This is a genomic window from Pseudoalteromonas sp. SR41-4, assembly GCF_014163985.1.
GTDB lineage: Bacteria > Pseudomonadota > Gammaproteobacteria > Enterobacterales > Alteromonadaceae > Pseudoalteromonas > Pseudoalteromonas rhizosphaerae.
Genome location: NZ_JACJEI010000007.1, coordinates 1 through 57,671, shown reverse-complemented (window position 1 = coordinate 57,671; position 57,671 = coordinate 1). Strand labels below are relative to the sequence as shown.

At 41.8% G+C, this 57,671-nt stretch carries 46 protein-coding genes and 1 tRNA gene (1 of these 47 running past the window's edge); 13 read left to right on the top strand and 34 right to left on the bottom strand.

Features of this window, described 5'->3' with window-relative positions:
• From rpoC to H5180_RS07495, 9 genes are all read right to left on the bottom strand, one after another.
• On the bottom strand, positions 1–1,213 hold the 5' portion of the coding sequence (gene rpoC, locus H5180_RS07535) for a DNA-directed RNA polymerase subunit beta' (protein ID WP_145238302.1). The gene continues 2,963 nt to the left of window position 1, outside the view; only the first 1,213 of its 4,176 coding nucleotides appear in the window; its start codon is at positions 1,211–1,213; its stop codon lies beyond the left edge, outside the window.
• A gap of 103 nt (positions 1,214–1,316) precedes the next feature.
• The gene (gene rpoB, locus H5180_RS07530; RefSeq protein ID WP_145238299.1) at positions 1,317–5,342 is read right to left on the bottom strand and encodes a DNA-directed RNA polymerase subunit beta; all 4,026 of its coding nucleotides are present in this window, start codon (positions 5,340–5,342) and stop codon (positions 1,317–1,319) included.
• A 271-nt stretch (positions 5,343–5,613) separates the two neighbouring features.
• Entirely contained in the window at positions 5,614–5,976 is a 363-nt protein-coding gene (rplL, locus tag H5180_RS07525) for a 50S ribosomal protein L7/L12 (RefSeq protein WP_064668694.1), read from the bottom strand.
• A 76-nt stretch (positions 5,977–6,052) separates the two neighbouring features.
• Positions 6,053–6,547 carry a 50S ribosomal protein L10 gene (gene rplJ / locus H5180_RS07520; protein WP_145238296.1) on the bottom strand — a complete coding sequence of 165 codons (495 nt, stop codon included), beginning with the start codon at positions 6,545–6,547 and terminating at the stop codon, positions 6,053–6,055.
• A 322-nt stretch (positions 6,548–6,869) separates the two neighbouring features.
• On the bottom strand, positions 6,870–7,574 hold the full coding sequence (gene rplA / locus H5180_RS07515) for a 50S ribosomal protein L1 (protein WP_145238292.1): 705 nt from the start codon (positions 7,572–7,574) through the stop codon (positions 6,870–6,872).
• A gap of 4 nt (positions 7,575–7,578) precedes the next feature.
• A complete protein-coding gene (gene rplK, locus H5180_RS07510; RefSeq protein ID WP_008108462.1) occupies positions 7,579–8,007 on the bottom strand; it encodes a 50S ribosomal protein L11 in 429 nt (142 codons plus the stop codon).
• A 216-nt stretch (positions 8,008–8,223) separates the two neighbouring features.
• Positions 8,224–8,781 (bottom strand): transcription termination/antitermination protein NusG, encoded by a 558-nt coding sequence (gene nusG / locus H5180_RS07505; RefSeq protein WP_145238289.1) that lies wholly within the window; start codon positions 8,779–8,781, stop codon positions 8,224–8,226.
• 4 nt (positions 8,782–8,785) lie between these two features.
• Positions 8,786–9,163: a preprotein translocase subunit SecE gene (gene secE, locus H5180_RS07500; protein WP_016710555.1), complete on the bottom strand. Its 378-nt coding sequence runs from the start codon at positions 9,161–9,163 to the stop codon at positions 8,786–8,788.
• Positions 9,164–9,295: 132 nt separating this feature from the next.
• A tRNA-Trp gene (locus H5180_RS07495) sits at positions 9,296–9,372 on the bottom strand.
• Between the two features lie 165 nt (positions 9,373–9,537).
• Here H5180_RS07495 and H5180_RS07490 point away from each other — a divergent pair.
• Entirely contained in the window at positions 9,538–13,527 is a 3,990-nt protein-coding gene (locus H5180_RS07490; protein ID WP_310736490.1) for a two-component regulator propeller domain-containing protein, read from the top strand.
• Between the two features lie 120 nt (positions 13,528–13,647).
• The gene (locus H5180_RS07485; protein ID WP_145238283.1) at positions 13,648–14,784 is read left to right on the top strand and encodes a CsgG/HfaB family protein; all 1,137 of its coding nucleotides are present in this window, start codon (positions 13,648–13,650) and stop codon (positions 14,782–14,784) included.
• A gap of 58 nt (positions 14,785–14,842) precedes the next feature.
• Here the strand turns inward: H5180_RS07485 and H5180_RS07480 are convergent, their stop codons facing one another.
• A complete protein-coding gene (locus tag H5180_RS07480) occupies positions 14,843–15,343 on the bottom strand; it encodes a hypothetical protein (RefSeq protein WP_145238280.1) in 501 nt (166 codons plus the stop codon).
• A complete protein-coding gene (gene deoC, locus H5180_RS07475) occupies positions 15,330–16,079 on the bottom strand; it encodes a deoxyribose-phosphate aldolase (protein ID WP_182758000.1) in 750 nt (249 codons plus the stop codon). Before deoC ends, H5180_RS07480 begins: the two co-directional genes overlap by 14 nt.
• Before the next feature lie 276 nt (positions 16,080–16,355).
• Between deoC and cysG the strand changes: the two genes are divergently transcribed.
• The 6 genes from cysG to cysQ are packed head-to-tail and all read left to right on the top strand — an operon-like array spanning position 16,356 to position 23,327.
• Positions 16,356–17,777, top strand: coding sequence for a siroheme synthase CysG (gene cysG, locus H5180_RS07470; protein WP_149983363.1), 1,422 nt, complete (start codon positions 16,356–16,358; stop codon positions 17,775–17,777).
• A 52-nt stretch (positions 17,778–17,829) separates the two neighbouring features.
• A complete protein-coding gene (cysD, locus tag H5180_RS07465) occupies positions 17,830–18,729 on the top strand; it encodes a sulfate adenylyltransferase subunit CysD (protein WP_145238271.1) in 900 nt (299 codons plus the stop codon).
• Positions 18,729–20,156, top strand: a complete 1,428-nt coding sequence (cysN, locus tag H5180_RS07460; protein WP_182732017.1) for a sulfate adenylyltransferase subunit CysN — start codon at positions 18,729–18,731, stop codon at positions 20,154–20,156. The genes cysD and cysN overlap by 1 nt, the downstream gene beginning before the upstream one ends.
• Positions 20,157–20,186: 30 nt before the next feature.
• The gene (locus H5180_RS07455) at positions 20,187–21,911 is read left to right on the top strand and encodes an SLC13 family permease (protein ID WP_182719264.1); all 1,725 of its coding nucleotides are present in this window, start codon (positions 20,187–20,189) and stop codon (positions 21,909–21,911) included.
• Between the two features lie 30 nt (positions 21,912–21,941).
• Positions 21,942–22,541, top strand: a complete 600-nt coding sequence (gene cysC, locus H5180_RS07450) for an adenylyl-sulfate kinase (protein WP_145238262.1) — start codon at positions 21,942–21,944, stop codon at positions 22,539–22,541.
• 3 nt (positions 22,542–22,544) lie between these two features.
• Entirely contained in the window at positions 22,545–23,327 is a 783-nt protein-coding gene (gene cysQ, locus H5180_RS07445) for a 3'(2'),5'-bisphosphate nucleotidase CysQ (RefSeq protein ID WP_182757999.1), read from the top strand.
• A gap of 1,030 nt (positions 23,328–24,357) precedes the next feature.
• On the opposite strand, the gene secF is transcribed toward cysQ, so the two are convergent.
• The 5 genes from secF to queA all read right to left on the bottom strand — a co-directional run bounded on the left by secF (position 24,358) and on the right by queA (position 29,888).
• Positions 24,358–25,305 carry a protein translocase subunit SecF gene (gene secF, locus H5180_RS07440; protein WP_145238256.1) on the bottom strand — a complete coding sequence of 316 codons (948 nt, stop codon included), beginning with the start codon at positions 25,303–25,305 and terminating at the stop codon, positions 24,358–24,360.
• Positions 25,306–25,314: 9 nt separating this feature from the next.
• On the bottom strand, positions 25,315–27,174 hold the full coding sequence (gene secD, locus H5180_RS07435; RefSeq protein ID WP_145238253.1) for a protein translocase subunit SecD: 1,860 nt from the start codon (positions 27,172–27,174) through the stop codon (positions 25,315–25,317).
• Positions 27,175–27,190: 16 nt separating this feature from the next.
• Complete coding sequence (gene yajC / locus H5180_RS07430) at positions 27,191–27,529, bottom strand: preprotein translocase subunit YajC (protein ID WP_182732013.1); 339 nt, start codon at positions 27,527–27,529, stop codon at positions 27,191–27,193.
• A gap of 25 nt (positions 27,530–27,554) precedes the next feature.
• Positions 27,555–28,682, bottom strand: a complete 1,128-nt coding sequence (gene tgt, locus H5180_RS07425) for a tRNA guanosine(34) transglycosylase Tgt (RefSeq protein WP_145238250.1) — start codon at positions 28,680–28,682, stop codon at positions 27,555–27,557.
• Between the two features lie 174 nt (positions 28,683–28,856).
• Positions 28,857–29,888 carry a tRNA preQ1(34) S-adenosylmethionine ribosyltransferase-isomerase QueA gene (gene queA / locus H5180_RS07420; RefSeq protein ID WP_145238247.1) on the bottom strand — a complete coding sequence of 344 codons (1,032 nt, stop codon included), beginning with the start codon at positions 29,886–29,888 and terminating at the stop codon, positions 28,857–28,859.
• A gap of 168 nt (positions 29,889–30,056) precedes the next feature.
• Between queA and H5180_RS07415 the strand changes: the two genes are divergently transcribed.
• Both H5180_RS07415 and H5180_RS07410 read left to right on the top strand, forming a co-directional pair.
• Complete coding sequence (locus tag H5180_RS07415) at positions 30,057–32,582, top strand: EAL domain-containing protein (protein WP_145238244.1); 2,526 nt, start codon at positions 30,057–30,059, stop codon at positions 32,580–32,582.
• A 203-nt stretch (positions 32,583–32,785) separates the two neighbouring features.
• Positions 32,786–33,010 carry a hypothetical protein gene (locus H5180_RS07410; RefSeq protein ID WP_145238241.1) on the top strand — a complete coding sequence of 75 codons (225 nt, stop codon included), beginning with the start codon at positions 32,786–32,788 and terminating at the stop codon, positions 33,008–33,010.
• 63 nt (positions 33,011–33,073) lie between these two features.
• On the opposite strand, the gene H5180_RS07405 is transcribed toward H5180_RS07410, so the two are convergent.
• The 10 genes from H5180_RS07405 to H5180_RS07360 all read right to left on the bottom strand — a co-directional run bounded on the left by H5180_RS07405 (position 33,074) and on the right by H5180_RS07360 (position 44,076).
• Positions 33,074–33,985 (bottom strand): hypothetical protein, encoded by a 912-nt coding sequence (locus tag H5180_RS07405; protein WP_182757998.1) that lies wholly within the window; start codon positions 33,983–33,985, stop codon positions 33,074–33,076.
• Positions 33,986–33,996: 11 nt separating this feature from the next.
• On the bottom strand, positions 33,997–34,587 hold the full coding sequence (locus H5180_RS07400) for a hypothetical protein (protein ID WP_145238235.1): 591 nt from the start codon (positions 34,585–34,587) through the stop codon (positions 33,997–33,999).
• Entirely contained in the window at positions 34,580–35,122 is a 543-nt protein-coding gene (locus H5180_RS07395; protein WP_182757997.1) for an RNA polymerase sigma factor, read from the bottom strand. Before H5180_RS07395 ends, H5180_RS07400 begins: the two co-directional genes overlap by 8 nt.
• Before the next feature lie 265 nt (positions 35,123–35,387).
• A complete protein-coding gene (locus tag H5180_RS07390; RefSeq protein WP_145238228.1) occupies positions 35,388–36,317 on the bottom strand; it encodes a hydrogen peroxide-inducible genes activator in 930 nt (309 codons plus the stop codon).
• A gap of 92 nt (positions 36,318–36,409) precedes the next feature.
• Positions 36,410–37,678 (bottom strand): inorganic phosphate transporter, encoded by a 1,269-nt coding sequence (locus H5180_RS07385; protein WP_182719201.1) that lies wholly within the window; start codon positions 37,676–37,678, stop codon positions 36,410–36,412.
• Between the two features lie 39 nt (positions 37,679–37,717).
• Positions 37,718–38,395: a TIGR00153 family protein gene (locus tag H5180_RS07380; protein WP_145238222.1), complete on the bottom strand. Its 678-nt coding sequence runs from the start codon at positions 38,393–38,395 to the stop codon at positions 37,718–37,720.
• A gap of 171 nt (positions 38,396–38,566) precedes the next feature.
• Complete coding sequence (phoU, locus tag H5180_RS07375) at positions 38,567–39,268, bottom strand: phosphate signaling complex protein PhoU (protein ID WP_064668157.1); 702 nt, start codon at positions 39,266–39,268, stop codon at positions 38,567–38,569.
• Between the two features lie 54 nt (positions 39,269–39,322).
• On the bottom strand, positions 39,323–40,150 hold the full coding sequence (gene pstB, locus H5180_RS07370) for a phosphate ABC transporter ATP-binding protein PstB (protein ID WP_145238219.1): 828 nt from the start codon (positions 40,148–40,150) through the stop codon (positions 39,323–39,325).
• 27 nt (positions 40,151–40,177) lie between these two features.
• Positions 40,178–41,827 carry a phosphate ABC transporter permease PstA gene (gene pstA, locus H5180_RS07365; RefSeq protein ID WP_145238216.1) on the bottom strand — a complete coding sequence of 550 codons (1,650 nt, stop codon included), beginning with the start codon at positions 41,825–41,827 and terminating at the stop codon, positions 40,178–40,180.
• A 14-nt stretch (positions 41,828–41,841) separates the two neighbouring features.
• Positions 41,842–44,076 (bottom strand): ABC transporter permease subunit, encoded by a 2,235-nt coding sequence (locus tag H5180_RS07360; RefSeq protein WP_145238213.1) that lies wholly within the window; start codon positions 44,074–44,076, stop codon positions 41,842–41,844.
• A 359-nt stretch (positions 44,077–44,435) separates the two neighbouring features.
• On the opposite strand from H5180_RS07360, the gene H5180_RS07355 reads away from it, so the two are divergent.
• The 3 genes from H5180_RS07355 to H5180_RS07345 all read left to right on the top strand — a co-directional run bounded on the left by H5180_RS07355 (position 44,436) and on the right by H5180_RS07345 (position 48,630).
• Positions 44,436–44,942: a glycine cleavage system protein R gene (locus H5180_RS07355; RefSeq protein WP_145238210.1), complete on the top strand. Its 507-nt coding sequence runs from the start codon at positions 44,436–44,438 to the stop codon at positions 44,940–44,942.
• Between the two features lie 120 nt (positions 44,943–45,062).
• On the top strand, positions 45,063–47,150 hold the full coding sequence (gene ppk1, locus H5180_RS07350) for a polyphosphate kinase 1 (protein WP_145238207.1): 2,088 nt from the start codon (positions 45,063–45,065) through the stop codon (positions 47,148–47,150).
• Positions 47,143–48,630 carry an exopolyphosphatase gene (locus H5180_RS07345; RefSeq protein WP_145238204.1) on the top strand — a complete coding sequence of 496 codons (1,488 nt, stop codon included), beginning with the start codon at positions 47,143–47,145 and terminating at the stop codon, positions 48,628–48,630. The genes ppk1 and H5180_RS07345 overlap by 8 nt, the downstream gene beginning before the upstream one ends.
• Before the next feature lie 54 nt (positions 48,631–48,684).
• Here H5180_RS07345 and H5180_RS07340 read toward each other — a convergent pair whose 3' ends face one another.
• The 8 genes from H5180_RS07340 to H5180_RS07305 form a co-directional block, all read right to left on the bottom strand.
• Positions 48,685–49,140: a hypothetical protein gene (locus H5180_RS07340; RefSeq protein ID WP_145238201.1), complete on the bottom strand. Its 456-nt coding sequence runs from the start codon at positions 49,138–49,140 to the stop codon at positions 48,685–48,687.
• Between the two features lie 218 nt (positions 49,141–49,358).
• Positions 49,359–49,577, bottom strand: coding sequence for a hypothetical protein (locus tag H5180_RS07335; protein WP_145238198.1), 219 nt, complete (start codon positions 49,575–49,577; stop codon positions 49,359–49,361).
• A gap of 266 nt (positions 49,578–49,843) precedes the next feature.
• Positions 49,844–50,302 carry a hypothetical protein gene (locus H5180_RS07330; protein WP_145238195.1) on the bottom strand — a complete coding sequence of 153 codons (459 nt, stop codon included), beginning with the start codon at positions 50,300–50,302 and terminating at the stop codon, positions 49,844–49,846.
• A 108-nt stretch (positions 50,303–50,410) separates the two neighbouring features.
• Entirely contained in the window at positions 50,411–50,830 is a 420-nt protein-coding gene (locus H5180_RS07325) for a hypothetical protein (protein WP_182757996.1), read from the bottom strand.
• 127 nt (positions 50,831–50,957) lie between these two features.
• The gene (locus tag H5180_RS07320; RefSeq protein ID WP_182757995.1) at positions 50,958–54,080 is read right to left on the bottom strand and encodes an efflux RND transporter permease subunit; all 3,123 of its coding nucleotides are present in this window, start codon (positions 54,078–54,080) and stop codon (positions 50,958–50,960) included.
• Between the two features lie 8 nt (positions 54,081–54,088).
• On the bottom strand, positions 54,089–55,834 hold the full coding sequence (locus tag H5180_RS07315; RefSeq protein ID WP_182757994.1) for an efflux RND transporter periplasmic adaptor subunit: 1,746 nt from the start codon (positions 55,832–55,834) through the stop codon (positions 54,089–54,091).
• Positions 55,824–57,149: a TolC family protein gene (locus H5180_RS07310; RefSeq protein ID WP_145238183.1), complete on the bottom strand. Its 1,326-nt coding sequence runs from the start codon at positions 57,147–57,149 to the stop codon at positions 55,824–55,826. The genes H5180_RS07315 and H5180_RS07310 overlap by 11 nt, the downstream gene beginning before the upstream one ends.
• Before the next feature lie 86 nt (positions 57,150–57,235).
• A complete protein-coding gene (locus H5180_RS07305) occupies positions 57,236–57,604 on the bottom strand; it encodes a hypothetical protein (protein ID WP_145238180.1) in 369 nt (122 codons plus the stop codon).
• Positions 57,605–57,671 lie beyond the last annotated feature (67 nt).

Sequence of the window (57,671 nt, the reverse complement as noted above, 5' to 3'; positions counted from 1 at the left end):
CTTCACGCTCTACCATTTTCTTAGCAGCTTTGATTGTCGTAGCCATGCCGCGACGCTCTAGTTTGCCATAGATAAATGGTTTGAATAGCTCAAGTGCCATCTTCTTAGGAAGACCACATTGGTGAAGCTTAAGTGTAGGACCAACTGTGATTACAGAACGGCCTGAATAATCTACACGCTTACCAAGTAAGTTCTGACGGAAACGACCTTGCTTACCCTTGATCATATCAGCAAGAGATTTAAGCGGACGCTTGTTAGAACCTGTAATTGCACGACCACGACGACCGTTATCAAGTAGCGCATCAACCGCTTCTTGTAACATACGTTTTTCGTTGCGTACGATAATATCCGGTGCAGCTAAATCTAGTAGACGTTTAAGACGGTTATTACGGTTAATAACACGACGGTAAAGGTCATTTAGATCAGAAGTCGCAAAACGGCCACCATCAAGTGGTACTAATGGACGTAGATCAGGTGGCAATACTGGAAGTACTGTCATGATCATCCACTCAGGGTTATTACCTGACTGGTGGAACGATTCCATTAATTTAAGACGTTTAGTGATCTTCTTACGCTTAGTTTCAGAGTTAATTGTTGGTAACTCTTCACGCATTTCAGCAATTAATTGCGCAAGATCGAGTTCACGAAGCAAGTCTAATACTGCTTCAGCACCCATCTTCGCTTCAAACTCATCACCGTGCTCTTCTAGTGCATCTAGGTATTCTTCTTCACCTAATAGCTGACTACGCTCAAGCGTCGTCATGCCAGGCTCAGTTACTACGAATGATTCGAAGTAAAGAACACGTTCAATATCACGAAGCGTCATATCAAGCATTAAGCCGATACGTGACGGTAATGATTTTAAAAACCATATATGTGCAACTGGGCTCGCAAGGTCGATGTGACCCATACGATCGCGACGCACTTTAGTGAGTGTTACTTCAACGCCACACTTTTCACAGATCACACCACGGTGTTTAAGACGCTTATATTTACCACATAAGCATTCATAATCTTTCACTGGACCGAAAATACGGGCACAGAATAAGCCATCGCGCTCAGGCTTGAAAGTACGGTAGTTAATAGTCTCAGGTTTCTTTACTTCACCGTATGACCATGAACGAACCATGTCTGGTGAAGCAAGACCAATGCGAATTGCATCGAATTCTTCGGTCTTATTTTGTTGCTTCAGAAACTTAAGTAAGTCTTTCACCTTAGCTCTCCTGTCGGAGTTAATCTTGAGGACGGATGATTTCGTCCCTACATTCTATTCGGCCGTAACAGATGCTGCAGGCTAGCTACAGCATCTAATTGGCTTAATTTTCTTCCAACTCGATGTTGATACCCAGTGAGCGGATTTCTTTCAACAATACGTTGAACGATTCTGGCATACCTGGTTCCATTTTATGGTTACCATCAACGATGTTTTTATACATCTTAGTACGACCGTTCACGTCATCCGATTTCACTGTTAACATTTCTTGTAGAGTGTAAGCGGCACCGTATGCTTCTAGTGCCCATACTTCCATCTCACCGAAACGCTGGCCACCGAACTGTGCTTTACCACCCAGCGGCTGCTGAGTAACAAGGCTATAAGAACCAGTAGAACGCGCATGCATTTTGTCATCAACTAAGTGATTCAGTTTCAGCATGTACATGTAACCAACAGTTACTTGACGTTCAAACTGATCGCCAGTACGGCCATCATAAAGTGTAACCTGACCACTACGAGGGTAGCCAGCTAGCTCAAGCATGTCTTTGATTTCGCTTTCTTTCGCGCCATCAAATGCAGGAGTAGCGATTGGTAAACCACCTTTTAAGTTTTCAGCCAAACGACGAATTTCGTCATCTGTGAAGCTAGCAATGTCTACGAACTGGCGAGATTCACCAATTTCGTATGCTTGCTTGATGAAGTCACGTAGCTCATGAAGCTCACGTTGTTCTTTCATCATTTCTTCAATACGCTCACCAATACCACGAGCAGCTAGACCCATATGTGTTTCAAGGATCTGACCGATGTTCATACGTGATGGTACACCCAGCGGGTTAAGTACGATATCAACAGTACGCCCTTTATCATCGTATGGCATATCTTCTACTGGTACGATAGTCGAGATAACACCTTTGTTACCGTGACGACCCGCCATTTTATCACCTGGTTGGATACGACGTTTAACAGCTAGGTATACTTTAACAATCTTAAGTACGCCTGGTGCTAAGTCATCACCTTGGGTAATTTTACGACGTTTGTTTTCAAACTTTTTATCGTATTCAGCTTTTAGCTCATCGTACTGGGCTGCTAGTTGCTCAAGTTCAGCTTGCTTATCTTCTTCAGCAAGACTTTGAGTTAGTAGCTTCTCAGCATTCAATGACGCTAATCTATCTTCATCTTGACCGGCTGCGATAAGTAACTTACGAGCACGATCTAACACGCCTGCTTCAAGAATACGGAATTCTTCGTTAAAGTCTTTTTTCGCGTCACGAAGTTGCATTTCTTCAACTTCTAGCGCGCGCTTGTCTTTTTCAACACCATCACGGGTGAAGACTTGCACGTCAATTACAGTACCTGTTACAGAGTTTGGTACACGTAATGAGCTGTCTTTAACGTCAGACGCTTTCTCACCAAAGATAGCTCGTAGTAGCTTCTCTTCAGGAGTTAATTGCGTTTCGCCTTTCGGAGTCACTTTACCTACTAGGATATCGCCGCCTTTAACTTCAGCACCGATATAAACAACACCTGATTCATCAAGCTTGCCTAGTGCAGATTCACCCACATTCGGGATATCTGCAGTGATCTCTTCAGGACCTAACTTAGTATCACGGGCAACACACTGTAGTTCTTGAATATGGATAGTCGTTAGACGATCTTCTTCAACTACGCGCTCTGATAGTAAGATTGAATCCTCGAAGTTATAACCGTTCCATGGCATGAATGCCACGCGCAAGTTTTGACCAAGGGCTAAGTCACCTAAGTCAGTCGAAGGACCATCTGCTAACACGTCACCACGAGTAACCGGTTCGCCAACCATACAAGTTGGTTTTTGGTTAATACATGTGTTTTGGTTAGAACGTGTGTATTTGGTTAAGTTGTAGATGTCGATGCCCGCTTCACCAGGGATGCGTTCTTCTTCATGTACATTAACAACGATGCGACTTGCGTCAGCATACATTACTTCACCACCACGTTTAGCAACAATCGTTACACCAGAATCTTTCGCTAGTGTTAACTCAATACCAGTACCTACTAACGGTTTGTCCGCTTTCAATGTTGGTACTGCTTGACGTTGCATGTTTGAACCCATCAATGCACGGTTAGCATCATCGTGTTCTAGGAACGGGATAAGTGCTGCCGCTACAGAGATCACCTGTTGTGGTGATACATCCATATATTGCTGGTCCATGCGACCCATAAAGGTAGATTCACCTTTGTGACGACATGGGATTAATTCATCAACAAACTCATTGGTTTCAGTTAAGTTTGAGTTCGCCTGTGCGATAACAAACTGACCTTCTTCAATGGCTGATAAGTAATCAACTTCATCAGTTACTACACCGTCTACCACTTTGCGGTAAGGTGTTTCTAAGAAACCATAGTCATTGGTACGTGCGTACGTAGACAATGAGTTAATTAGACCGATGTTTGGACCCTCAGGAGTCTCGATTGGACATACGCGACCATAGTGAGTTACGTGAACGTCACGTACTTCAAAGCCAGCGCGTTCACGTGTAAGACCGCCCGGCCCTAATGCAGAAATACGACGTTTGTGCGTCACTTCTGATAGCGGGTTATTTTGGTCCATGAACTGTGATAACTGAGACGAACCAAAGAACTCTTTAACTGCTGCCGAAATAGGCTTAGCGTTAATAAGATCTTGTGGCATGATCGCATCTAGGTCACCTAAGCTTAAACGCTCACGTACCGCACGCTCTACACGTACTAAACCTACACGGAACTGATTCTCAGCCATTTCGCCAACACTACGAATACGACGGTTGCCTAAGTGGTCGATATCATCAACATCGCCTTGACCGTTACGAATAGAAATTAATACTTTCATAACAGACACGATGTCTTCTTTGCTTAATGTGCCTGGGCCTGTGTCAGTGTCATAACCAACACGGCTATTGAACTTCATACGACCTACAGTAGATAAGTCATAACGTTCTTCAGAGAAGAACAAGTTCTCAAATAAGGCTTCAGCCGCGTCTTTCGTCGGTGGCTCGCCTGGGCGCATCATGCGATAAATTTCTACTAGTGCTTCTAAGCGGTTAGTGCTTGAATCAATACGTAACGTATCAGAAATATATGCACCGCTGTCCACTTCATTGATATATAGAGTATCAATTTTAGTGTGACCTGCTTTAACCAATTCAGCCATTAACTCTAAAGTTAATTCATCATTCGCGTTTGCAATCACTTCACCCGTTGACTCATCAACGTAGTTTCTAGCAATTACACGGCCAATGATATACTCATGGGGTACTTCTAAATGGCTAATGCCTTTTTTCTCAATGCTCTTGATATGACGCGCTGTTACACGACGGCCAGACTCAACGAACACTTCACCGTCTTCACTTTTTATATCAAAGGCAGCGGTTTCACCACGTAAACGTGATGGCACAAGTTCCATAAGAACTTTACCGTCAGTTACTTCAAACGCAGTGGTTTCGAAGAAGATGTTTAAGATCTCTTCTGTCGTGTACTCAAGTGCACGCAACATGATTGACGCCGGTAATTTACGACGACGGTCAATACGTACATATAAGTTATCTTTTGCATCAAACTCAAAATCTAACCATGAACCACGGTATGGGATAACACGTGCGTTATAAAGCACTTTACCTGATGAGTGAGTTTTACCGCGGTCGTTATCAAAGAATACACCAGGGCTACGGTGTAGCTGAGAAACGATAACACGCTCTGTACCATTGATTACAAAAGTACCGGTATCGGTCATGAGCGGAATTTCGCCCATGTAAACTTCTTGCTCTTTAATGTCTTTAACTGTGCCTGGCGCTTCTTTATCCATCACCACAAGGCGTAGTTTTACGCGAAGTGGAGCAGAATAAGTCACACCGCGAATTTGACATTCTTTTACATCGAAAACTGGCTCACCAATACGATAACTTACGTATTGAAGCTCAGAATTTCCCGAGTAGCTTTTGATTGGGAACACAGAACGGAAGGCAGCTTCCAAACCATGATCGCCATCAGCGTCCGGCACTAAGAATTTTTTAAACGATTCTAACTGCGTTGACAGTAAGAAAGGTATATCCAAAACTTGTGGACGTTTACCAAAATCCTTACGGATACGTTTCTTTTCAGAATAAGAGTAAGCCATGGGGTTCCTCAGCTTGCTGATCTTTGACCCGACCTGTTCTTGTAAGAACAGACTTAACTGGCATCTAAGCCAAGATTGTACAACATTTAATTGTTGTTCCAATTAACTCCCACTTTAACACTAGCAAACTATAAAGCGTTGAAAGTAAAGAGAAAATTAGATTTTATTTGAGCTATAGGAATACATCGCTCTATAGCGCAAAAAGGCCGGTGATTAAATAATCACCAGCCCTTGCCTGATTTCTCAGACAGCGAACTTAGCAAAAGCTAAATTACTTAACCTCAACTTCAGCACCAGCTTCAGTAAGGTCTTTAGCAAGAGCTTCAGCTTCTTCTTTAGATACACCTTCTTTAACAGGTGTAGGAGCAGCTTCAACAAGAGCTTTCGCTTCTTTAAGGCCTAGGCCAGTTGCGCTACGAACAGCTTTGATTGCCGCAACTTTATTAGCGCCAGCGCCAGTAAGGATTACGTCAAATTCTGTTTTCTCTTCAGCAGCTTCAGCAGCAGGACCTGCTACCATAGCAGCTGCAGCAGTTACGCCGAATTTTTCTTCCATTGCTTCAACAAGAGCAACAACGTCCATTACTGACATTTCAGCAATTGCGTCAAGGATTTGGTCTTTAGTTACAGACATTACAAATTTCCTAATAATTAACGGACTCTAGGTCCAAAAAAATTTTACACCGAAAGATTGATTAAACAGCTTAAAATTAAGCAGCTTGCTCTTCTTTCTGTACACGTACTGCTTCAATTGTTTTACACAATTTGCCAGCAGACGCTTCTTTCATAGCGCTCATTAAGCGTGCAACAGCTTCGTCGTATGTAGGTAATGTAGCAAGCATTGCTGCATCAACAACATTTCCTTCAAAAGCGGCCGTTTTAAGCTCAAATTTCTCGTTCTTCTTTGCAAAAGCAGAAAAGATACGCGCAGCAGCACCTGGGTGCTCTGATGAGAAAGCGATTAAGCTTGGACCAACAAATGAATCAGAAAGGCACTCAAACTGTGTTCCTTCAAGAGCACGTTTTGCTAAAGTGTTACGGACAACTTTCATCCAAACACCATTTGCACGAGCTTCTTTACGAAGGGCAGTGATTGCGCCAACTGTTACACCACGAGAATCTGCAACAACTGCAGATAGAGCACCATTGGCTGCTTCGTTGACTTCAGCAACAATTGCTTTTTTGCCTTGAAGATTTAAAGCCATGGGTGTTACTCCTGGTTTAATGGGTTACCGTACATCGGCTTCCCTGTTCTACTCTTCCCTACCAAACAAGATAGAGATGCTTTTTACGGCGAGAGCCAGAAGATTAGGAAAAATCTATCTGGGGATTCACACCGTCTACGTAGGTGAATATTAAGGCCGAAGCCACCTACGGTCTTGGACGGAAGCCCAATTTATCGTTTTGCCCGAAGGCGCACCGAAATTATGGACTTCAACCCGAATTCTTTACTTGTTGAGAAAACAAAATTTCTCAACAAAATGGCGCAAAATTATAGTATAAATTTCACGCCATGTAAACACTCAATTAAACAACAGTTGTTGTTAAAGTGCTTTGGTCAACAGAAACACCTGCGCCCATTGTTGTAGAGATGGTTACTTTCTTAACGTAAACACCTTTTGCTTGTGAAGGCTTAGCCTTCTTAAGCGCAACAATTAGCGACTCAAGGTTTTGTTGAAGTTGCTCAACTGTGAAATCAACCTTACCAATAGTAGTATGGATGATACCATTTTTGTCATTGCGGTAACGCACTTGACCAGCTTTAGCATTTTTAACTGCTTCTGCAACGTTAGGTGTTACAGTACCAGTTTTAGGGTTTGGCATTAGACCACGTGGGCCTAAGATTTGACCTAGTTGACCAACAACACGCATAGCGTCTGGTGATGCAACAACAACGTCAAAGTTCATCTCGCCTTTCTTAACTAGCTCAGCAAGATCTTCCATACCTACTAGTTCAGCACCAGCTTCTTTCGCAGCTTCTGCGTTAGCGCCTTGTGTGAACACTGCAACGCGAACGTCACGACCAGTACCGTTAGGTAGTACAGTTGCACCACGAACGTTTTGGTCAGATTTACGAGCATCGATACCAAGGTTAACAGCAACGTCAACACTTTCTACGAATTTAGCTGTCGCTAACTCTTTTAAAAGAGCAACTGCTTCGGTGATTTCGTAATCTTTAGTCGCTTCCACTTTTTCGCGGATAGTACGCATACGTTTAGTTAATTTAGCCATTATCTTAGTCCTCTACGTTCAAGCCCATCGCACGCGCAGAACCTGCGATAGTGCGAACCGCAGCTTCTAAATCAGAAGCTGTAAGGTCAGGTTTCTTTGTCTCAACGATTTCTTCAAGTTGAGCACGAGTTACTGTGCCTACTTTTTCAGTGTTAGGACGGCCTGAACCAGATTTGATACCTGCAGCTTTCTTAAGTAAGTAAGCAGCCGGTGGCGTTTTCATGTCGAACGTAAATGAACGGTCGCCGTAAACAGAGATCACTACAGGAACTGGAGCGCCTTTTTCGATAGATTCTGTACGTGCGTTGAACGCTTTACAGAATTCCATGATGTTTACACCGTGTTGACCTAGTGCTGGACCTACTGGAGGACTAGGGTTAGCCATACCAGCAGCAACTTGTAGCTTGATTAGAGCTTCAACTTTCTTAGCCATTATAAATACCTCATTAGGTGGGTCTTAGCCTTGTGCGCGCGAGGACGCGTACTCTAGCGGCTTCCCAGTTTAAAAATTGGTTTCTCACTTTTCTGTATACAAACCAAGAAATGCTTACTTTGAATACAAAAAGGCCGCTGATTATAAGTTAATCAGCGGCCTTTTTCAAGCTTTATACCAAACAATATATTTTTTGGTATAAATCAGTTAATTTGTTTATCTATCTTGCTCAACTTGACCAAATTCAAGTTCAACAGGAGTAGAACGACCAAAGATAAGTACCGATACTTTTACGCGGCTCTTTTCATAGTCAACAGCTTCAACCACACCACTGAAATCAGCAAATGGGCCGTCAACAACACGTACCACTTCACCTGGTTCAAATAACGTTGCAGGCTTAGGCGCTTCAGCGTTTTCTTGTAAGCGGTTAAGAATACGATCAGCTTCTTTAGCGCTAATTGGTGCTGGACGATCAGACGTACCACCGATGAAGCCCATAACACGCGCGGTGCTATTTACTAAGTGCCAGCTTTTATCGTTCATATCCATTTGGATAAGTACATAACCTGGGAAGAACTTGCGCTCAGATTTACGCTTTTGACCAGCGCGCATCTCAACCACTTCTTCAGTAGGTACTAATACTTCACCAAAGCTATCTTCCAAACCTTCGATCTTGATATGCTCAAGAATAGTTTGTGCAACACGCTTCTCATAACCTGAGAAAGCCTGTACTACGTACCAACGTAGTTTCTTTTCGTTGTTCTCATCCGACATGGGATCAGATCTCCAATCCAGTTAAAAAGCCTACTGCGCGGAATAAAATGCCATCTAATCCCCAAAGGATAAGTGCCATAATCGCAGTTGCAACCATTACAATAAATGTCGTATGGGTAGTTTCTTGGCGCGTAGGCCACACTACTTTACGTACTTCGATGCGTGCTTCTTTTGCAAAAGCAAGGAAGGTACGCCCTTTTTCAGTTTGTGATGCAATCCCCAAACCAGCGGCAACAGCAACAACAACACCAATAGCACGTAATAACACAGACTGATCTGCGTACATATAGTTACCAACTACTGCGCCTGCAAGTAGCGCAATTGCCACAAGCCACTTTACTGAATCCATCGCACTTGATGGAGTTTCTACATTCGTGCTCATAATATTATTACCTTAACTACAGACACAACAACCCTACACTATGGCAGGGTTAATCCATTAAAATCCAAACTTAAAAACAGACTTATTTAAACCGATTTTTAACCTCAGACTTTACCCACAAACAGGATAAAATGGCAGGGGCGGAGAGACTCGAACTCCCAACCATCGGTTTTGGAGACCGCTGTTCTACCAATTGGAACTACGCCCCTGCAAAGTGGATGCCTATTATACTTACGCAATTCATTAACACAAGTGTAAAAGATGCCCATAAGTCAAAATCTCATCACTAGATTGAAAAATCCATCTTAACATTGATTAAAAAGCAGTTTATGATTGTTTCAATTCAAGGGATATTACTACGCACGAGGAAGCACGTGCTAACAATAAAAACAACTATCTATCCGGCCATTATTGGTTTTTTATGGCTATTTCATAACAGCGCGCTGGCACTGTCTTTACATTTAGACTCCTTCTCTAATGAACAGGGGTTAACGCAAAACTCTGTCACTTGCAGCATAACTGATCGCCGTGGTTTTCATTGGTTCGCCACCCAAGGTGGGCTCAACCGTTTTGATGGTTATGAATTTAAACGCTTTAAGTCTCATCCAACCCAGCCAAGTCTATCGAGTAATTGGATCACCGACTGTGTTACCACTGACAATAATCTGCTGTGGTTTTCTACAGCTACACAAGGGCTAAACGCCCTAAATACAGACACCGGTACATTCACTCATTTTAACCGTAGCAGTCCATTAGCGATTAAAGATAACCGCATTTGGTCAATGCTTACTGATCAACACAATAATTTATGGTTAGGCCATGAAGATGGTAACTTAACTCGCCTAAATGTAGCCGAGCATGAAACTGCCTACTTTTCCTACTCGCCAAACACCCAAGGTAGTATTATTTTTCAGGATATGGTGATTGATGCTAAGCGAAATTTATGGCTGGCCAGTAATGAAGGATTAATAAAATTTGATACAAAGACAGCTAAATTTAGCCACTTTTCAGCAAGTAAAAAGCAACTATGGCGCCTAAAACTCACGCCACAAGGGCAGCTACTGATTGCCAGTAAAACAGGGCTTAGTGTCTTTGATTTAGAAAGTGAACAGTTTAATGATATAAAACAACTAGATGGTATATGGATAAGCGATATTTTAATCGATAATAACGAGCATCTTTGGCTTAGCAGCTACGGCCAAGGCTTATATTATAATCCCAACTATCAAACAACTCTGACAAGCTTTAGCCAATTTAAACACCTTCCACAGCAACGTCATGGGCTTGTTAATGATTACTTACTGTCTTTGTATCAAGACCAGCAAGGTATTCTGTGGATAGGCACTGATGGTTATGGGTTACAACGCTACGATATGCGCCAAAATCAATTTAATCATCAACAACACAGCGATGACCCTAACAGTATTAGCCATGATTTTATCCGGGCCTTACTTAAAGATTCGCAAGGGCAATTATGGGTCGGTACCCGCAACGGGTTAAATAGACAAACAAAAGACGGCTTTGTGCGCTATCACGTCGATACCAGCAACCTTACCAACAACAATATATTCAGCCTTCATGAAGATAGCCAACAGCGTATTTGGATTGGCACCTATGGTGGCGGTTTATTGCGTTATAACCGCGAAAGCGATGACTTTACATCATTCACAGTGCAAAGCCACCAGCTCAGCAGCAATAACATTTATGCGATCACCAGCGATCGGAACGGCAACTTATGGTTGGGAAGCAATCAAGGTTTAAGTCTGTTTAACCCAGATAACTTGACCATTGAGCATTTTAAGCACTCGGAACAACACAATAGTATATCGAACAACACCGTATTTAGCCTCGTTTACGATAACGTTGCTAATGCAATTTGGGCTGGTACTCGAGTTGGCTTAAATAAACTCACCCTCAACAACAATGAATTTAGCCATTATCAAGCCGATCAAACAAACCCAAATAGCTTAAGTCATAACATGGTTACCGCCCTTCATCTGCAAGATGACAATACACTGTGGGTGGGTACTTTTGGAGGCTTAAATAAACTGAATAAAACAACGGCAGAGATAACCCGAATCACCGAGCATGATGGCCTGCTAAACGATAATATTTTTGCCATTAAACAGGATGCCAAAGGTTACCTGTGGCTGGCAAGCAACCAAGGTTTAACACGTTATCAGCCCAGCTCTGAAAATATGCAGCATTTTTTACCCCGTGATGGCGTGCAACATAATTCATTTATTCTCGGCGCGGCTTATCAAGCGCAGAACGGTGAACTATTTTTTGGCGGGATCAACGGCTTTAATCAATTTGATCCGCTTAAGCTAAAGCTGGCAGCTACAACTCCAGAGCCTGTGTTAACCGAATTACTAATTAACAATCAAGCGATAGCCACTGCCCCATACACTAAGCACGAGACTCAAGCTGCGAAATTAATTAGCTATATACAAACACTCTCCTTTAACAAAGGTGTCGGCGTGATCGGCTTTAAGTTCTCAGCATTAAATAGCCCGTCGGCACCTCAACAATATCAATATGCATACAAACTCGCTGGTTTTGATAAGCAATTTCTATATACCAACGCACAACAACGACAAATAAACTACCCGCAACTGCCCGCAGGCGACTATCAGCTGCAACTAAAAGTAAAAGATCAGTATGGCCAGTGGAGTAATGCTAAAGCTATGCTCGATTTCACGGTGGTGCCGCCGTGGTGGCAAAGTCGCCTTGCCTATGCCGGTTATGTTCTTCTCACTGGGGTTATTATTTGGCTTATTGCGGCCTCGCTATACCGCGCTAAGCTGGCCGAACAAACAAGTAATCAAGCCCGTGAACTGAATCGCTTAAAAAGTCAATTTTTAGATAATATTAGCCATGAATTAAAAACGCCTCTGAGTTTAATACTCGCGCCACTTGAAAGCTTGCAGCTAAACCATAAAGATCAAGCTAGCCAAAAACAATTATCGATGATCAAACGCAATAGCCTACGTTTGCTGACCTTAATAAATCAACTATTACAGCTAAGCCAACGCCCCAGCTGCGCTATACATTACGTTTCGCCCTATCCTTTAGCACCATTTATAAAGCAGCTGGTTGCTGACTTCACGGTGCTGTTTGAACAAAAAGGTATTCACGTAACAATGACAGATCTCAGCCAAGGCTCTTGCTGCATAGCACTTGAGCCAGAACATGCAACGTCAATTATTACCAACTTAGTTAGTAATGCCCTCAAATATACCCACTCAGGCGGTCAAGTTGAGATTAGCTTATCAGTGCATAATAACATGGCTCATATCGCGATTGTTGACACCGGTATTGGCATCGAAAAACACCAACAAGGCATTATTTTTGAACGCTTTACGCGTGTTGCAGCACAAAATCAAAACGGCAGTGGAATTGGCCTTGCTTTAGTTAAACAATTGCTAGAGCAATACGGCGGGCAGATTTCACTAACAAGTGAAGTAGGTAAAGGCAGTTGTTTTACTGTATCTCTGCCTTTGACTGAAGCAGAGCATGGCGCAACTTCGCTAGCAGCACCAGTAAATGAAGCAACCCGCCCCAGCAATTCGCAAAAGCTACTGATTGTTGAAGATAACGACGAAATGCGCGAACTACTGCTGACTTTGTTTGCTACTGAGTACCACTGCTTAAGTGCTATTAACGGCGAACAAGGCTTAGCCATCTGCCAAACAGAAATGCCAGATCTAGTGATCAGCGATGTGATGATGCCTTGCATGGACGGTTATCAATTACTTAATGCGCTACGCACAAATAACATTACCAGCCATATACCGGTGTTATTATTGTCAGCAAAAGCCGATACACAAAGCAGACTAAAAGGCCTTGATTTACTAGCAGATGATTTTTTAAGTAAACCATTTGAGCCGCAATTACTGCTCAGTAGAGTACAAGGGTTACTGAGTATTCGTGCAGTCCTTAATCGGCACTTAGCAAAGCAGCTTGCGGCTCATGCTCCGCCGCTGGTACTCGATCCGCAGCTTACACAAAGTAAAGATTACCAATTTACCGAACGCCTGAAAAACATCATCCGTGATAACTATCACAACGAAGCGTTTAGTATTGAAGAATTCGCTGCAGGATTATATTTAAGCCCACGTGCCTTACAACTGAAAATGAAAGCACTCTACAATTTAACTCCCAGTGATTATATTCGTAATACTCGTTTAGAGTATGCTGAAAAGTTACTTAGCGACAGCGATCTGAGTATAGGTTTAATTGCTGAAAAAGTCGGCTTTAGCTCACAAAGTTACTTTGCTCGCTGCTTTAAGGCAAAGCATAACGTTTCGCCCAAGCAGTTTAGGGAAAATACCAACCTGAATGCAAAAACTTCGCCTGTGTGACTAAAGTGTTCGCCTCAGTACTATTTTTAACCTTATGATTTCTTTAAATTAACTTTAAAACAATTTGTAGAATAAAAACCTTCATTGTTTCTATTTGGCACATTAATTAAGGAAAATCATATGCTCACAACAACTAAAAAAGTACTGTTGGCAACCCTCGTTGCTAGCAGTCTTAGCGCTTGCCAAAGTACCTCGACCAAGGTCACTTCAAACCAAGATTCACCAAACATTAATGAAGTCGCCCAACAACAATATAATGGTCCAAAAGCGCGTATTGCCGTGGCACGCTTTACCGATAAATCGAATGACTCTCATTGGTGGCGAAAAGAAATAGGTGAAGGCATGGCCGACCAACTCACCACAGCTTTGGTAGGCACCAATCGCTTTATCGTACTTGAACGCCAAGCGTTAGATGCAGTGTTATCTGAGCAAGATCTAGCGGCTTCGGGTCGTGTTAGCGCAGCATCAGGGGCAGCTTACGGTGAAATTGAAGGAGCCGAAATAGTTGTGGTAGCAGCGGTAACTGAATTTGATGACGACAGCTCAGGTGCCAGTGTTGGTACTGGCGGTTTTATAGGTGATGTGTTTAGCTCAGTATCGGCAGGTTTTTCAGGCTCGCATATGGCGATTGATTTACGCCTTATCGATACTCGCACCTCACGTATTTTAGCAGCCACCAGCGTCGAAGGAGGCAGCAAAGATTTTGATTTTACCAGTGCGGCAACTAATTTTGGCGGTGCATTAGTCGGTGGTAATTTAAGTGGCTGGTCAAACACCCCTAAAGAAAAAGCGCTCCGCGAAGTGATAATCAAAGCTGTAGAGTTTTTACAAACTAAAGTCCCTGCCACTTACTATCGCTATAACAGTAATAATACCCTAGCACCTGGATACACAGCACCACCACCGCTTACTACCACGGCTGCCAAGTCAAAAGCCGTTGCTCCAGTAGCAAAAGTCGATGTACCTACACATAGAATGCCGCATTATGAAAAGATGGATTTAGCCATGTCTCGGATGAATCTAGTCTGTTTAGGTTATTTAAAAAACCAACCCGATTATGAAGAATTTGAAACTGAAGATGTTAAGTACGATCGTCAAACAGTTATCGCACTGCGCGAATACCAACAAGAGAAACAATTAAAAGTGTCGGGACTTGCAGACGAAGCAACCAAAAAGTCACTCGATGAAAGTCAATGTATTGCTAAAACCAATAAGTCAGGGCTTGAGAGCTTAGGTAGTATGTTTAAAATTAACTAACCAAAGATCAAGTTATTTAGCAGCCAGTTTATTCTTGGCTGCTATACCATCTAAATACTTAGAACAGCTGTAACAGCTCGCCCTGATAAAAATCACAAAGCAACCAAATTTGTTGAAAAGGATGGGTAAGCGGTATCGTTATATTCTGTAACTCAGCGTCAAAATCCGCTTTATGCCAAATGGTGCTGGCGTTACGAATAAGCAGCCATGTTTGCTCTGATTGATAGTGCTTTTTTCCTTTTTGTTCTAATAACCGCTGCAGTGCACAGTGCAGCCGCTGCTCACTTGGTTGCATTGCCATATCAGCAAGATCTCGTTGCATGCTTATAGATAAAGGCCTGCCGAGTACTGCCATGGCTTCGGTTTCGCTGGCATATAAATGTGCTATTTCAATATCAAGCTTCTGTTCATTACGATAGCAACTGATATCTGGTTTACTCGGCTGATTATGCCAAATATGGCGCATTGGAATACCAAAGCGATGTTCATAGCAACGCAAGAACAACTTACCTGCATCATGCTCAAGTTGTAATTTTTCTTGCTCACTATGACGCGTCATTAAGTACCGCATATACATCAGCTAACAGGCTTGATGCACCAAATCTAAATGTTGACGGATTCAAATAACTTACTCCCATAATATCAGTCGCTAGCTGTAAGTAATTACTTGCATCCATAACCGTTTTCACGCCACCTGCAGCTTTAAAACCGACTACACGCGGCGACTTTTTAATCGTACTTAACATCACTTCGGTTGCTTCAAGAGTGGCATTTGTAGCTACTTTGCCGGTGCTGGTTTTAACAAAGTCAGCACCACCGGCAATTGCTATTTCTGTCGCCAGTGTTATCAACTGCGCTGTTTTTAGTGCGCCGGATTCTATAATTACTTTTAATTGTACGTGTTCAGGACAACACTCTTTACTGGCACGCACATATTCTAGCGCTGTGGCTTCGTCCCCCGCGATTAAGGCCTGATACGGTAACACCAAATCAATTTCATCTGCGCCACGCTCTATTGCGATTAATGTTTCATTAATTACTTCACTTAGCTCACTGTTGCCTGAGGGAAAGTTAGTTACTGTGGCGACTTTTACATAACTAAGCTCGCGCTCAGCTAAAGCAAGCTTGGCGTCATCAACAAACTCACTATAAACACACACTGCAGCCGGAATACCTAGGTTGGGCTTAATACTAGCCACCAAGGCCTGTATTGTTGCCGCGCTATCATTACTATTTAAACTGGTTAAATCCATTAATTGCACGGCCAATGCCGCATCAGTTAGTTGCGTTGTCATAAATCCACCAAGTAAGTTCATGTATTAGCAATAGTACCAAATTTAACTATTCTCGCTATAGCTAATAACCAAACACTCTAAGCTCGATATATAGTCATTATAGTACTTGTAACTCGGCGCAATCCCCTGTTAACTAAGGCTTAAGCCAAATCGGATAACCCTATATAACTTTTAGTTATATTAACTGGGTTTTAATTATTTTTTACTTAGCTTACGCCACTATATTCTGAGTTCCTGAAAAGCATCTTTGCTGTAATTTTTTCCAAGGGTCTACACATGCAATATTTACCTATCTTTACCAAGCTCGACAATAAACCAGTATTGGTTGTTGGCGGTGGAGAGGTTGCGTTACGTAAGTGCCGTGCATTTTTGAAAGCTCGCGCTGATGTCACTTTAGTAGCACCTTGGTTTTGTGATGAATTAAAAGAGCATGCACAAAATAATGATGTCACTCTAATTGACGCTTTTTTTGATGAATCACATCTTGATGGCAAAATGCTGGTCATTGCCGCAACCGACAATGATGACGTAAATAACAGCGTATTTGAACTAGCAAATGCACGAAATGTATTCGTTAACGTGGTGGATGACCAACCTAAATGCACCTTTATTTTTCCTTCAATTGTTGATCGTGACCCGATCACTATTGCAATTTCAAGTGCTGGCACAGCGCCGGTATTAGCACGGCGCTTACGCGAGAAGTTAGAAACGCTTATTCCACAACACATCGGCCCGCTTGCAAGTTTAGTTGGCAGCTTTCGCGACAAAGTAAAACAGCGCTTTACGAGTTTTGCTGATCGTCGCCAATTTTGGGAAGGCGTATTTGATTCATCTGTCGTCAGCAAAGTACAAACGGGTGATACAGCTGCCGCAAGCGTACAGCTTGAACAATTACTCGATAGCAAACTGGATCCTGAAGGTGAAGTATACGTAATTGGCGCAGGTCCAGGAGATCCAGAGCTATTAACACTGAAAGCACTGCAACTAATGCAACAAGCTGATGTGGTGGTGTATGACTTTCTAGTCTCTGACGAAATTATGGAGCTAGTACGCCGCGATGCTGATTTAATTTGTGTGGGTAAACGCTTAGGCGATCACAGTGTCGTGCAAGAAGATACTAACCAAATGCTAGTTGACCTTGCCAAGCAAGGTAAAAAAGTGTGCCGCATTAAAGGTGGCGACCCGTTTATTTATGGCCGTGGTGGTGAAGAAGTTCAAGTACTGGCAGCTAATAACGTAAATTACCAAATCGTCCCTGGCATAACTGCTGCCGCAGGTTGTAGCGCTTATGCGGGTATTCCGCTAACGCACCGTGACCATGCACAAGCCATACAGTTTGTAACTGGTCACTGTAAAAAAGACGGTCAAGAACTAGATTGGCAATCACTGGCAAAACCAAACCAAACTCTGGCTATTTATATGGGTGTAATTAAGTCTCCCCATATTCAAGCACAATTATTAAAACATGGTCGCGGTGCAGATACACCCGTGGCAATTATTGAAAACGGTACTCGCAAAAATCAACGCGTTGTAACCGGTAAATTAGGTGAGCTGGCCGATTTAATCGAGCGTCACAGCATTATTTCACCGGCATTATTAATTATTGGTGAAGTTGCTTCATTACATGAAGAACTTCATTGGTTTGGCACAAAAGCCCAAACTAGTAGCTTTGCACAACCGCTTACAGACGTGGCATAGCTTTAAACTATTTAGATTTTAACTTTTAATCATTTTAGTAGGACGACTAACAATGGCTTTAACTCACCTTCAGCAATTAGAAGCTGAAAGTATCAAAATCATGCGCGAAGTTGCTGCTGAGTTTGAGAACCCAGTTATGCTTTACTCAATCGGTAAAGATTCATCGGTACTTTTACATTTAGCGCGTAAAGCGTTTTACCCAGGTAAAATTCCGTTTCCACTGCTTCACGTTGATACCAACTGGAAGTTTAAAGAAATGATCGAATTTCGTGATCGCTTAGCAAAAGAATACGGTTTTGACTTACTCGTCCACAAAAATCCTGAAGGCTTAGCGATTGATATCAGCCCATTTACTCATGGCTCTGGTAAGCATACCGATATCATGAAAACCCAAGGCTTAAAACAGGCGCTTGATAAATATGGCTTTGATGCCGCGTTTGGTGGTGCACGCCGCGACGAAGAAAAATCTCGCGCTAAAGAGCGTGTTTATTCATTCCGTGATAAACACCACAGATGGGATCCAAAAAACCAACGTCCAGAGCTTTGGAATACCTATAACAGTCAAGTTAACCCTGGCGAAAGCATCCGTGTATTCCCACTTTCTAACTGGACTGAACTTGATATTTGGCAATATATCTATCAAGAAAACATCGATATGGTTCCGCTTTACTTAGCCAAAGAGCGCCCTGTTGTAGAGCGTGATGGTACTTTGATCATGGTTGATGATGAGCGTATGCCGCTTAAAGAAGGCGAAGTACCCATGATGAAATCTGTTCGTTTTCGTACTTTAGGTTGTTACCCACTTACCGGTGCAGTGGAATCAACAGCCAGTACACTGACTGAGATTATCGAAGAAATGCTGCTATCTACGTCATCTGAACGTGAAGGTCGGGTAATTGACCACGATTCAGCAGGTTCAATGGAGAAGAAAAAACGTGAGGGCTATTTCTAATGTCTATTAATACTAGCGATACAATTAACGAAGTAAAAGCAATTGGCATCGACGCCTATCTTGCTCGCCAACAAGACAAAAGCCTATTGCGTATGCTGACCTGTGGTAGTGTGGATGACGGTAAATCAACCCTAATTGGCCGCCTACTGCACGACAGCCACCAAATTTATGAAGATCAGTTAGCAGCACTGCATAAAGATAACGAAAAAGTCGGTAATGCCGGTGAAGAGCTCGATTTAGCACTACTGGTTGACGGCTTACAAGCTGAGCGTGAGCAAGGCATAACTATTGATGTAGCGTACCGTTATTTTTCAACGGCTAAACGTAAATTCATTATTGCTGATACTCCAGGGCATGAGCAATACACGCGCAACATGGTAACCGGTGCATCAACCAGTGATGTAGCGATTATTCTTGTTGATGCGCGCTACGGTGTGCAAGTACAAACTAAGCGTCACAGCTTTATCTGTGATTCATTGGGTATTAAACAGTTTGTTGTTGCCGTGAATAAAATGGATATTGTTGATTTTGACGAAACCGTTTATGAGCGCATTAAAGCCGATTATTTAAAATTTGCCGAGCAACTTAACGTATCTAACATCAAGTTTGTGCCTATGTCGGCGCTTAAAGGCGATAACGTAGTAACACGCTCAGAGCACACACCATATTACACAGATAAACCACTGCTTGAGTTATTAGAAGACTCACCAGCAGCTGAAACAGACACTGGCTTTGAAGCGCGTTTCCCTGTGCAGTATGTAGTACGCCCTAACCTAAACTTCCGTGGTTTCCAAGGTACTTTGACCTCAGGAAAATTACGCGTTGGTGATGCTATTAAAGTATTGCCATCAGGTAAAACCTCAAGCATTAAAGAGATTGTCACCTTTGACGGCAACTTAGACACAGCCGAAGCTGGTCAAGCAATTACTTTAACGCTTAACACTGAAATTGATATTAGCCGAGGGGACGTGATCGTTCCTGCTGATTCAACAGCGACTGTAACTAACCAAGTACAAGCAAAGCTTGTGTGGATGCACGAAGCGCCGCTGGTACTGGGTAAAAGCTATAACTTTAAGCTAGGCAGTAAAAATACTTCGGCTATCGTGAAAAAGATTGATCACACCATTGATGTGAACACCCTTGAACACGGCAGCGCAGACAGCCTGCAGTTAAACGAAATCGCGATTGTTACCCTAGAATTGACCGAAACCATTTTGGCCGATGCTTATCACAACAATCACGAAACCGGTGCGTTTATTTTAATCGATCGTTTATCTAACTTAACTGTTGCGGCGGGTATGATTGAAAACGTGCTTGCTAAGCAAGAACAAACGGGTAACTTTAGTGAGTTTGAAGTTGAATTTAATGCGTTAGTACGCAAGCACTTCCCACATTGGCAAGCGCTTGATATATCAAAGCTTAAATAACCAACTTTGCCTGTTAAGGACATATAAAGCATGTATCAACAGCTAGTATTAACAGGCATTATGCTAACTTTAGTCGGGTGCCTGTTTGGCACGCGGCTAAAGCCAGCATGGCTTTTTGTTGGCGCCATTGGCACCGCATATCTAGGCGGGTTAATCGACCTTGAAGATATGCTGATCAACTACGCCAATCCATCACTGATCACCTTAGTGTTATTAGTACTGGTTTCGATTGCGGTTGAAAAAACTACACTCGTACAAAAGCTTGCCCAGTCATTATCAAAAGGAAGTTTAACCAGCTCAGTCACTAAGCTCGGACTTTCTACAGCGTTTTTATCCTCATTTACCAATAATACAGCGGTTGTCGCATCGCTCATTACTGCCATAAAAGACAATCCAAACCATTCACCTTCAAAGCTACTATTACCGCTGTCGTATACTGCTATTTTAGGTGGCACAATTACCTTAATTGGTACTTCAACAAATTTAATCGTCAATGGTTTTGCCGTTGATGCAGGCATGGCACCGCTAGGCTTTTTCGACTTTACCATAGTCGGGTTAGGCGCATTAAGTGTGGGCCTGATCACTATTTTAGTGATGCTAAAATATTTGCCAGACAACGGCAAAAACGATCAAGAAGTGGTGCCTTTTTATCTCGAAGGTAAAATAGAAGAAGGCTCAAAACTAATTGGTAAAAGCGTAGAAGAAAATGGCCTGCGCGAACTTAAAGACTTATTCCTAGCAGAAATTATTCGCGGCGATAAACGCATTTGTGCAGTGACCCCGCAACAAGTGATTAAAGCGGGCGATGTATTGCTGTTTGTCGGTGACATCAAATCAGTGCCATTGCTAACACGCTTTGACGGGCTAAAAATAGTTCACGATAAACATCAAAAAGATGTTGAGCACCTCGTTGAAGTTGTTGTCAGCCAATCATCTAAATTTATAGGAAAAACAGTTAAAGAAGCGCGTTTTCGTGAACAGTTTCATGCCGCTGTTATCGCTATTCGTCGCGGCCATGACCGCTTGCAAGGTGGCCTTGGTAAAGTGCAGCTGCAAGCGGGAGACTCACTGATCCTCGCACCAGGTAAAGACTTTTATAGTCTGCCTAATTTAAAACGCGAATTTGTGTATATTTCCGGGCTTGATTTACAAACTCACTTAGCGCCCAAGCAATCTAACTTAGTATTAGCGAGCTTTGCAACGGTACTTGGGCTGAGTATTATTGGCTATGTACCACTGGTAAAAGGCTTATTAGTATTGCTGATTGGCTTAATGCTCACGGGAACGATAAAGCTGAGTGAAGTAAAACGCCGTTTTCCTATTGAGTTACTCGCTGTAGTTGGTAGCGCCATTGGCCTTGCAAAACTGATGATAGGCACCGGCCTAGCTGGACAAATATCTGCAGCATTGTTTTATGTACTCGGTGATTTTGGCCCCTATGGTGCGTTTATCGCGATTTTTGTAATGACAGTAATGTTCACCGAACTTATCACCAATAACGCCGCAGCGGCACTATCATTCCCTGTCGCTTATGCATTAGCAATGGGCTTTAATGTTGACCCGCTGCCGTTTATTATGGCGGTCGCCTTTGGTGCATCTGCAAGCTTTATATCACCATTTGGTTATCAAACTAACCTGATGGTTTATAGCGCCGGCAATTATCGTTTAAAAGACTATGTATTAATGGGCTTACCGCTTTCTATTATTTATTCAATAACGGTATTAACCCTGATCCCGCTGGTATTTCCATTTTAAGCCAGCGCTTACTCATAAGAGAGTTTTATAATGGATGAGAACATTGTTTGGCATAACTATGCCATTACTAAAGCACAACGTAGCGAACACAAAAGCCATAAACCGGCTATTTTATGGTTCACTGGTTTTTCCGGCTCAGGTAAAAGCACCGTAGCAAACGCCCTTGAAAGCGCACTCAATCAACAAGGTATTCACACCTACCTGCTTGATGGCGACAATGTACGCCACGGCTTGTGTAAAGATTTAGGCTTTAGCGACGAAGACCGTATCGAAAATATTCGCCGCGTTGGTGAAACCGCCAAACTAATGGTCGATGCTGGATTATTGGTACTCACCGCATTTATTTCCCCATTTCGCGCTGAACGCGATATGGTCAGAAACTTAGTCGATGACGGTGAATTTATTGAAGTGTTTTTAGACACACCTCTGGACGTATGCGAGAGCCGCGATCCAAAAGGCTTATACAAAAAAGCCCGCGCAGGTGAAATAAAACACTTCACAGGTATTGATTCAGACTACCAAATACCCCATTCACCGGAAATAATCTTAGATACCAGTAAAAACACCCTAGACCAATCGGTGCAAGAGCTGATAGCGTATCTAAAACAACAGCAAATTATTAAAGGTTAAGTCATGAACCAAACGGAACTGCTCGAAGAAATACTGATCCTTGCCCGCCAAGCTGGCAGCGCTATTATGGGGATTTACGAAAAGGATTTTAACGTTGAGTACAAAGCTGATGAAAGCCCTGTAACCGACGCCGATCTTGCAGCTCACAAAGTGATTGCCAATGGCCTAGCCCACTTAACCCCAGAGATCCCAGTATTAAGTGAAGAAAGTGCCGATATCAGCTGGGATATCCGTCAAACGTGGACCCGCTATTGGCTGGTTGACCCAATCGACGGCACTAAAGAGTTTATTAAAAAGAACGGTGAGTTTACCGTTAACATCGCCTTGATTGAAAACGGCAAGCCTATCTTAGCGGTAGTAGATGCGCCTGCGCTAGGCGTGTCTTATCTGGCAGCAGAGGCAATCGGCGCATTTAAGGACCGCGGTGATGAGCGCATTGAGCTTAAAGTCACCACCAAAGCAAACAAAGGCCTAATTCGCGTAGTCGGCAGCCGCTCGCATCCATCACCGGATTTAGCCGAGTTTATAAAACGCTTTGACGAGGTGGAAATGGTCTCAAAAGGCAGTTCACTAAAACTGTGCTTAGTCGCCGAAGGCAGCGCCGATATTTACCCACGCCTAGGCCCAACCTGCGAATGGGACACCGGCGCAGGTCACGCTATAGCCGAAATCGCCGGCGCAAAAGTCACTAAGCTTGATGGCAGCCCGCTTGTTTACAATACTAAGGATGAATATTTGAATCCGTATTTTGTGGTGAGTGCGATAGAAGAAGAAACCAAGCTATAAGCTGTAAGTTTTAAGTGGTAAGTTTAAGGCCGACTCTTCACTCGTAGGAGTTGGCTTCAGCCACGAAAAATCCTGCTCTGCATTCTATTTGAAAAAACAATTTCACCACAGAGAACACCGAGGCGCTTCGCTACACAGAGGGCTTTTGCCATAAGCTTTAAGCGATAAGTTGTAACCCTAGCACTTCACTCGTAGGAGTTGGCTTCAGCCACGAAAAATCCTGCTCTGCATTCTATTTGAAAAAACAATTTCACCACAGAGAACACCGAGTCGCTTCTCTACACAGAGGCTGAATCATAAGCTGTAGAGCTTTAAGCGGTAAGTTTAAGCCCAACTCTTCACTCGTAGGAGTTGGCTTCAGCCACGAAAAATCCTGCTCTGCATTCTATTTGAAAAATAAATTTCACCACAGAGAACACCGAGGCGCTTCGCGCTACACAGAGGGCTTTAGCGATAAGTTTAAGCCCGACTCTTCACTCGTAGGAGTTGGCTTCAGCCACGAAAAATCCTGCTCTGCATTCTATTTGAAAAAACAATTTCACCACAGAGAACACCGAGTCGCTTCGCTACACGGAGGTTGAGTTATAAGCTTTAACTCGTAGGAGTTGGCTTCAGCCACGAAAAATCTGCTCTGTATTCTATCTTAAAAATAAATTTCACCACAGAGAACACCGAGGCGCTAGGCTACACAAAGAAGTGAAAGGCATTAGGTTAAAGACTGAGACTAGCTCCACCTGAAATCTAACCCCTCAATACAACTTACTAGGCATAAAGTCGCGCCTACGCATATTAAAACACCGATGCCAACCCGTAGGCTAGAGTTTACCTCGCGCAATTTTATGCTCACGAGCGCACAGAGGCGCTTCGCTACACACAAAAGTGAAATGCAAGAGATTGAAGGCTGGAGACTAGCTCTACCTGAAATCTGACACCTATAATCTGATCCCTAATACAGCTTGCGCGGCATCAATACCTAAAAGCAAAAAACCGCTCAATGAGCGGTTTTTTAAACGTAAAATTAGAATCATACCTATGGCATAGCGTCTAAATCTGCGCCTTCTTTTTCGATAACTTCTGGTATTAAGTCTTCTTTACTTACGCCCATTGCAAGCGCAACGGCACTAGCAACATAAATCGAAGAGTAAGTACCAATAAACACACCAAATAACAGCGCTGTAGCAAAACCATGAATAGTTTGACCACCCCAAGCAAACAAGGCGATTAATACTAAAATAGTGGTAATTGAAGTTACTAGAGTACGGTTAAGTGTTTGCGTTAATGAAATATCAATTATCTCAACAGTATCGTCGATACGCACTTTGCGGAAGTTCTCACGAATACGGTCAGATACAACGATAGTATCATTAAGAGAGTAACCTATTACCGCCAGTATTGCCGCCAATATGGTTAAGTCGAACTCTAACCCTAATACTGAAAACAAACCTAAAGTAATGATTACATCGTGTAAAAGTGCCGACACCGCGCCTACCGCAAAACGCCACTCAAAGCGAAATGCCACATAGATCAAGATACAAATAAGCGCAGTTAACATGGCAAGGCCACCCTGCTCTTTTAAGTCTTCACCTACACTTGGGCCAACAAACTCAATTCGACGCATTACTACGCTATCATCGGCTTTTTTAAGTGCATCAATTACTTGGTTACCAATTACTTCGGCTTTAACATCATCACCTCGCGGTGCTAAGCGAACCAAAATCTCTTGGCTTGAACCAAATAATTGTACTGATGCATCTGCAAAACCATTTTCAGCTAACACTGAACGTACTTTCTTTAAGTCTGCTGGTTGTGCAAAACCGACTTCTACCGCTGTACCGCCCGTAAAATCTAAGCCAAAGTTTAAACCTTTAACGAAGAACGATGCGAACGATGCCAAAATAAGTAGCGTTGAGATGCTCATAGCAACTTTGCGCAGCGACATAAACCCTAAAGTTCTGCCGCCTAATTTTAAAATTTGCATATCTGCTCCTTAAATTGACAGCTTATCAATGCGCTTACCACCAATACATAAGTTGATTACCGCACGGGTACCAACAATGGCTGTAAACATTGAGGTGATAATACCTATCGCAAGTGTCACTGCGAAACCAGCAATTGGGCCTGTACCCACTGCGAACAAGATAATCGCAGCAATTAAGGTGGTAATATTGGCATCAAAAATTGTACTAAAAGCACTATCATAACCATGATGAACAGCCTGTTGCGGACTACGTCCATCGGCCAGCTCTTCGCGAATACGCTCAAATATTAGTACGTTGGCATCAACTGCCATACCTACCGTTAGTACGATACCAGCAATACCTGGCAGTGTTAGTGCAGCGCCTGGGATCAACGACATAACACCCACAATCAATACTAAGTTAGCTGCTAAGGCAATATTAGCGACTAAGCCAAAACCTTTGTAATAAACTAACATAAAGATCAGTACAAACAAGAAACCTAAAGCAACCGCTGTCATACCTGCTTCGATATTTTCTTGACCTAAGCTTGGCCCTACCGTGCGCTCTTCAACAATTTGAATTGGCGCAACAAGTGCTCCAGCACGTAGTAATAAACTTAAGTTATGTGCTTCTGCAGGGTTATCAATGCCGGTGATGCGAAACGAACGATCAAGACGCGCTTGTATAGTTGCAACGTTGATCACTTCTTCCACCTTAATTGGTGGTAGCGCTTTACCGTTTTCGTCTGTTTTACCAGAAGGCTTATACTCTATAAATACCGTCGCCATACGCTTGCCAATAGCACGCTTAGTGAAAGCATTCATTTTCGCGCCGCCTTTGCTATCAAGGCTAATACTTACTTGCGGACGTTGGTATTCATCGGCACCCGATTGCGCACCAGTAATGTGACTACCTTCGAGAATAATGCGTTTTTTAAGTACCACTGGGTAGCCATCACGGCTCATGATCATTTCAGTACCAGGCGGAATACGCCCTTGCGCTGCTGCCGTTGGATCGGCATTTTCGTCTACTTCACGAAACTCAAGGGTTGCTGTAGCACCCAAAATCTCTTTCGCACGCGCAGTATCTTGAACACCTGGTAGCTGCACAATAATACGCTCTGCACCTTGACGTTGTACGTTAGGCTCAGCAACACCGATTTGGTTAATACGGTTACGGATAATGGTTTCGTTTTGCTTGATAGCATAGTCACGAATTTCTTTGAGTTTTTGCTCGCTGATGGTGGCATAAAACGCGTTATCGTTAGAGCTATCATCAATGTAGTTGTGTAATGGGTAGCGTGACTGTAAAAAACGCTCTGCCGCATCTTTATCTTCTGCGCTGCGCATCTCCACACGAATACGTTCAGTACCAGCTACACGACGTACCGTGCGATAGCGTAGTTTTTCTTCACGTAAATCACTTTTATAGTCTTGATCCATTTGTTCCAGCGCGTTATCAACCGCTGTCACCATGTCAATTTCCATCGTAAAGTGAACACCGCCACTTAAATCCAAGCCCAATTTCATTGGATTGCCGCCAAGGGCTTTTAACCAATGAGGTTGCGCCGGGGCCATGTTAATGGCTGAGATGTAATCGTCGCTCAATGAATCACGCAATAAATCTTGCGCTTTAAGCTGCTCTTCAACATTTTTAAAGCGGATCAACACTTGACCGTTTTCGAACTTAACTGATTTTACGGTAACATTGTGCTCTTTGAGGGTCGCATTTACTTTGTCTACTACAGCTAGATCTGCATCAGTTCCTTTAGTACCTGAAATTTGTATGGCCGGATCACGACCATACAAATTAGGAGAGGCATATAAAAGACCTACCGCAATCACAGCTAGAACAAGTAAATACTTCCATAATGGAAACTTGTTTAACACGTGGGCGTCCTTATTATTATAGCGACTTCATTGTGCCTTTAGGCAATACTGCTGACACTGCTGATTTTTGTACAGTTACTTCAGCTTGATCGTTAAGTGAAATAACAATGAAATCTTTATCGTCAGAGATTTTAGCGATTTTACCCACTAAACCACCTTGAGTAAGAACTTCATCGCCTTTTGCCATCGCATTCATCAGCGCTTTATGTTCTTTTACACGCTTAGCTTGTGGACGGTAAATCAAGAAGTAAAATACTAAGCCAAAGATAGCTAGCATGATCAACATCTCATAACCACCACCGGCTGGCGCTGCACCTGCCGCACTTGCGTGGGCGTTTGAAATAAATAAACTCATAACACTTCCTCTTTAATTTTTAAATTTAATTTGTGGTATCTGCAAGCTCTGGCACTTCTTGGCCGCGGCGTGCATAAAAATCATTTACGAATTCATCTAACTTACCGTCACCGATCGCATTACGTAAACCTTCCATAACGCGCTGATAGTAACGTAAGTTATGAATTGTGTTTAGTCGTGCACCTAAAATTTCGTTACATTTATCAAGATGATGTAGGTACGCGCGCGAATAATTCTTACAAGTATGGCAATCACACTCAGGATCAAGTGGGCCGGTATCTGTTTTGTGCACAGCATTACGAATTTTCACAATGCCACCGGTTATAAATAAATGACCATTACGCGCATTACGAGTTGGCATTACACAGTCAAACATATCGATACCGCGACGAACGGCTTCAACTAAGTCTTCAGGTTTACCTACACCCATAAGGTAACGGGGTTTGTTCTCTGGCATTTTATAAGCACAGTGATCAAGAATGTTAATCATCTCATTTTTTGGCTCACCGACCGATAAACCACCGAGTGCGTAGCCATCAAAACCAATTTCTTCAAGACCTTGTTGTGACTGAGCACGCAACTCCGGATACATACCACCTTGGATAATACCAAATAAAGCTGATGGATTGTCACCGTGACCTTCTTTTGAACGCTTAGCCCAACGAAGTGATAACTCCATTGAATCTTTAGCTTCTTTTTCGGTGGCAGGATAAGGCGTACATTCGTCAAAAATCATTACGATGTCTGAACCTAAATCACGCTGCACTTGCATGGCTTTTTCTGGTGAAAGCATAATTTTTTCACCGTTAACAGGCGAGCTAAACAATACACCTTCTTCGGTAATTTTACGCATTGCGCCTAAGCTAAACACTTGAAAACCGCCTGAGTCGGTTAAAATTGGTTTATCCCAATTCATAAAACCATGTAATCCACCATGCTGCTTGATGATTTCAGTACCAGGGCGAAGCATTAAATGGAAGGTGTTACCTAGGCAAATATGCGCACCAGTGTCTTTGACTTCATCTGGGGTCATACCTTTGACAGTACCGTAAGTACCTACTGGCATAAATGCTGGCGTTTCGACTACGCCTCTATCAAAAATCAAGCGGCCGCGGCGGGCTTTACCGTCTGTACGGTCTAATTCAAACTTCATATCATCCTCAAATGTCAGAAAAACAGTCCAACAAGCTATAATTTAACCGCTCGATTCTACCCTTTTTGTAAAACCATTACTATTAATTGGGCTCAAAGCTGAAATTAAAAGTGCAAAAATCAAAACTAAAAAGCCCAACACAAGGCTGGGCTTTAAGTGCTTTTATAGAAAAAACTATTTACGGGTTAAAAACATCGCATCGCCGTAGCTAAAAAAGCGGTATTTTTGTGCAATTGCAGTTTGGTATGCACTCATAATATTATCTTGCCCAGCAAATGCACTAACCAACATGATCAATGTCGATTCTGACAAGTGAAAATTAGTGACCATGGCATCAACTACGTTAAATTGATAACCTGGGTAAATAAAAATATCGGTGTCACCAAAGTAACTGGCTAATTGGCCGCCATGTATCTTAGCTGCTGATTCCAATGAACGTACCGAAGTTGTGCCTACCGCAATCACTCTGCCGCCGTTAGCTTTGGTTGCAGCGACTGCTGCAACAACATCATCAGGCACTTCAATGTATTCGGAGTGCATTATATGATCATCAACCGAGTCTACGCGTACCGGCTGAAATGTGCCCGCGCCAACATGCAGAGTAACAAATGCCATGTTTACGCCCTTAGCTTTTATTGCTGCCATGAGCGTATCGTCAAAATGTAGGCCAGCAGTTGGCGCTGCAACCGCGCCAGGTTTTTCACCGTAAACTGTTTGATAGCGTTTGCGGTCTTCGTCAGTATCTGGACGGTCAATATAAGGTGGCAGTGGCATATGGCCAATATCGTTTAAAATTTCCAGTACATTTTGACTATCGCTAAACTCTAGTTCAAACAATTCGCCATGACGACCCACCATAGTCGCCTGCGCTTTACCTTCGAGAATAAGTTCTGTACCTGGTTTTGGTGATTTACTTGCTCGTACATGAGCCAGCACGCGGTGCTCATCAAGCACTCGCTCCACTAAGACTTCAACTTTGCCACCTGACGCTTTTTGGCCATACATACGAGCAGGGATCACTTTGGTATTGTTAAATACCAACAAGTCATTTTCATTTACTAAATCAATAATATCGCTAAATATTTTATGTTCTACAGCGCCACTTGGGCCATCTAAGGTTAATAAGCGACTGCTGGTTCGATCCTGTTTAGGAAAACGAGCAATTAATTCATCAGGTAAGTCAAAGCTAAAATCAGCCACGCGCATAGGATATATCCAGATCAAAAAAGTCGCGCCAAGTTTAACTGCATCGCGCTATTAGCTCAACCAACGGCTTTAATTAAAATACAATGGAATGTTCTCTTGTGGTTCGAGACAAATGGCATTATTCTACTCAACTTAATTAGATCTAGGTTTATAAGAGGTGTGACATAAATGGCTAAGCAGCTAACTTTGCTGATCTTAAACGCCAGTGTCGCTGAGCGTCAGGCTGTTAAGTCAACCTTAAATCGGCTCAATGTATTTACTTTCCTTGAAGTAGCCGATAGCCAGCAAGCCCTCGAAATTCTTAAATCTCAAGCGGTCGATGTCATTATTACCGGTCTTAATGTTGGTAAAATAGATGGTTGGCGATTTTCTCGGATGATCCGTTCAGGGTTATTAAAAACCCCAAAAAATACACCAATTGTACTAACTCCGCCTATCTATTGTGAGCGAATAGCCGAAACGACAGCACGCAGTTATGGCATAGATGCAGTATTGCCATTTGAACGCCAAGATATGCTGCCACAGGTACTGGCAAATGTGTTATCAACGCATTTAGAAAAAAGTAGTCGTTTAGACTTGTTGCTGCTCGAAACCGACAGTGACAAAGCAGCTGAAATAGCGCAACAATTACAGCTAAACTTTGCCTGCACCCATGTTTCTAGTAATAAACAAGCATTATCAATCTATTTGCAGCAAAAGTTTGCCATTGTGTTACTTGATGCAACCGCAGCACACGCAGGAGCTGCCAGTCAATTAGTTGAAGAAATTTTACAACACAACCCAAAACAAGCCATTGTAACCATTATAGACACGAAAGATGCCGATCATGCTGAACAACTATTGCTTTCAGGGGTCACTGATTTTATTCGTGCACCATATGAACAAACCTTGTTAAGTAAAGTATGCGACCATGCTGCGCGCCGTGAAGATTTTATGGTCAGTTATGCAGAGTTTGCACAAAAAGTAGAACAGCTAAGTCAAAGTCAAAGCCGCTATAAGGAGCTATTTTCAGCCCATCAGCGGATACTATTACATCTTAATACTGTGGTGCTTGAATTTGATGAACAAGGCCGCATTCGTTTTATCAACCCTGCGTGGGAAGCACTCAGTGGGTTTGGCATAAAACAAACCTTGAGCAAAGCACTCTCTGACTTTTGTATCAATGATTGCAAAGATAAACTACTGCAAACAATTAGCAGTATTTTGCATGGCGGTGCCTTGCAACAGCAGGTTGAAGTGCAAATTATTCATAAAGATGGTCAAGCTATTTGGGTTGAGTGCCGCTTACAACTAATCAAAAACAGCAGTAATGCTGCCACGATCACCGCCACAATAGATAATATTCATGAGCGCAAACAAGCTGAATTACAGCTGCGCCATTTAGCGCTACATGACACCTTAACCGGCTTACATAACCGCTATTATTTTGATCAACAACTCAATCGAATTTGCCAGCCGCAACGCACTAATGGCGACATAGAGCACGCTTTAATTTATATTGACCTCGATCATTTTAAAATAATTAATGACAGTAAAGGCCATCAACAAGGCGATATAGTTCTTAAAGAAGTTGCGCAACTATTTAACGCCAATATCAGTGATGAACACTTAGTGTGTCGCATTGGTGGTGATGAATTTGCGGTGATCTTAAATAATATGAATCTGCTTGATGCACACTTGATAGCTGAAAGTATTTGCATGGCTATTGAAGGTCATCAGTTTAAATCTGAAGAACAAGTTTATTCAATTAGCTGCTCAATTGGCTTAACGCAAATAACAGCAGCGAACCATGATCCGAGTGAATGCTTAAAACAAGCTGATATTGCCTTGTACGTTGCTAAAAGCTTAGGCCGTAATTTGGTTCATTGTTACTCTAAAGAAGATGCCAGCCATAACACCTTGCAAGCTGGATTAGAGTGGGGACACAGCATTCGCCAAGCATTGCAACAAAACCAAATTGAATTACATTACCAGCCTATTTGGGACTTTAAACATGGTGGTGTCGCTTATTTTGAAGCACTGTTACGCTTAAAACTCGACGGTGAACTGGTTTATCCAAACCAATTTATTCCGTCACTTGAATTATTGAACGACACTTACTTAATGGATCAATGTGTGATCAGCAATGCAATTTCTGCCATTGCCGCTAACCCTGAGCTAAATCAAGTTGCAATAAACCTATCTGCGCAATCGTTTTTAGATGAACGCCTATTACCGCATATCGAATCGACCCTTGAAAAGTGCGATATCAGCCCTACCCGGGTTATTTTTGAGATCACCGAGTCCGCCAGTATCAATAATTTAACTGCCACTCGTGCGATGATCGAAAAGCTCAATCGCTTGGGCTGTCATTTCTCAATTGATGACTTTGGCACTGGCTTTAGCACCTTTAATTATCTTAAGCAACTGCCAGCTCAACACGTAAAAATAGACGGTTCGTTTGTTCGCGATATGCTTAATGATCCAATCGACTTGGCGTTAGTTAAAGCAATAAACGATATTAGTCGCTCGCTCAATAAGCGTTCAGTTGCTGAATATGTTGAAAATGAAGAGATCTTTTTAGCACTAAAAGAAATAGGTGTTGATTATGGCCAAGGCTACTTTATTTCACGCCCGGTGCCCGTAGAAAAAATCAAACATCAGTTACAAAAAATTTATCAAAACAAAACTTTTTACGAACAACCACCTAGCTAAAATAGCGAACTTTTCATACAAATCTACGCATTTTTTTACTTCCATCTTGTGATAACTCATCTATACTTTGCTCATCGGGCGATAAATGTCTTGTGATTATGATGATAATCGAAATTTCACATGACATCGTTAAATCATAGCAACATGCCACTTACAAACTAACATGTTGTTATTAGTATCATTGTCAATTTATGGAGTGAATTATGATGCAATTAATAGTGTTACTATTAGCGGTAAACTTAGGGATAACTTACCAATGCTATCGATATGCCAGTATCAAAGGTTACCCGGTTGTAACTTTTACCTGCTTAGGTTTGATCCCCTACTTTAACTTAGTGGTGTGGGTTTATTTGTTATTTTTACCAGATATTACGCCATTCAATAAACAGTTTGAATATGAAGGGCATAACGAAAAGCAGCCTTTATAATACGGCTGCTTGTTGGTCAGGGATAAGTTATTAATTGAGCTGAGTTAATATCAGCTCGGCTAATTAAAATTGGTAGCTAATAGCTTTTTTAGTCAGTTCGCTGGCTTTGATATCGCCGGCGACACACTTTTTAATATCTGATTTATTAAATACTTTTATTAAACTCGTATTTTTATCGCCGAGCCCTTTAAGAACAAAACTCACATGCTCGTCGTTTGGCAAACTACGTAAACCACTACCGTAATCACATAACGTAAGACTGATACTTGTGCTTACTTGCTCCAGTAACTGTTGTTGCTCTGCGGCTTGTTGTTGCTCACGCTCTGCATGCTTTGCATTGATATTTTGGCGTAGCTGTTGCTGCTGTTTAGTGAGTTTAGTTTGTTGTTTTTCCAGCTTCGCGATATCTTTTTCTAACGCTTTTTTGCGTTGTTCAAGCTGTTTCTCTTCGGCGCTATTATCATGGCGGCTGGCAAACTCTAAATCGCGCTTTTCACGCTCTAAATCCCGCAACTTTCGGCCCACATCACGCTCTTGCTCTGCAATTTCGCGCACTTGTTCTGCGCCTTCACGCATTAGTTCCATCGCTTGTTGATAAGCTTCTCGTGATGATTCAACAACATCTTCGGTAATAAACTCTACTTGATCACTGATAATTTCAATATCCATATTAGCAAAATCAATTTCAGGCAGCGGTGGTAACGGCGCATTAGGTGCGTTACTAAAAATAGTCTGCCAGCGGCTAGAGCCTCTTACGTCCAGCTCAAATACCACTCCCTGCTTAACAAAATAGTTGGCTTGAATCGCACGGATCCTTTTATTGGTATCTTGCTTTAACGCGCTGCTTAAAATGTTTTCCATTATTGCTACTTCACGCTGTATTGATGCCAACTCCGCAGGGTCTTGCGCAGATACATTAGCACTTAAGCACCCAAGTATGGCCATTATGGCGCTGCTGATAAGTTTTTTATTCATGCTCTATACTCCTAATTTTTCGCAATCGCGGCTGTTGGCTGCTCTTGTACTTGTTCGGCTAAATCATTTAATTGCATCCGTAGATACGCTTGATCTTGAGCTCGCTGGGTTTTGATGTAAGTGATTAAACTGGCAATATCTTCTTGGCGTTCAACTCGTCCTGTTGCAATGGCCTCTTTTGCTAATTGATACATCTGCTGTTGTTGCAATTGATTTTGCGCAGTAATAATTCTTTGCATTTGGTCAATTTGCTTTTGTTGAGACTGCAATAAATGTGTTTGTTTCGTTACTTGTGCAAGTAACCCCTGCGCATCTGATTGCGGTATAACTAAAAAGATTAACGAACAAACCAATACTGATGCTGCAACAGCCCACGCTCCAGCGACGCTAAACACACGCACAGCAGAGAACTGCGATATTGTTGATTGGCGATCCCAGATTGGTACAGGTACAGCCTTATAGTCACGGCTATGCTGTTGCCATACTTGCGCTTGGCTCATCAACGCTGCATATTCGGGATCATTTTCGAGCTGCTGCAATTGTTTATCGCTCAAAACTTTACCATCTAACCATTGCTCAAAAAGCGACTCTAAACTAGCCATCTACGGCCTCCAAATGAACTTTTAATTTTCCTAATGCACTGTATAACCGCGACTTAGCAGTATTAGTTGAAATATCTAATTGCTCAGCAATCTCTTCAAAGGTGCAATGCTGGAAAAATTTCAACTCCACCACTAAACGCTGCTCCCACGGTAACTTATTCAACATACTTTTTAATTGCTGATGCTGGGCCTGAGCTACACTATTGCCTTCTAATTCACTGTGTTCACAGGCCTGTTCTGGCACATCATCTAAGCTCTGATAATGCTTGCGACGGCGGTAGTATTCAACGCTACGCCGATGCACAATTTGAAATACCCAAGTATTAAAACTCGACTTACCACGAAAGTTCGGCAGACTTTTATACACCGAAATAAACACCTCTTGCATTAAGTCCATGGCATCATCTGGGTTACTTAGCATCCGCAAACAATAGTTATAAACTTGGCTTTCATGCTGCTTAACCAGCTTAAGCCAGGCGCGCTTATTTCCTTGTTGTGCTTTGGCGATTAATGTTTCTATTGATTGAAAAAACACGATTCTCGATGCTTAGTTATTTTACTTATGAGGTTAGTCGATAGAGTGAAGCAGATAGTTTGGAAAAGATAAAAATAAATGAAAATAAATAAAAAAGCTCACCTAAATGAGCTATTCCTGTGTCGTTATACCAATCGTGTTAAGTTACTGACCATTTATAGCGACAGATAAATGGAGTGATAACAAGGCATAAATTTTGACATATAGTTGTTCTACATGAAAAATTTATAACGCAGTTAGCGCTTTATTTAGCTCGCTAGAATGGTTAAATATTTAAGTCGATTGGCATTAAGCGACATTGCTGCTTTAAAAAGCTTTCTAGCATTTGGCTAAATAAACGAAAATCTCGAATACGACCGGTTGTTTTGCGCCACAGAATGCCAATATCGCGGTAAGCGTCACTTTGTGAAGGAGTGGCAAGCATATTTTTGTTCGCTAAAATACCCGCGTTAATCGCCATTTGCGGTAAGAAAGTCACACCGAACTGGTGCTCAACCATGCTAAGTAAGGTGTGTAAGCTCGCCGCTTCAAACGGATTGATACAGCTTGAACGATTTAAATGACAAGCACTTAATGCGTGCCCTGTCATACAATGCTCTCGCTCTAATAAGAACACGCTGGCTTCCGGTAACAAGTTAAAATCTTCTATATTCTTAGCAGGTAAATAGTCTTTATGATGTACTAAGCAAAAGTGATCTTGCGCGAGTACTTGAGTATGAAATTTATCAGTATCGTAAGGTAGTGCCAACAGCGCCATATCGATATGGCCATGTTCGAGTTTATCTAACAAGCTATCACTGGTATCTTCAACCAGTACCAACTCTAAATCAGCAAACTGTTGCTGACAAAGGTGGTAGAGAGGTGCCGCAATAAAACTAGCAATCGTTGGAATAACTCCAAGTGTGAGCGTACCGCTTAGCGGTGTTAAATGGCTTTTAGTCAGCTCTCTAACACTTAGCGTATCGTCAATAATTTTGCGTGCCCGCTCTACTACCTCTTCGCCGATAGCTGTGAACATCAAACTACGATTTTCACGCTCTATGAGTTGGCAACCGAGTGTTTCTTCAAGGGTTTGAATTGCACTGCTGAGTGTTGATTGACCAATAAAACACGCACTTGCGGCGCGGCCAAAATGCTGATGCTGATGAACTGCCAATAAATACTGCAGCTGTTTAATACTTGGTAAGTTCGTCATACTTTTTGTACCCACAAATAAAAAGACCCCAACACCAAGGGCGTTGAGATCTTTTCAAGCTAAAAGTCTGTAATACTTAAAGACTGCTGGATTTAAACTCCAAAGGCAGTTCTCAGTATGTAGAAAATAACAATAGCAAGGGCAGCGCCAACTGGCAATGTAATTACCCAAGAAACTACAATGTTTCTGATCACACCCATATTAAGTGCAGCAATTCCACGTGCCATACCTACCCCTAATACCGCGCCAACTAAGGTTTGTGTAGTAGAAATTGGCAAGCCTGTTCCCGATGCAATTACAACTGTAGAAGCAGCAGCTAATTCAGCAGCAAAACCACGACTTGGTGTTAAATGCGTAATGCCTTCACCAATCGTTTTAATTACTTTTTTGCCTAAAATTGCAAGGCCTGCAACAATACCGAAACCACCCAGTGGTAAAATCCACCATGCGATTGTCGCTTGCTTAGCTATCTCACCGTTATTTTCAACAATGTTTACAACTGCAGCCAACGGACCAATAGCGTTAGCCACGTCATTAGAACCATGAGCAAATGCCATACAACATGCGGTTAATACCATTAAGATAGCAAACACTTTCTCAACGTTATTAAATTGCATTTTCTTATCGGCTTTTGGATCAATCTTTAACCGAGAAATAACGATTTTACCAATAATACCAACAATAACAGCAATACCGATTGCTAATGCATAACCTTCAACAGCACCTAAATTAATACCAATGTGCTTTAAACCTTTCTTGATGGTTACTAAAGACATGATAAAACCGGCTAAACCCATGTAAATAGGCACATAGCGTTTGGCATTATTAAGTGGTGCCTCGGTGTCAAAAATTAACTTTTGCGCACTCATAAATATTAAGTAGGCAATAAACCCTGAAATCGCCGGGGTAACAATCCAACTCCCCACAATACCTGCAACTTTGTCCCATTGAATCGCTTCGCTGCCAACTGCAACTAAAGCAAATCCGATGATAGCACCAATAATTGAATGCGTGGTTGATACCGGCCAACCTAAGAATGAAGCTATTAGCAACCAACTACCCGCTGCAAATAATGCCGAGATCATCCCTAATACCATAAGTTCTGGCAGGTCTAAAAACGGCGTAGAATCGATAATGCCTTTACGAATTGTCGATGTTACTTCGCCGCCAGCTAAGTAGGCGCCTGCAAATTCAAAAATCATCGCTATAAAAATAGCTTGTTTAATAGTTAATGCTTTTGAACCTACCGATGTGCCCATCGCATTAGCAACGTCATTCGCGCCAATACCATAAGCCATAAAAAAACCGACTGCTGCGGCAATTAAAATTAATACCGTGCCATAAGATGCAATGATATCCATTGTGTAACCCTAATCTTTCGTTATTGAACTGAGTGTAAATTACCGAGCTAACATCAGCTCAAGACGCGAACCAACGCGTTCTGCGATATCCGCAAGCTCGCCGACCCATTCGATGATTTTATATAAAAACATTACATCTACAGGATTGAGTTCATCTTCGACGTCACGTAATTGGCGACGTATTATGATTTGCATATCATCCGTGTCTTGTTCAATTGCATCCAATTCAACGAGCATTTTTTCTACTAAGGTCACTTCACGACCTTTAAAACCAGTTTCTAGTAACTCATCTAACTCATTGATTGCGTTTGATGCTTGTTTAGTTGCATCAACACAGCGAGTTACATAGGCTAAAAAGTTAACTTGAATTTCTTTTGGAATGGTCATCTCACGACCAATTACACGACCAGCAATGTCTTTTGCTTTATTAGCAATTTTATCTTGCTGGGTGACGAGTTCGAGCAGATCTGTACGCTCTACCGGCATAAATAAACCGCGCGGTAACTGTAAACGTATATTTCTTTTCATGTCGTCGGCTTCACGTTCTAAAGTACGAATGTTCAAGCGAATCTCTTCTGCTTGTTGCCACTCTTCTTTAAATACATGATTGAAAAAAGGGATCAAAGCTTTACTTGCTTGATGTACCTTCTTGATGTGATCTTCCATTGGCTTTATAGGAGATTTTGCGAATACCCCTAAAAATGCGTTTGTAGGCATAACTGACCCTTAAATCAAATTAGTATGCTTTGCGGCGTGAATTTTACAGCATTCACCGCGATTGTGAATGCTTTTATTACATCACAGCTGCCGCTACAGCATTATAATTATAACGAAAACATGAAAAGCGACCATTGGCCGCTTTAATAAAACAAGACGGTATCAAAAAATCTATAACGATTTTTCTATATCCTCTTGAGATGTATGACGAATATCTTTGCCATTAACAAAGTAAATAATATATTCAGAGATGTTTTGACAACGGTCGCCAATACGTTCCAATGAACGTACCGACCAAACTAAATCCATAATTTTTGGAATTGAACGTGGATCTTCCATCATATAGGTCATAATTTGACGAGTAATTGCTTCATACTCACGGTCAACCTTGGCATCTTCTTTGTGTACTTCAAATGCTTTTTGTACATCCATACGTGCAAAAGCATCGAGTACATCATGCAGCATTTTTGAAACTTGGCGACCCATATTTTCGATGTTAACTAATAAATCTTGCTGATCTTTAGTAAATGAATCTAGCGCAACTTTAGCAATACGCTCAGCCTCATCGCCAATACGCTCTAAATCGGCAATGGTTTTAGCAATCGCGACCACTAAGCGTAAATCACTTGCAGCTGGCTGACGACGAGCAATGATACGGGTACATTCCTCATCAATATTTACTTCCATGGCGTTTACTTTATAGTCGTTTTCACGCACTTTACGCGCTAACTCAGCATCGCCATTACTTACCGCATCAAGCGCGCTATTAAGTTGCTGCTCAACTAAGCCACCCATGCTTAATACATGGTTACGAACGTTTTCTAGCTCTTGGTTAAAGCGGCCAGAAATATGCTTATTAATATTGTGTTCCATTGTTTACCTTCTTATCAAAATCGCTAACGTAACCCAAAAACAGTTTGACTCAGCCTAGCCGTAACGACCGGTGATATAATCTTCCGTTTTCTTTTTCGTTGGGGTAGTAAATAACGTATTGGTATCTGAGTACTCTATTAATTCACCCATGTACATAAAGGCCGTTTGATCAGAAACCCGCGCTGCTTGTTGCATGTTGTGGGTTACGATAACAACGGTAAACTTATTTTTTAAATCGTTGATAAGCTCTTCAATTACCAGTGTTGAAATAGGATCCAATGCTGATGTTGGCTCATCGAGTAATAATACTTCAGGCTCAATGGCGATAGAGCGTGCAATCACTAAACGTTGCTGCTGACCACCTGACAAACCAAATGCGCTATCGTGAAGCCGATCTTTTACTTCATCCCACAGTGCCGCGCCTCGCAGTGACTGTTCAACCACCTCGTCTAATTTACGTTTTTCTTTGATACCTTGTAAGCGTAGGCCATAAACCACATTTTCGTAGATTGATTTAGGAAACGGGTTCGGACGCTGAAATACCATACCAACATTGCGACGCAGCGCTGCAACATCTACCTTTTTGTCATAGATGTTTTGTCCGTGTAGTAAAATTTCACCTTCAATACGGCAAATATCAACCAGATCATTCATACGGTTAATACAGCGCAATAACGTAGATTTACCACACCCTGATGGTCCGATAAATGCGGTTACTTGGCCTTTTGGAATATTCATATTCACTGAGCTAAGCGCTTGTTTTTCACCATAGTAAAGATCTAAGTTTTTGATCTCGAGTGCCGTTTGCTCGGTGCTTAAATTGTCTAAGTCCAATTTCAAACTCGTGCTTGATTGGTTTACTTGTGGAGCGACTGTAATCATGTTTGTTACCTATAGAATCTTTACTAATTATTGATCAAGCGATCTAAATTTTTCACGTAAATGGTTACGTATGCCTATCGCGGTGATATTCAGTGTAATAATTACTGATACCAATAAGAATGCGGTGGCATACACTAGCGGACGCGCCGCTTCAACATTTGGGCTTTGGAAGCCAACATCGTATATATGAAAACCTAAATGCATGAACTTTCGATCTAGATGAAAATACGGGAAGTTACCATCGAGCGGTAATGTCGGTGCCATTTTCACCACCCCCACTAGCATCAATGGTGCAACTTCGCCGGCAGCACGCGCTACCGCTAATATTAAACCGGTCATAATCGCAGGACTGGCCATTGGCACGATAATACGCCATAACGTTTCAGCTTGCGTTGCGCCCAGTGCTAAAGAGCCATGACGAACCGTACTTGGGATACGTGATAAGCCTTCTTCGGTTGATACAATCACCACAGGCAGCGTTAAAATAGCAAGCGTTAAAGCAGACCAAAGTACCCCTGGAGTACCAAATACTGGACTAGGTGCGGCTTCTGGATAAAACAATTGATCCAAACTGCCACCTAATACATAAACAAAGAATCCTAAGCCGAATACACCGTAAACAATTGAAGGAACACCAGCCAAGTTAATGACCGCGATACGGATCATCTTGGTAACCGCATTTTTAGCCGCATATTCATGTAAGTATATAGCTGCTACAACCCCAAACGGCGTTACGATTACAGCCATCAACATTACCATAAAAACAGTACCAAAGATTGCCGGGAATACACCACCTTCGGTATTAGCTTCACGCGGATCATCTGAAACAAATTTACCTAGTTGAACAAAATAGTGACCTAGCTTTGCAACAAAGCTCATGTCATTAGGAAACCAAAAATCCAAAACCTGATATAAAGGCAAAGTAACAATTTCACCGCGCATATCTTTTACGGTTACCTGATCACGCTTAGCTTGTTTGCGCAGTGCAAATAATTGCTTTTCAAGTACGCCATACTCGGCTCTTAGATCAGCACGCTGTTGCGCAAGCTCAGCCACTCGTTCATCGGTCAATGCATCATCAAGTAAATACGATTTCTCTTGTAAACGTAAACGCTCTAATTGATAGTTAATATGACCAATGTCACCGTTTTGCAAATCAAGAGCTTGCTCATTAAGCTCAACGGCACGTTCAACTAATTCTTCTAATACTTCAGTTTTATTATCGGTAATCACTTGGCCGTCTTTTATTACCTGTTCAACGTAGCCATAAAAGTTACCGTTTTTACTGCGCTCAAATACAGCTAGGGTCGCAGGCATGGTATTTGATTTTATGTCGGTTTCTAACACCCAACGAAAATCTAAATCAACGTATTCACGGTTACCGGTTTTAATTAAATAACGCTCTAGTTGCTCTTTATCATAACCAGATAAATCAACACCGGTTGCCTCAAGACGAGACTTAGGCACCATTTCACGGTCGTATATTTCACCAATTACGGTTTGCTGCGCAACCGAGCCTTGTAGCTCTAATTGCACTACTTGTGATGGCCAGAAAAAGCTTAACCCTTTCCAAGCAATCATTGCTAATAACCCTAAGACAGAAATCAAACTGATACTTACTGCACCACCTGTCATCCATATCCAAGGAGAACCTGACTTAAACCACTGCTTTAACATGTCGTGTCTCCCACTTACATCGAGCTGTATTTATCACGCAACTGCTGACGCACAAACTCAGCAATTGTGTTGAAAATAAAGGTGAATATGAACAATACAAAAGCGGCTAAGAATAAGATCCGATAGTGTGAACTTCCCACTTCCGATTCTGGCATTTCTACTGCAATATTCGCGGCCAAAGTACGCATACCTTGGAAAATACTCCAATCCATTATTGGCGTATTACCCGTTGCCATTAGTACAATCATCGTTTCACCTACTGCGCGGCCTAAGCCCATCATGACCGCAGAGAAAATACCAGGGCTGGCGGTTAATAACACCACACTAACCAAGGTTTGCCATTGTGTTGCGCCTAGCGCCAATGAACCGTTTGATAAATGCTTAGGCACACTAAATACAGCATCTTCTGCGATAGAGAAAATAGTCGGAATAACCGCAAAACCCATCGCAATACCGACTACCAGTGAATTACGTTGATCGAAAGTCAGACCCAATTCGTTAGTCAAATACTGGCGAACATTACCGTCAAACATCCACAACTCAACCACCCCGCTCATCGCAAAGGCTAACCAACCAATCAGTAACAATACTGGTATTAGTAAGATTGAGTGAGCCCCTTCAGGAACACGGTGACGAAAGCTTTCTGGTAATTTAGTCCACGCAAATGCGGTCGCTAAAATCCCCAGCGGCAGCATAAATAACAGACCAACAATCGCAGGTAAATGCTCTTCTATCAACGGCGCAAGCCATAAGCCTGCTAAAAAACCTAAAATTACGGTTGGTAATGCTTCCATTATTTCAACCGTTGGTTTGACTACTTTACGCAATGGACCTGACATAAAATAAGCGGTATAAATTGCTGCCGAGAGCGCAATCGGCACTGCGAATAGCATCGCATATAAAGCAGCTTTTATAGTACCAAATGAAATTGGCACTAAAGAAAACTTAGCTTCAAAGTCATCACCGGCAGACGTTGATTGCCAAATATAACCCGGCTCTGGATAACCCTCATACCACACTTCTTGCCACAAGGCTGACCAAGTCACCTCAGGGTGTTCATTGTGAATTTCAACCACGGTTAATTTGTCATCAGCTAGAATAAGTGCCGCATTTGAGCGTGGTGCAATAGCAAAGTTTTCAATCGGACCTTCACTGATTTTACCTTGCCATAGTTTTGCTTCACTGGTGGTGTAATACACGCCTAACTCACCATTAGAACTGGTGGTAAAGAACGTACGGCGATAAAACTCAGTGAATATATCTAGCTTAGGCTGCTTTGAGGTTTCAAACGCGCGTATTTTTTGATATTCACGGCCATCGTCAGTATTAATTTCAAACCACTGCGAAACTTCACCATTGTCATTCGCTAGCATCAGCGAGTTAGCTCCGGCTAATAATTGCGCCGAAACCAAGTTGGCATTTTCTTCATTCGCTGCAAGCATTTGGATCAGCTCAACCTCGCTTGGATTGCGAGTATCGTAAACATAAATTTGATTTGCTGAGCGAACAAAAGTACGGGTGGTATCTGGCGACATTAGGAGTTGGTCTACGCGCCCTTCGACATCAAGTTCAGTGCGTTCTACAACCCATTCAACTTCACCGCTGAACATGTTTTCTTCAGCAACAAAGCTGCTAAAAATCACACGTTTGTCAGCCGTTTGTGCCACAACAGCGGTTTTATCTTCATAATGACTAAATGCAAATTGTTTAATGGCAGCACCATTGTCGTCAACCTGCAATGTTTTTTCACCAAGTGGATAACCCAAACGTGGGGTTAATTTACGTTCGTTATTAGGAAAGGTAACTAAGAATTTAGGTGACACTATCATCACCGAACCATTTTCTAGTCCGTATGCGTAATGCCCTTGAAATGGCGCGCTGGTTGCAAAACTACTCACTTCGCTGTCAAGTGGCACAACTAAGCTAGCAAGCTTTTTACCAAAGCCCTTTTTCTCAACACTGTAATAATCAACCTTACCTTGTTTGCTCAGTAAAAAAGCAATTTCTGTTTGCTCTTCAACACCTAAGCCAACAATTTGTTCAGCATCGCTAAGCGCAAAACTATCGCGCGTTTCTACCTTCGCTGATTCAAAAATAGGTTGCACAACATACAATAAATAGAAGAATATCAATAGCAAAGCTATTAATACCATAATACCGCCAGCGGTAATGCTAAATTTGGCAAACCGATCTTTAAATAGACGGCTTCTATCCGTATTAAAAGACGGTTTATTCGGATTGGAAGTCATCAAAACACCTATAAATCTTAACGTTGGATAGATTATATTTCACCAAGATGACAGTATTGTTACAAACGTCATAATTGCTAAGACTTTGTTGTGGTATTCATCATAAAAAAACAAACAATGTTTATATTCAATAACTTGAAAAACTTTCAACTTAGTGCTTTATTATTGATAAACAAAAGTTTAGATAATTCAGACTGTAAACTCACACTATTTTACTGTTTTTAAATTGAACTATTGGCAAAAAAATTGGACAAATTTGGGGACTGAGTCAATACTCAATCCGGTTCTTTTTAATATAACAATAATTTCATGCCTGGGCATTTATTATTTAATTACGGCACTCTTTAGGAATTATCTATATGAAGCAATTGGTTATAACTATTTTGGGACAAGATCGTCCAGGACTTGTAGAAGACATCTCATCTGCAATTTTAAATCATAATGGTAACTGGTTAACCAGTAACTTAAGCCATTTAGCCGGTCACTTTGCTGGCATCATTGAAGTAGCTGTGCCAGCAGAGCATCTGCAAGAATTACAAGACGCATTGCATGGCTTACCACAATTAGAAGTACGGATTGAAACAGGCGCGCATGAACTACCAGACACACCTGCTGAACAGCTTAATTTTGTGATAACTGGTAATGACCGACCAGGTATTATTCAAGAACTTGCAGGAGTATTGCGTCACAAAGGGGCTAATATCACTCACTTAAACTCTAAGCAGCAAAGCGCACCAAACTGGGGACTACCAATTTTCAGCGCCGTAGCAACTGTTGCCTTGCCTTCAGGCATGAATAAAGACGAAGTTGTTGCTGCACTCGAAGCAATTACATCCGACTTAATTGTTGATATTGAAGACGCTTAAGCCACAGCTAAAATTCATCTCTTATAGCTAGATAAACATGTCATAAAAGTGACATGTTTGTCATTTTTATGTCATCTAATTACTTTATATTTTGTTCAGTTGCTATCCAAGGAATAGAATATGAACGCCTGCGCTGATGCGTCTCAAACGATTAATTATTTTGCCCCAGAGTTAAGTTGGCTGTCTTTTAACGATCGCGTTTTACAAGAAGCTAAAGATAAAAATAACCCAATTATTGAACGTATTCGTTTTTTGGGGATCTTCTCAAACAATTTAGATGAATTTTTCAGAGTCCGTGTTGCCGATGTAAAACGACGTATTCTATTAAATAAACTACCAGATACTAATTTTGATGAAGATGAAATTTTACTGACCCAAATTCAGCAAAAGGTTTTGCAGCTTGGTAAAAAATTTAACGTTATTCATCAGCAAATTCTCGATGATTTAAATACCCACAACATTCATGTTGACCGTCCCGAGCAACTTAGTGAATTTCATATTAACTGGCTAAAAATATTTTTTCATGACAATGTATTACAGCATATATCGCCTATAATGCTAGATGAAAATAAAGACTTCTCAGATCATATTAACGATACAATGACGTACTTGTTTGTCGAAATGTTTAACGACAAAAGTCATTATGCGATGTTAGAAGTCCCTACCGATCGCGTACCACGCTTTGTAATTTTACCACCCGAAAAAACCCGTCGTCATAAAACTATTGTGATGTTAGATGACATTATTTTGTTTTTTTTAAGTGACGTATTTAGCAGTTTTTTTAGTTTTACTGAGATCCAAGGCTACGCAATCAAGCTGACCCGTGATGCAGAATACAACCTAGATGACGAACTAGAAGAAGGCATTTTAGATAAAATGTCTAAGGGCCTAAAACAGCGTATTTATGCCGAGCCGGTGCGCTTAGTATACGACCAAGCGATGCCCGAGCCGATGCTCAAAGTAATGAAAAAACGCTTAGGTGTTACTCATCACGATGCGTTGATCCCCGGTGGTCGCTATCGTAACTTTAGAGACTTTATTGGTTTTCCCAATGTTGGTCGGCAATATTTAGAAAACAAATCATTACCGGCTTTGCAAAGCACAGCATTTAATAATCATGCCAGTGTGTTTGCTGCAATTAGTCAGCAAGATATTCTACTTTATTATCCATATCATACATTTAATCATCTACTGGAATATGTTCGCCAAGCAGCATTTGACCCTCGAGTAACACAAATTAAAGTAAACATTTATCGTGTTGCGAGTAAATCTCGATTAATTTCATCACTGATCAACGCGGCAAAAAATGGCAAAAAAGTCACCGTTATGGTGGAGCTAAAAGCACGCTTTGATGAACAAAATAATATTGAGTGGGCAAAAGTACTCAGTGGCGCAGGTATTAAAGTTATTTTTGGTATACCAGCTCTTAAAGTACACAGTAAGTTATGTATTATTCATCGTCGTGAAAAAGGTCAAATAGTAAAGTACGCGCACATTGGCACTGGTAATTTTCACGAAAAAACCGCCAAAATTTATACAGACTTTAGTTTATTTACTAAACATCAAGGTATTTGTGACGAAAGTGATAGCGTATTTAAGTTTATTGAAAGCAGTTATAAACCGTTTATGTTCGAACATTTGATGATTTCGCCAGTGAACGCTCGACAGCTGTTGCTTGGTTTAATTCACCAAGAAATAACCCATGTTGAAAATGGCCACACCGGTAAAATAACATTAAAAATAAATAACTTAGTAGATAAAGAACTGGTTGATTGTTTGTACTTGGCCGCTCGTAGCGGTGTTAAAATTCGCATTATTGTCCGTGGTATGTGTTCCTTAGTGCCAGGACTCAATAATTTTAGCGACAACATTCGGGTAATTAGTATCGTCGATCGCTTTTTAGAGCACCCGCGAGTTATGATCTTTGGTAATAATGGGGATGAAAAAGTCTATATTTCATCTGCAGATTGGATGACACGTAATCTTGATCATCGAGTTGAAGTTGGCGTGCCTATTTATGATGAAAAACTAAAACAACTCATTGTTGACGTACTTGAACTGCAATTTAAAGATCGTACCAAAGCGAGAATCATTGATAGCGAACAGAAAAATCATTATGTTAGACGCGGTAATCGTAAAAAAATACGTTCGCAAATAGCTATTTATGATCACTTAAAAAAATGGGAAGGCAATTACAATAATGAATGATTATCCCTCAATAGCTGCGGTTGACTTAGGCTCAAACAGCTTTCATTTAGTGGTCGCAAGAGAAGTGGATGGCTCTTTGCAAATTCTCCACAAAGAAAAACAACGCGTTTACTTAGCCGATGGCTTAGATGAAAAAAACCAATTAAGTCAAATGGCTATCGATAGAGCATTAACGATATTAAAGCAGTTTGCTACTACGCTACAAGACTTCCCTGCGAGCAATGTAAAAATTGCTGCAACTTATACATTACGAAGAGCTAAAAATATTAATTCATTTTTAACTCAGGCAAATAGAGTTTTTCCTTATCATATTGATGTGATCTCAGGTCAAGAAGAAGCCCGCTTAATCTATCAAGGTGTTGCTCATTATGTTCATCACGATGAAAACCGTTTAGTTATTGATATTGGCGGCGGTAGTACCGAGCTAATTATTGGCAAGCATTTTAAACATAAGCTGCTCTCTAGCCGTAATATGGGCTGCGTAAGCTATACCAAGCAATTTTTTGCCGATGGTATTATTAACGATAAACGCTTTAGCAAAGCACAAATAAAAGCAGAGCAAGAACTTGAGGTTATTTTTGCCAATTACGTCAGCGCAGGCTGGCAATCGGTAGTGGGGACGTCAGGCACCATTAAATCAATATTAGCCATGATCAACGCTAATGACCCTGAACAAAAAAATATCACACAGGAGCGATTGCTCGAACTTAAAACTCAGTTTATAGCCGCTAAAACTATCGATAACTTACTTATTGAAGGTTTAAGCCCGGAGCGTCAAGTAAGTATTTGCGGTGGCTTAGCTATTTTACTCGCGATTTTTCAGCTGTTTAATATTACCGAAATGGATTACAGCGACTTTTCACTACGTGAAGGTTTACTGCATGAAATGCAGCAAAAGTTAGCGCTTAAAGATATACGCACCAATACCATAGCTAATTTAAGCGAAAGAAACACAATAGATAAAGTACATGCACAACGTGTTGCAAATACTGCCGATTGGTTATTCCTACAAGTACAAAAAGAATGGCAGCTCGACTCATTAGATAATCATCAATTATTAGTGTGGGCAGCGCAATTACACGAAGTGGGTTTAGGTATTAACTCATCAGGCTTACACAAACATAGTGCTTATGTTGTTGAAAATAGTCAGCTGCCAGGATTTACTCAACAACAGCAAACATTATTAAGCTGTATGATACGGTTTTACCGTAAAAAAATTCGTTTAGAAGAATTTCCAACTTTACTCTCGGTGCCCCACTTTCAAATATTACAATTAATTGTATTACTCAGACTAGCTATATTATTAAATCAAAAACGCCTTAACGATCAACATCAAGAGTTAGCAGTGTCAGTAAAAGGCAATAGTATGCTATTGCAGTTCCCAGCTGATTGGCTCAATGAACAAACCTTGCTTCATGCTGATTTACAACAAGAGCAAAAATATTTGAAGAAAGTAGGCTTTTTAATCGACTTTGTGTGATTTACAGACATGGCTGAATTTGGATAGCATGCGCTATCCAAATTAGATCTTCTATTACATATCCATATGACGATTAGCACTTTGCATCATTTGCTTTAATCCTTGATGTTCAAGCTCCAGCAATTGAGATAGTTTCTCTTTACCTGTTGGCGTTTCTGCACGACTAAGTAAGTATTGATAAAGATTGATCACCTTTTGATGCTGATCTGATATATAACCTTGCATGGCTTGCTCATCAACACGCGTATCACGGTTTAAATCTGTAAAATTAATCAGTTCAGAGTTTTCAGCAAAGTACTCGTAACAATAAGTATCTAAGGTATTGATCTCCGTGATAGCTTTAAAGCCAACTAAATCCTCAGCCAACTTTTTTTCGTACTTAACAAAATAGTCTGCCAGCATTTGGTTATGCTCTGCTAAATCGTCTCTGAGACTAAAAAAATTTGCCGCCATTTGGGTATGAAATAGTACAGTCCAGTCGTACACTTCTTGTATTGTTTTAACTTGCATGTGCGTTCCTTAATTAACCCTAGTAACCATACTCCTGCGTAAAACGTGCCAATAAAAAGTTAAATTAAAACAAAGAGATATTGAAAGTAAATCACCCAAACTCGTATAAGTTACAAGTCATAGGGTAATTTTTATAGGGTGAAGCTCTAGGACAGGCTAAAAGCTAATGCTTTAGGGGCGTTTAGGCTATATTTTTATTTTGGATAAATTCGCACTTTTCATTTTAGCCCATTCACAAAAACAATACCTATATCATTAGCGCTCTTACGATCAATCAAGCCTTTGCTACCATTAAAATCAACAAAAAAGTAGAATTCACCATCATGACCTGAAAATAACTTACGAATGAAGCTATTTTCCAAATGGAGAAGGCGCCCAGTAAATGAGAGTTTGCCACTTACCTCCTCATCACCAAGCAGAACTAAAATAAATGACAACTTATAATCCTTTGCAAATTCATAGAGGTAAGAATTTCTTAGCTCGAAAGTAGCAAGCTGTTCACCTTTAAATTCATAATCAAACGGTTCGAAACAGTGATTAAATAAATTGTAAAATCATAAAAAAAATAAAGAAGATAAAACAACAAAACCTACGATAATATAAGCCTTCATAAATACTCCATACCATGCATAAAAATACAAATCGACTTTCGTGATTAAACAATATCCTTCGGCTCTTTTATATCGCAAGTTGAAATCCACAACTAGACTAACAATGCTTTTTCATCAAAGCCTTGCTCATGTAACTTGGCTACAAGCTGCTCAAGCACGTCATCTTTTTTAGGGGCTACAGGCTCAGTTAATAGTAAAGCAGTAACATTGCCAAAACCAAGGTGCTCGAAATCAGGATTTTCAAGGCCATGTTGTGCTCTTAGCGTTAACAGCATAAGTGCGGCATAAGGTGTAAATTGCCAATTCATATTGTCAAACTCAAAAAACATCTTACTCGGTGGTGATGCTACCTGAGCGACTTGATCGTCACATAACTGATTAAGATAAGTGGTGATTTTTGTTAAGTCAGTACTATCCCAGTTCTCTAAAATAGCTTGGTAAGCAAAGTCATCTACGATCGGTTTTAACGTATTGCTCCCCTTGACCCTATCAAACAACAAGATAATAAAATCACCAATATGACTTTTCGATCTATTAACCCAATGCTTCATGTAACCAGCTTGAAAAAGCTTATAAAAGTGGCTGGCATAATCATTGTTATGCAATATAACTGCAATACTTAGCTGGAATACAGATTCTGGTGGCACTAGCCTTAAGGGTTAACGGCTAAAGCGATATGTAAAGCGCTTTAGCTTATAACTTTTTGTTACAAGCAGGTAATATCCATAACTTAAGCATATACTTAACTTACCTAAATCAAGTAAACTTTTTTCTACAAAACTAGCTTGTGCATCCATCTCATAATAATTACATGGAATTGACAACTCTGTATTTAATACCTCCCAGTTAAAGAATGGCAATTTATCGTTAAGCGGTACACCACTTTCCGCTTCTCCTTGCTCAATATAGAAATTAAGCTCTTTTGTATTATTTATATAAACTTTTCTATATTTTTCAGGATTTTTTTTAGATAACTGCTCATGCTGAATTAAGCCGTTGCTAAAATCAGCCAACTCCCAAAGCGCTAACGCTTTGGGAAAGCTATGGGGCAAAAAGTTGATATTTAAATATAAACTCATTTACCTGTGTACTCCTTAATGACTCTATTGACCTACAAAAATTGTGAGGTAGTCGCAGTACCTGTTTTACGAGATTCTGCGACTATGGTCAAACAAAGTTTGATGGACTCTGTATTTTTAATTCAACTTACGAATTTAGGCCCCGCTTTCGCCATAACAAATACACTGCGGGTAATACGAGCAAGATTAATACAATCGCACTAAACATACCGCCGACCATCGGCGCGGCGATGCGGCTCATTACTTCACTGCCGGTGCCTGTGCCGTAAAGTACGGGGAGCAAACCGATTATAATAGTGGCGACTGTCATCATCACTGGGCGTACTCGCAGGCCTGCGCCTTCGACTATGGCTTGTTTAAGCTCCGCAAAACTAAGCGTTGTACCTGCTAGCTTGGCTTGAGCACACTTTTCTTGGTAGGCTTGATTTAAGTACACCAGCATAATCACGCCAATTTCCACCGCGACCCCAGCAAGGGCAATAAAGCCCACCCCCACGGCGACTGAGAAGTTAAAGCCCTCTAAGTACATTAACCAGATGCCTCCGATCATCGCCAGCGGTAAGGTTGCTATTATAATTGCCACTTCTACAAAGCTTCTAAAGTTGAGGTACAACAACACAATTATAATCGCTAAGGTCAGTGGTAATACATAGGCGAGCTTTTCTTTCGCACGTTCCATGTATTCATATTGCCCTGCCCAGGTTATTGAATAACCTGCTGGTAGCACTAGCTTTTCGTCAAGCACTTTGCGCGCATTGTCGACATAACTACCAATATCAATGCCATCAATATCAATAAAGCTCCAGCCGTTTAAGCGGGCATTTTCGCTTTTTATGCCCGGCGGACCATCTTCAATAAATACGTCAGCCACATCGGCAAGAGCAATGCGTTGCCCTGCAGGGGTGACTATTGGCAATAGCATCAGTTCTTCGGGCGAATCCCGGTAGTCTTGCGGATAACGTAAGTTTACCGGGTAACGCTCTTGCCCTTCGACCGTTTCGGTTACATTCATGCCGCCAATTGCGGTGGCAACCACTTGCTGCACATCGGCAATATTTAAGCTGTAACGGGCGGCTTTTTCACGGTTGATATCGACCTTGATATAACGCCCACCTGCTACTCGCTCAGAGTAAACGGAAGCCGTGCCGGGTACATCTTTAAGTAACACTTCAATCTGCTGACCAATTTTTTGAATCTCGCTCAAATTTGGTCCCGCAACTTTAATGCCCACAGGGGTTTTAATCCCAGTTGCCAGCATATCAATACGAGTTTTGATCGGCATCACCCATGCATTAGTCAGGCCTGGAAACTTCACTAAGCCGTCGAGTTCTTTTTTCAACTTGTCTAAGGTCATGCCTTCGCGCCACTGATCTTTTGGCTTGAGCTGAATAAAGGTTTCAATCATGGTCAGTGGCGCAGGATCGGTTGCTGTTTCTGCCCGGCCGACTTTACCAAACACGGTTAACACCTCTGGCACTGTGGCGATGAGCTTATCGGTTTGTTGTAAAATCTCGCGCGCTTTCCCAATCGATAAACCAGGATAAGTCGTCGGCATATACATTAAATCGCCTTCATCCAGCGGCGGAATAAACTCACTGCCAATTTTATTGACCGGATAAAAGCCAATAACAGCGACCACCACAGCCAGTACTAAAGTCATTTTAGGGAACCGCAAAACCGTGTTCAGCAGCGGCTTGTAAGCATTCACTAGCAAGCGGTTTACTGGGTTGTTTTGCTCAGAAATAACTTTGCCGCGTATAAAGTAACCCATTAATACCGGTACTAAAGTGATTGCCAAGCCCGCAGATGCGGCCATGGCATAGGTTTTAGTGTACGCTAACGGAGCAAACATCCGGCCTTCTTGGGCTTCTAAAATAAACACTGGCATAAAGCTCACGGTAATAATCATTAAGCTAAAAAACAGCGCTGGACCGACTTCACTGGCAGCATCGGTGACAACTTGCCAGCGGTTTTCATCGGTTAGTGGCGTTTTTTCCATGTGTTTATGCATGTTTTCGATCATTACAATCGCGCCGTCGGTCATCGCGCCAATGGCGATAGCAATACCACCGAGCGACATTATATTGGCGTTTATACCTTGCCAATACATGATGATAAATGCCGTTAATATTCCCAGCGGTAAAGTGATAATTGCCACCAAGGACGAGCGTACATGGAACAAAAATACGATGCAGATAAGCGCCACTACCACTAGCTCTTCAAATAGTTTGCTGGTGAGGTTATCCACTGCATTTTTGATCAGATTAGAGCGGTCATACACAGGCACAATTTCTACCCCATGGGGTAAGCCTTTCTTGAGTGATTCAAGCTTTGCTTTCACCAGCTCTATGGTTTTTTGTGCGTTTTCGCCATAGCGCATCACCACTACGCCACCAGCTACTTCGCCCTCGCCGTTTAGCTCAGCAATGCCACGGCGCATTTGTGGCCCAAGGCGAATATCGGCTACATCGCGTAATTGCAGCGGTGTGCCGTTGGCATTCACCCCAAGTGGAATTGCCTCTAAATCAGCGACGCTTTTTATATAACCGGTGCTGGTTACCATGTATTCGGCTTCGGCCATTTCCACCACCGAAGCGCCCATTTCTTGGTTACCTTGCTTAATTGCGGTTTGAATTAAACTCAGTGGTATACCATAAGCACGCAGTTTATCTGGCTCTACATTGACTTGATATTGCTTCACCATACCGCCCACTGAGGCCACTTCTGACACCCCTGGTACGGTTTGCAATTCAAACTTTAAAAACCAATCTTGCAAGCTGCGTAACTGGCTAATGTCGTGCTGATTGGTTTTATCCACCAGCGCGTATAAATAAATCCAACCTACACCGGTGGCATCTGGGCCCAGCTCTGCGGTTGCGCTGTCGGGCAAGCGGCTTGCTACTTGACTTAAATACTCTTGCACTCGACTTCTAGCCCAGTAAAGATCGGTGTTTTCATCAAAGATGACATATACGTAGGAATCACCAAAAAATGAAAAACCACGTACTGTTTGCGCCCCGGGTACTGAGAGCATCGCGGTGGTAAGTGGGAAAGTAACCTGATCTTGCACCACCTGTGGCGCTTGCCCTGGGTATGAGGTTTTTACAATCACCTGCACATCGGATAAATCAGGTAAGGCATCAACTGGGGTATTTTTTACCGCAAATAAACCACTGCCAATGAGTATTGCTGTTAGCAATAATACAAAAAAGCGATTGGTAACGGACCAACGAATAACTGCTGCTATCATAAAGCCTCCTAATGTCCGTCATGCGATGACATAGCGCTATTGTCACTAGTTCGCATGCTTGATTCAGTATCGATACGCTGGATCACGAACTCACCATCTTGCACACTAAAAGTAAATGTCAGCTGTTGCTTCGGCTCAAGGCTACTTAAATCAATATGTTCAGCAAACATAAAGTCCATAGTGGCCGGATCTCGGTGCCATTTCTCAATTGCACCACGGCTAATATTGGCAGTGCGCTGGGCTTTATTAATGCTGTTGATAGTACCGGTTACGGTCGCCATATTTTGCGCTTCGCTCATCATATGGGTGGAATCCATAATATGAATGCCGCTAATCATATAACTGCTATCGGCTTTTTTAGTCAACTCAAAATGCAGTGTTTGCCTAGCTTGCAGCGCTTGAAAATCAACGCTATCGGCAACCGTAAAGTCCATTTTCATACTAGGCCAATCGAGCTCTTCAATAGGGTCATGGCTGATATTCACCATACGGTGACCTGCCATTACACTATTAACGACTCCTTTGCCCCAAACGCTAGTGGTAGCTTCTGGTGTTTGCATGCGCTTAAAATCAGAGCTTTTGCTGGATTCTGAATCTAACAAGAATTGCGCTGACGTCACCACTTCATCATCGGCTTTAACGCCCGCTAAAATAACGGCGTTATGGCTATTACTGCGGCCCAGTTCGACTGCCACCGATTTAAAGCGTCCTTCGCCTAAAGCGATAACAACACGGTCTTGGGAACCGGTGCGGATCACCGCTTCTTTAGGTACTATAAGTTGTTGCTCAGCAGCTTTAGCATGGATGCTTACTTGCGCAAACATATTCGGTTTTAGTTGGTGATCTTGATTATTAAAGCGTAAACGCACCCGCAAAGTACGGTTTTTGGCATCCAATGTTGGGTAAATATAATCGACCTTACCGCGCCAGCTTTGTCCGGCAATATAATCTAGAGTCATAGTCACCGGTAAACCGACTTCAATAAGCTGCGCTTGCCGCTCGAATACTTCGGCTTCGACCCAAACTTCATCAAGTTGAGCAATACTCATCATTGAGGTGCCTGGCTTGACATAAAAACCTTCGCGCACATTAAGTTCATCAACCACACCACTTTGGCGAGCATAGAAGGTAATATTTTGCATCACCTTTTTATTAACTTGTAGGCGCTCGACAAAACCATCCGACACATTCAATGCTTTTAAGCGCGCTTTGGCTGCACGAATAAGCACGGTGTTATTACGATCAACAGCCAGTACAAATTCTTCTTGAGCATTTACCAGTTGCGGAGAGTATAAGGTATACAGCGGTTCCCCTTGTTTTACCTGATCGCCAGCGGCTTTAACGTACAGCGTTTCTATCCAGCCTTCTACACGCGGGTGAATATGCACTAACTGATCTTGATTGTATTGTACGTAGCCCACCGTTTTTACTTCACTTTGCAGTGCCTTGAGCTGTACTTTAGCCGTTCTAACCCCTAAATTATTAACAACAGCAGGGGAAATTGTCACTGCACCGGGACCATCTTGATTGTTGTCAGCTCCTTCACTATACACAGGTACTAAGTCCATCCCCATTGGTGAAAGCCCTGGTGCATCACGGCGATAATTACTATCCATAGGCGCAACCCAATATAATGGTTTTTTCTCTGCGCTGATCACCTCGGGTTCTGTACTACTACCAAAAAAATACAAGCCACTAGCAGATATTCCTGCACCTATAAGTACTGCGATAAGCAATTTTAAATTAGTGTTCACGGTGCTCTCCTGCTAATTGCTCAACCATCACAGCAGCATCTTTGCTGCTAGCGTAATAATTCAGGCGAGCAATAATAATTTGTTGATCAATCTCTATATTTAACGCATCAATTTTGGCATTCAGTTCGCTGATACGGGCGCGCATTACTTCTGAAAAGTCACCATCATCACGGGTATAAGCATTTAATGTAGCTTGTGCTTGCTCTGCCATTTGTGGCAATAATTTAGTTTGATAAAGTGCATCACGCTTTGCTAATTGGGGCAACTGACTAAACTCTTTAAAATACATACCTTGTAGCTTTTGTAATGCAATTAGTTTTTGAGTTTTCACCGCCTCAGCCATAGCAATCGCCGCATTAACTTGTTGGTCTTGGCGGTTATCAGTAAATAGTGGTAAATCAACACTCACACCAACTGAAAACAGATCCGCTCGGGAATCCCCCATTGGCGTATCATCACGATAACCATAGCCCATATTTACCCCAAACTGCGGTTTATAGCCTTGTTTTGCCACCTCAACTTCTGTTTGTTTAGCCGCTACTGTTTTATCAAGCGCGATAATCGCTGGATGCGCCATTAATAATGGCATCAACTGTGCAAATTCAAGCTGCGCAAAATCAACTAAAGGCGCTATATCATGACGTTTTGCGCTGACAGGCTGAGTTAACATGTTGATTGGTAACCATTGCGATAAACGCTTTTTCGCGCTTTCGAACTGCTGCTCTAACATCACTAATTTATCTTCAAGGCGGGTTAACTCTAGCTGCGCTCGAATAATATCTTGTTGGCGGGTGTTACCTACTGAGCTGGCATAACTCGATTCAGTAATATCAATAAGTTGCGAGAACAATGCTTTATCTTGCTCAATTAACGCAATACTTTGCTGGGCACGATATGCATTGAGCCAAGATTCAATAACAATGGTTTTTACTTGAGCGAGTCTGTCGGCTCGTAGCCAAGGATATTGCTGCGCTGACTGCGCTAACGCATGCTGCTTAAGCGCTAAGCTATCGCCACGGCTAAACATTTGGCTCACGCCAACTTTTAATTGGGTCATGCCTTCTTGGTCAAAAGCAAAACCGTCGGTGGGTAAATTCATTAAGCCAACCGTTAATACTGGATCCGGCAGTGTGCCTGCCGCTAAACTTTGTGCTTGTATAGCAGCTTGTTGATATTTGCTGGCGGTTAGCCATGGCTCATTATCAAGTGCATAGCTGAGCGCTTCATCAAGGCTTAATTCATTACTGTGTGCTGGAATTGCAGTTGTTAGCATAAGCGCTAAAAAACTGACTTTAAATACTGCGAAGTGATTCATCACTTACTCCACTAAAATTAAAAGACAACTAAATTTAGGGGCAGAAAAGGTGATTTAGGTAAATTTTAGACGCACCTATCCTGCAATTAAGCAGGCATAGGAGGGCGATACAGTGAACTGGCTATACGATGTTGATTTTGCGGGATATAAAGTTGTACTTTTTCAGACGTCGTCAGTATAACGGTAACTAACACACTCATGTTTAACATTGAGTGGGTACTGCAGGCGCTCATTGGACAACCACACTCTTGATTAGCGATTGCGTCATCGTCACAACAATCCATGTTCATCATACCCGCAGACATGTCGTGATGCATATCACTACTATCAGCCATAGTTGCTTGCGGTTGACTCATGTGTGGCATATCACAACTCATAGTTACAGACGCAACCGCTTGACCCACTAAAGTGAGCAATAAAACGACTGTGAATAAACTAATATAAATGCGTTGCAAAAAAGTGCCTTTTATAAATTAGGTTCTAGGTTCTAGGTTCTAGGTTCTAGGTTCTAGGTTCTAGGTT

Excerpts from the sequence above, each read along its gene's own strand:
- pstA (WP_145238216.1), bottom strand. The coding sequence starts at position 41,827 with ATGTTAAAGCAGTGGTTTAAGTCAGGTTCTCCTTGGATATGGATGACA.
- H5180_RS07360 (WP_145238213.1), bottom strand. The coding sequence starts at position 44,076 with ATGACTTCCAATCCGAATAAACCGTCTTTTAATACGGATAGAAGCCGT.
- rplA (WP_145238292.1), bottom strand. The coding sequence starts at position 7,574 with ATGGCTAAATTAACTAAACGTATGCGTACTATCCGCGAAAAAGTGGAA.
- rpoB (WP_145238299.1), bottom strand. The coding sequence starts at position 5,342 with ATGGCTTACTCTTATTCTGAAAAGAAACGTATCCGTAAGGATTTTGGT.
- H5180_RS07485 (WP_145238283.1), top strand. The coding sequence starts at position 13,648 with ATGCTCACAACAACTAAAAAAGTACTGTTGGCAACCCTCGTTGCTAGC.
- H5180_RS07345 (WP_145238204.1), top strand. The coding sequence starts at position 47,143 with ATGAATGATTATCCCTCAATAGCTGCGGTTGACTTAGGCTCAAACAGC.
- secE (WP_016710555.1), bottom strand. The coding sequence starts at position 9,163 with ATGAGCACGAATGTAGAAACTCCATCAAGTGCGATGGATTCAGTAAAG.
- rplJ (WP_145238296.1), bottom strand. The coding sequence starts at position 6,547 with ATGGCTTTAAATCTTCAAGGCAAAAAAGCAATTGTTGCTGAAGTCAAC.
- cysC (WP_145238262.1), top strand. The coding sequence starts at position 21,942 with ATGGATGAGAACATTGTTTGGCATAACTATGCCATTACTAAAGCACAA.
- H5180_RS07400 (WP_145238235.1), bottom strand. The coding sequence starts at position 34,587 with ATGGCTAGTTTAGAGTCGCTTTTTGAGCAATGGTTAGATGGTAAAGTT.
- H5180_RS07415 (WP_145238244.1), top strand. The coding sequence starts at position 30,057 with ATGGCTAAGCAGCTAACTTTGCTGATCTTAAACGCCAGTGTCGCTGAG.
- yajC (WP_182732013.1), bottom strand. The coding sequence starts at position 27,529 with ATGAGTTTATTTATTTCAAACGCCCACGCAAGTGCGGCAGGTGCAGCG.
- cysN (WP_182732017.1), top strand. The coding sequence starts at position 18,729 with ATGTCTATTAATACTAGCGATACAATTAACGAAGTAAAAGCAATTGGC.
- rplL (WP_064668694.1), bottom strand. The coding sequence starts at position 5,976 with ATGTCTGTAACTAAAGACCAAATCCTTGACGCAATTGCTGAAATGTCA.
- phoU (WP_064668157.1), bottom strand. The coding sequence starts at position 39,268 with ATGGAACACAATATTAATAAGCATATTTCTGGCCGCTTTAACCAAGAG.
- queA (WP_145238247.1), bottom strand. The coding sequence starts at position 29,888 with ATGCGCGTGGCTGATTTTAGCTTTGACTTACCTGATGAATTAATTGCT.
- H5180_RS07320 (WP_182757995.1), bottom strand. The coding sequence starts at position 54,080 with ATGATAGCAGCAGTTATTCGTTGGTCCGTTACCAATCGCTTTTTTGTA.
- cysD (WP_145238271.1), top strand. The coding sequence starts at position 17,830 with ATGGCTTTAACTCACCTTCAGCAATTAGAAGCTGAAAGTATCAAAATC.
- H5180_RS07455 (WP_182719264.1), top strand. The coding sequence starts at position 20,187 with ATGTATCAACAGCTAGTATTAACAGGCATTATGCTAACTTTAGTCGGG.
- H5180_RS07390 (WP_145238228.1), bottom strand. The coding sequence starts at position 36,317 with ATGACGAACTTACCAAGTATTAAACAGCTGCAGTATTTATTGGCAGTT.
- H5180_RS07385 (WP_182719201.1), bottom strand. The coding sequence starts at position 37,678 with ATGGATATCATTGCATCTTATGGCACGGTATTAATTTTAATTGCCGCA.
- nusG (WP_145238289.1), bottom strand. The coding sequence starts at position 8,781 with ATGTCGGATGAGAACAACGAAAAGAAACTACGTTGGTACGTAGTACAG.
- rplK (WP_008108462.1), bottom strand. The coding sequence starts at position 8,007 with ATGGCTAAGAAAGTTGAAGCTCTAATCAAGCTACAAGTTGCTGCTGGT.
- secF (WP_145238256.1), bottom strand. The coding sequence starts at position 25,305 with ATGCAAATTTTAAAATTAGGCGGCAGAACTTTAGGGTTTATGTCGCTG.
- H5180_RS07410 (WP_145238241.1), top strand. The coding sequence starts at position 32,786 with ATGATGCAATTAATAGTGTTACTATTAGCGGTAAACTTAGGGATAACT.
- tgt (WP_145238250.1), bottom strand. The coding sequence starts at position 28,682 with ATGAAGTTTGAATTAGACCGTACAGACGGTAAAGCCCGCCGCGGCCGC.
- deoC (WP_182758000.1), bottom strand. The coding sequence starts at position 16,079 with ATGACAACGCAACTAACTGATGCGGCATTGGCCGTGCAATTAATGGAT.
- pstB (WP_145238219.1), bottom strand. The coding sequence starts at position 40,150 with ATGATTACAGTCGCTCCACAAGTAAACCAATCAAGCACGAGTTTGAAA.
- H5180_RS07480 (WP_145238280.1), bottom strand. The coding sequence starts at position 15,343 with ATGACGCGTCATAGTGAGCAAGAAAAATTACAACTTGAGCATGATGCA.
- H5180_RS07340 (WP_145238201.1), bottom strand. The coding sequence starts at position 49,140 with ATGCAAGTTAAAACAATACAAGAAGTGTACGACTGGACTGTACTATTT.
- H5180_RS07310 (WP_145238183.1), bottom strand. The coding sequence starts at position 57,149 with ATGAATCACTTCGCAGTATTTAAAGTCAGTTTTTTAGCGCTTATGCTA.
- cysQ (WP_182757999.1), top strand. The coding sequence starts at position 22,545 with ATGAACCAAACGGAACTGCTCGAAGAAATACTGATCCTTGCCCGCCAA.
- cysG (WP_149983363.1), top strand. The coding sequence starts at position 16,356 with ATGCAATATTTACCTATCTTTACCAAGCTCGACAATAAACCAGTATTG.
- ppk1 (WP_145238207.1), top strand. The coding sequence starts at position 45,063 with ATGAACGCCTGCGCTGATGCGTCTCAAACGATTAATTATTTTGCCCCA.
- H5180_RS07405 (WP_182757998.1), bottom strand. The coding sequence starts at position 33,985 with ATGAATAAAAAACTTATCAGCAGCGCCATAATGGCCATACTTGGGTGC.
- H5180_RS07380 (WP_145238222.1), bottom strand. The coding sequence starts at position 38,395 with ATGCCTACAAACGCATTTTTAGGGGTATTCGCAAAATCTCCTATAAAG.
- H5180_RS07355 (WP_145238210.1), top strand. The coding sequence starts at position 44,436 with ATGAAGCAATTGGTTATAACTATTTTGGGACAAGATCGTCCAGGACTT.
- H5180_RS07325 (WP_182757996.1), bottom strand. The coding sequence starts at position 50,830 with ATGAGTTTATATTTAAATATCAACTTTTTGCCCCATAGCTTTCCCAAA.
- H5180_RS07330 (WP_145238195.1), bottom strand. The coding sequence starts at position 50,302 with ATGAAGCATTGGGTTAATAGATCGAAAAGTCATATTGGTGATTTTATT.